This is a genomic window from Pseudomonas sp. GL-B-19 (assembly GCF_019956415.1).
Lineage (GTDB): Bacteria > Pseudomonadota > Gammaproteobacteria > Pseudomonadales > Pseudomonadaceae > Aquipseudomonas.
In genome coordinates this window covers 173,015-230,685 of record NZ_JAHBDK010000064.1, presented here as the reverse complement: position 1 = coordinate 230,685, position 57,671 = coordinate 173,015, and the positions used below count along the sequence as shown (strand labels likewise).

The following is a 57,671-nucleotide window of genomic DNA, read 5'->3' as shown; positions in this document are numbered from 1 at the left end:
ATCGAGAATCAGACCCGTGCGGTCGATCACGCGACACTCGAACACACGTTCAAGGTTACGTTCCTGACTGGGCGTGAGGATGTGATTGAAAATCACCAGATCTACCTGCTCGGCGTTGACCAGGTCGCGTAATTCCTCGACCTTGCCGCTGCCAATCAGGTATTTGGCGGTTGGCCGATGACGCGGCACGTTAAAAAACGCGACGGTCTCGGCACCTGCCGATATTGCCAATTCCTGGAACTCCTGCGGATCTTCGCGCGCCTCAGGGTCCTGACCATCCAAGTGAACGAGAATGGCTCGCTCACCACCACCGTGGCGCTCAAAGAACAAAGGAGACTCCTATCAGGCGTTACCTGGCTCAGCGTCACCTGCTTCGGATTCGGTTGCGCTAGGCAGACGAATTGGACGAACCGGCACCACTGTAGAGATAGCGTGTTTGTAAACCATCTGGCTCACGGTGTTTTTCAGCAGGATAACGAACTGGTCGAAAGACTCAATCGTGCCTTGCAGTTTGATACCGTTGACCAGGTAGATAGACACCCCAACTTTCTCTTTACGTAAAGTATTCAAGTAAGGGTCTTGTAGCGAATGCCCTTTTGACATGTGCCGCACTCCTTTAAGGATTCAAAATAAAAAAATAGGTAAACAGATGGCTTCAGCCGTCACACCCCCAAGGATAGACGGCAATTGAAAGGACTCAGCTCAATATGGAGATGGTCCCCAAGTATTTCAAGGCGCGCGGCAGATTGTCGCAATCGAGGCTGTCCAGCCAGTGTAAATCAGCCCAACTGCGCAGCCAGGTGAACTGACGCTTTGCCAATTGGCGCGTGGCAATGATTCCGCGCTCCTGCATCTCGGCTTGCGTCAGCTTGCCATCCAGGTAATCCCAGACTTGTCGGTAGCCTACTGCACGTATAGACGGCAACCCGGAATGCAGGTCACTTCTCTTACGCAGGGCTACGACCTCGTCAATGAATCCCTGTTCCAACATATTCGTGAATCTTTGTTTAATTCGCTCGTGCAGTACCTGGCGATTTGCCGGAGCAATGGCCAAGTTCGCGACAGTATAGGGCAATTGTTGCAGTCCCGAAGCGGCTGCTTCAGTACTTTGCGCAGTTTGTCTCAGTCGCAGCTCGGTCATGCTCTGACCGCTGACGCGATAAACTTCCAGTGCTCGACTGAGTCGCTGCGGATCGTTTGGATGAATACGCGCCGCCGATTCCGGATCGATGACCGCCAATTGATCGTGCAGCGCTTGCCAGCCAAGGCGCGCAGCTTCTTCCTCGATCTGCGCACGCACATCCGGATCAGCCGCCGGCATGTCCGCCAGACCTTCGACCAACGCCTTGTAATAGAGCATTGTGCCGCCCACCAGCAGCGGGATTTTTCCCCGCGCAGTGATATCGGCCATCGCTTCAAGGGCATCACGGCGAAAATCAGCGGCCGAATAGCTCTCGGCCGGGTCAAGAATGTCGATCAAACGGTGCGGGAATTCACTCAGAATTTCTTTCGAAGGCTTGGCAGTACCGATGTCCATGCCACGGTAGACCAGTGCCGAATCGACGCTAATCAGTTCGCACGGCAGGACTTTGGTCAGTTCGATGGCCAGGTCGGTCTTGCCCGCAGCAGTCGGGCCCATCAGAAAAATCGCTGGAGGGAGCTGGCTCATCAACGACCGCGCAAGAAGAGTTTGTCCAGATCGTCCAGGCCCAATTGGGTCCAGGTCGGTCGGCCATGGTTGCATTGACCGCTGCGCTCGGTGTTTTCCATGTCACGCAGCAGGCCGTTCATTTCCGGGATCGCCAGACGCCGATTCGCACGAACCGCGCCGTGACAGGCCATCGTCCCGAGCAGTTCGTTCAGATGGGCCTGAATCCGGTCGCTGGAGCCGTATTCCATCAGGTCCGCCAATACATCACTGACCAGTCGGTTGGCTTCAGCTTGCTTGAGCAAGGCCGGGATCTGCCGGATGGCCAGGGATTCAGGCCCCAGGCGCTGCAATTCAAAGCCCAGACGCTGGAACCACGCGACGTGCTCTTCGGCGCAATCGGCTTCGCGCTGACTGACGGCCAATGACTCGGGTACCAGCAGCGGCTGACCGCTCAGGCCTTCGCTGGCCATGGCGATTTTCAGGCGTTCGTACATGATTCGCTCGTGAGCCGCATGCATATCCACCAGCACCAGCCCCTGGGCGTTTTCCGAAAGGATGTAGATACCCTTGAGCTGCGCCAGTGCATAACCCAGCGGCGGAATGTCGTCCTGCCCGGCCGGCAGCGCGACCGCGTTGGCCTCGGGCAGCGGCGCAAAAAACTCGCGGTAGGCGGCCTGAGCTTCGGCGACCGGCACCCCGGACTGAGGCCGCGACGTGTATTGATACTGATAACCGGCGCCAGCGCCCGATCCAGCCGGGGTATTGAACGACGGCTGCGCCTGAGGCTGCTCCAGCAGCGCATTGGCCGCCAGACGCATCTCGCCCTGAGGGCCGAATTCACCGGCGTCCAGGCCGGTCGGTCGCACGATGGCCGTCGCCACCGGTGCGGCCAGATGATCTTCCGGTCGCACATCGCCCAAGGCGCGGTGCAGGGTGCCATAGAGGAAATCGTGAACCATGCGCCCGTCACGGAAACGAACTTCGTGCTTGGTCGGATGCACGTTGACGTCGACACCCGCCGGATCGACTTCGAAAAACAGCACAAACGTCGGATGCCGGCCATTGAACAGCACGTCGCGATAGGCCTGGCGCACCGCGTGGGCCACCAGCTTGTCGCGCACTGCACGGCCATTCACAAAGAAATACTGCAAATCTGCCTGGCTGCGATTGAACGTCGGCAAACCGACCCAACCCCACAAATGCAGGCCATTGCGCTCGATTTCGATCGGTAGCGCCTGCTCGAGAAAACCTGAACCGCAAATGGCTGCCACACGCCGGGCACGGGCCGCGTCATCATGGGCTTCGTGCAGGCTAAGGATGGTTTTGCCGTTGTGACGTAAATGGAACGCCACGTCGAACCGCGCCAACGCCAGACGCTTGATCACTTCTTGCAGGTGATCGAATTCGGTTTTTTCAGTCTTGAGGAATTTGCGCCGCGCCGGGGTGTTGAAGAACAAGTCGCGGACTTCCACCGAGGTGCCGACCGGGTGAGCGGCTGGTTGCACACGAGGCGCCATGTCCCGGCCTTCGGTCTCAACCTGCCAGGCCTGATCGGCATCGCGGGTGCGGGACGTCAGGGTCAGGCGCGCCACGGAGCTGATCGACGCCAGGGCCTCACCTCGGAAACCCAGGCTCATGACCTGTTCCAGGTCCTCAAGGTTACGAATTTTGCTGGTGGCGTGTCGGGCCAGGGCCAGCGGCAGGTCATCGGCAGAAATACCACTGCCGTCGTCGCGCACCCGCAGCAGCTTGACACCACCCTGCTCGACATCGACGTCGATGCGTTTGGCGCCAGAGTCGAGGCTGTTTTCCAGCAGCTCTTTAATCACCGAAGCCGGGCGCTCAACCACCTCGCCGGCGGCAATCTGGTTCGCCAGTCGCGGGCTGAGCAGCTCGATGCGAGCGCTATTGATCATCACCTGATTCATTCTTTAGCCGCCAACTCAGTGCCTGGAATGGTCAGGTGCTGACCGATCTTCAGCTCATCACTCGACAGGTTGTTGGCGCTGCGCAGCGTCGCTGGCGACACCTGATAACGCACGGCAATCATCGCCAGGGTTTCACCCGGATTGACCCGGTGATCACGTGGGCCCTGAGCGATTTTCCCGGAATCACGCAGCCACGCAATGTAAGTGCCCGGCGGCGGATTCTGTTGGAAGAACTGGCGTACGCCGCTGCTGATCGAACGCGCCAGCGCCTGCTGGTGATTCGATGCCGCAAGCTTTGAGGCTTCGTTGGCGTTGGAGATGAACCCGGTTTCGACCAGGATCGACGGGATGTCTGGCGACTTCAGCACCATGAATCCAGCCTGTTCCACACGCTGTTTGTGCAACGGAGTGACACGACCGATATTGCTCAGCACTTTCTGGCCGACGTTCAGGCTGGACGTCAGCGACGCCGTCATCGACAGGTCGAGCAGCACGCCTGCGAGCATGCGGTCTTTGTCATCAAGGCTGACGTTGCCGGCACCGCCAATCAAGTCGGAGCGGTTTTCACTGTCCGCCAGCCAGCGGGCAGTTTCCGATGTAGCGCCACGATCAGACAGGGCGAATACCGAAGCACCGAAGGCGGCGGTCGAAGGCGCGGCGTCGGCGTGGATCGAAACGAACAGGTCGGCGCCTTTCTTGCGGGCGATTTCGGTACGGCCGCGCAGTGGTATGAAGTAGTCGCCGGTACGGGTCAGTTCGGCGCGGAAGCCTTTCATCCCGTTGACCTGACGCTGCAATTCGCGGGCGATGGCCAATACCACGTCTTTTTCCTTCTGACCGCGAGAGCCCGAGGCGCCCGGGTCTTCGCCGCCGTGGCCAGCATCGATCACCACAAGGATGTCGCGCTTGCCGGCCGGTGCCGGTGGAAGCTTGATCGCCGGCTCAACAGGCGTGACCGGCACTGCCGGCACCGTGGCGACCGAAGGCGTTGGTGCTGGCGACGGCGAGGCATCGGCGGCGCTATCAAACAGGTCAACCACCAGTCGGTTACCGTACTGGGCGTTCGGGGCCAGGGAGAAGCTTTTCGGGGTCACGGCCTTTTTCAGGTCGATCACCACCCGCAGGTCGGTCGGCGTGCGTTGAGCCGAACGCATGGCGGTGATGGGGGTATTGGAGGTGTTGACGTTCAGCGGCGCACCGAGTGTCGCACCATTGATGTCGATCACCAGCCGATCCGGAGCAGTCAGGGTGAAAACGCTGTGTTGCACAGGCCCGGTCAGGTCGAACACCAGCCGTGTGTTATCCGGCGCCCGCCACAGGCGAACGCTATTGACCTTCGTGTCGGCCACAGCGTCGACGGTCACCGCCAAAAACAACAATCCTACGGCAGCTACCATCGCGCGAAAGCGCATACCAGACCCCATCATTTAATTGGATTCCAATGCCAAAGCGGCACACCAGGCCTCGCCACGCGAGCCCTGGGATAAAATTTTCAGCGAACGCCCGCTGTCTTGCGGGCTAATGGTAATGGTCAGGTCGGGCTTTGGCAAAAAGCCTGCACCTTTATCGGGCCACTCAATCAGGCACAGGGCGTCGTCGTCGAAGTAGTCGCGAATGCCGAGGTACTCCAGCTCTTCCGGATCGACCAAACGGTACAGGTCGAAATGGAAGGCGCGGACGTCACCGATCTCGTAAGGCTCGACCAGCGTGAATGTCGGACTTTTTACTGCCCCGTCATGCCCCAATCCCCGGATGATGCCCCGTGACAGCGTGGTTTTCCCCGCCCCCAAGTCCCCTTCCAGAAAAATCAGACCGTGCCCTTGGGTGGTTTTTGCGATATGTGCGCCAAAGGCGGTCATCGCCTCTTCATCCGCCAGGTACAGGGTTACTTCAGACACGGTGCTTGCTCCTCCAACAACTGACGAATGGCCGGGATCAGATCACTGGCCGCCAGCCCACGGCCATCTTTACCTTGTTGCTCACCCGCATTGGCGTGCAGCCAGACGGCCAGACACGCGGCGTCGAAGGCTTGCATGCCTTGAGCCAACAGCGCGCCCACCAGACCCGCCAGTACGTCGCCCAAGCCGGCGGTGGCCATGGCCGGATGACCTTGATGACACAACGCCAGACGCCCATCGGGACTGGCGATCAGGCTGCCGGCGCCTTTCAACACCACGACAGCGGTGTATTTTTTGCTCAATGCATGCGCCGCTGCCGGGCGATCCGCCTGCACCTGAGCAGTGCTGATCCCAAGCAACCGTGCCGCTTCACCTGGATGCGGCGTGATCACGCAATCCTTGGGCAAATTCACGCGTTCTTCGGCCAGCATATTCAACGCATCGGCGTCCCAGACTTGCGGCAACGGTGCATTGGCGGCCGCCGACAGCAAACTTTGCCCCCAGGAAGCCTGCCCCAAGCCGGGACCGACCACCAGTACGGAAACTTTTTGCAGCAGTTCCATCAGCTGGTTGGCCGATGACGTGCCCAGCACCATGGCTTCAGGGATTCTAGCCAGCGCGGCGCCAACATGCTCACTGCGAGTGGCCACGGAAACCATGCCGGCCCCGCTACGCAGAGCGCTTTGTGCACTCAGCAGGATCGCGCCACCCAAACCGCGATCACCACCGATCAGCAACACATGGCCGAATTTGCCTTTGTGGGAAGTCGGCGTTCGGGGGGCAAGTTGCGGCAAGTTACGGGCCGTCAGGCGACGAGCACTGACCGACGCGGCCTCAATTACCTGCGGATCAGCGTGTAAATCGTTGAAAACCAGTTCACCGACGACGTCTGCGGCATCACCGGTGAACAGCCCCAGCTTCAACCCGATGAAAGTCACAGTGAGATCGGCATGCACCGCCGCACCGAGGACGCGACCGGTATCGGCGCAAAGGCCCGAAGGGATGTCCACCGCCACCACCGGTAAACCGCAGCCGTTGATCGCTGCAATGGCGTCAGCGTAAGGCGCTCTCACCTCACCCGTCAGACCGGTGCCCAGCAACGCGTCCAGCACGATGCCGCGCAGTTGGGGCTGCGCAGCCCAGGACTCAATCAAAACATTCTCGGAAACGGCCTCGGCATGCGCCAACGCCGCATCCCCCTGCAAACGCTGGGGATCACCGACCGCCAGCACCCGTACTGACCAACCCGCACGCCGGGCCAGCACCGCCACCAGATAACCGTCGCCAGCGTTGTTGCCGTGACCGGCCAGCACACTCAATTCATTCGCCGACGGCCACTGCCGGACCAACGCTCGCCAGGTCGCCCGCGCCGCACGCTGCATCAATTCGAAGCCCGGTACGCCGCCCGCAATCAGGCTCGCATCGAGCCCGCGAACCTGCGCGGCACTATACAGCGCGTCGGGTAAATCATCTTTAGTGTGCGGCATGCGTCTTCGGGCTCCGATGTCTGGCAGAATTATACGCACCTCAGCTCCGGTTTCTCTCGTCTCATGCCCGCTATTACTACAGATCTGCCCGCCCTCGCCCAATCCATCAAGGACTGGGGTCGCGAGTTGGGCTTTCAGCAAGTCGGCATCAGCGGCCTGGATCTGGCCGAGCATGAGCAGCACCTGGAGCGCTGGCTCGCCGCTGGCTACCACGGCGAAATGGACTACATGGGCGCCCACGGCAGCAAACGATCACACCCGGAAGAGCTGGTACCCGGCACGCTTCGGGTCGTTTCCCTGCGCATGGACTACCTGCCGGGCGACACTGAAATGGCCAAACGTCTGGCCCAACCGGAAAAAGCCTACGTCTCGCGTTATGCCTTGGGCCGTGATTACCACAAGTTGATCCGCAAACGCGTGCAACAACTGGCCGATAAAATTCAGGGTGAGATCGGCCCGTTTGGTTTCCGCGCGTTCGTCGACAGCGCCCCAGTGCTGGAAAAAGCCATCGCCGAACAAGCCGGTCTCGGCTGGATCGGCAAAAACACCTTGGTTTTGAATCGCAAGGCCGGCAGTTACTTCTTCCTCAGCGAACTCTTTGTCGATCTGCCGCTGCCGGTCGATCCACCTCACACCACCGAACATTGCGGCCGCTGCACCGCGTGCCTCGACATCTGCCCGACCAATGCCTTCGTCGGCCCTTACGTACTGGACGCCCGGCGTTGCATCTCGTACCTGACCATCGAACTGAAAAGCGCGATCCCGGAAGATTTACGACCACTGATCGGCAACCGGGTGTTTGGTTGCGATGACTGCCAGATCGTCTGCCCATGGAACCGCTTCGCCCGTCCGTCCGGCGAAAGCGACTTCAAGCCGAGACACAATCTGGACAATGCCGAATTGGCCGAGCTGTTTATGTGGGACGAGGAAAAATTCCTCAGCAGCACCGAAGGCTCGCCGTTACGCCGCGCCGGTTATGAGCGCTGGCTGCGTAATTTGGCGGTGGGGCTGGGTAACGCGCCGTCGAGCATTCCGGTGCTGGAAGCGTTGAAGGCGCGCAGGGATTACCCGTCGGAGCTGGTGCGTGAGCATGTCGAATGGGCGTTGAAACAACACGGACTCCTGTAGCAGCTGCCGAAGGCTGCGTTCGATTGCGTAGCAGTCGCCTTCCTGGAAAGCGAGTCCTGCGGCCTCGGACGCAGCCTTCGGCAGCTGCTACAGGGGCGTGGAGACGTCAGGCTTCGTCGTTGTAGACGAACTTCGGCATTTCCCAATGGAAACGAATTGCCAGCAGCCGCAGCAGAAAGCCACCAAACAGCGTGATCAAAATCGCCTGTTCACCGGGTAATTGCAGGTAGATGCAGAGCATGTAGCACCACGCCGCCGCGAACGAGACACTGGCGTAGAGCTCTCGGCGAAAGATCAGCGGGATGTCGTTGCAGAAGATGTCGCGCAGGATACCGCCGAATACGCCGGTGATCACGCCACTGACCGACGCCACCAGCATGCCATGGCCCATTTCCAGCGCGGTCATGCAGCCGATCAGGGTAAACGCCACCAGGCCCACGGCGTCGAGCACCAGAAATAGTGAGCGCAGGTGGCGCATCCAGCGCGCAGCGAAGACGGTGAACATCGCCGCGATCGAGGTCAGCACCAGGTATTCCGGGTGTTTGACCCAGGTCAGCGGATAGTGCCCGAGCAGCACATCGCGTACCGAACCGCCGCCCAACGCCGTGACGCAGGCGATCAACACCACACCAAACCAGTCCATGCCGCGGCGGCCGGCAGACAGCGCACCGGTCATGGCTTCAGCGGTGATGGCGATCAGGTAGAGCATCAGCAACATGGCGGCGGTCCTTGCAGAAAGGCGCGCAGTCTACGCACTTCACCGAAGCCCCAAAAGAGGGTGATCATCGCGCAGGACCGCATTGCCTGTATCGCGGGCAAGCCATGCGCCTACAAAAACAGGGCGTACACCGCTTCTGTAGGAGCATGGCTTGCCCGCGATGGCGTCACCCGAGGCGCTATCAGAACTTGATGAAGTGCTTGCGGTAGTGCTGCAGCTCGGCAATGGATTCGCGAATGTCGTCCAACGCCAGGTGGGTGCTACCCTTTTTGAAGCTGTCGCGCACGTCCGGCGCCCAGCGAGCGGCCAGCTCTTTAAGGGTCGAGACGTCGAGGTTGCGGTAGTGGAAGAAGCTTTCCAGGGATTTCATGTGCGTATAAAGGAAGCGACGGTCCTGGCAGATGCTGTTGCCACAGATCGGCGACTTGCCCTTGGGCACCCACTGCTCCAGGAAAGCAATAGTCTCGGCTTCGGCTTCGGCCATGCTGATGCGGCTGTCGCGCACGCGCTGGGTCAGGCCCGAGCCGCCGTGTTGACGGGTGTTCCACTCGTCCATGCCGGCGAGGATCTCGTCGCTGTGGTGGATGGCGATCACCGGGCCTTCGGCCAAGGTGTTCAAATCACTGTCAGTGACGATGGTGGCCATCTCGATGATGACGTCGGTATCAGGGTTCAGACCGGTCATTTCCAGGTCGATCCAGATCAGATTCTGCGGGTTTTGCATGTGTCGGCTCCTAGGCAATGCTGCGCAGTTTAGCCTAGGCAACCGGCGGGGCGTGCTAAACTCGCGGCCGTTTTACCTAATCGCTGCATTCTTGATACGGAACACCCATGGCCAAACGCCAACTCAATCGTCGTCAAAACTGGCGCATCGAAAAGATTCAGGGCGAGCGCGCTGCCCGCGCCGCCAAACGCGAGTCCTCGGCTGTCGAGGCACTTGAGGGTTGCGACCTGGGTCCGGAACAGACCGGCCTGGTGATCGCGCACTTCGGTGTACAGGTTGAAGTCGAAGCCCTCGATGGCGATTTGGCCGGCCAGGTATTCCGCTGCCACTTGCGCGCCAACCTCCCGGCGCTAGTGACCGGCGATCAGGTGGTCTGGCGTGCCGGTAACCAGGGCATCGGCGTTATCGTGGCGCAACTGCCGCGTAAAACCGAACTCTGCCGTCCGGACAGCCGTGGCCAGCTCAAGCCCGTAGCGGCCAACGTCGACATGATTGTCATCGTCTTCGCCCCGCTGCCAGAGCCTCACGCCAACCTGATCGACCGTTACCTGGTCGCCGCCGAGCACGCCGGTATCCGGCCACTGCTGCTGCTCAACAAATTCGACTTGATCGATGAGCAGAACGCCCCGGCGCTGAATGCCTTGCTGGCGGTGTACCGCACGCTCGGTTACCCGGTGCTGGAAGTCTCGGCACATCACGGCAATGGCATGGAGCAACTGCAGGAGCAACTGGACGGACGCATCAGCGTGTTCGTCGGACAGTCCGGCGTCGGCAAGTCGTCGCTGGTCAACAGCCTGCTGCCGGAAGTCGAAGCCCGCGTCGGCCCGTTGTCCGAGCTATCCGGCCAGGGCACTCACACCACGACCACCGCGCGGTTGTTCCACTTCCCCGGTGGCGGTGAGTTGATCGACTCCCCGGGTATTCGTGAATTCGGTCTGGGCCACGTCAGCCGTGCCGACGTCGAAGCCGGTTTCATCGAGTTCAACGACCTGATCGGCACCTGCCGCTTTCGCGACTGCAAACACGACCGCGAACCGGGTTGCGCCCTGCTCAAGGCCCTCGAAGAAGGCCGCGTGCAGCAGCAACGGATGAACAGCTACCGCTCGATCATCGCCAGCTTGCCGGAAACCAGCTACTAAACAGACGTGCCGACCGCCCCGACTCTGACGGGCGGTCAGCCGCTTGTTGCACCCCACAAAACATCCCGCCGATTAAACGTCAGACACCTCTGTAGGACTTCCGCTCGCCCGCTTGAAGGACCCGTCTCTTTAACCGCGCAGGCCTTGTTGCGTCCTCTCAAGTGCATACATTCAAGCCCTCTTCGCATTCCGGCGATACCGAGGGACAACCATGCAAACCTATCATTTGTTCATCAGCCATTCGTGGAACTACCCCCACGCCCACGACAATCTCGTGCGCCTGCTGAACGCCAAACCCGGCTTCACATTCAAAAATTTTTCAGTGCCGACGGACAACCCGATCACCGACGCGCAGACCGACAAACAACTGGAAGCCGCCATAGAAAACAAGATCCGGCCCTGCTCGGCAGTGCTGATCATGGCGGGGATGTATTCGACCTACAGCAAGTGGATCAACAAGGAAATCGAGATTGCCAAGCGGATGGGCAAGGTGATCATTGCGGTCAAGCCGTTTGGGGCAGAGCGGATTTCCACCGTAGTGCGTGATGCGGCGCACGCCGAATGTGCGTGGAACACCAACAGCATTGTCAGTGCGATCCGCCTGCACACGGCGGTGTAACCATGCGCAAGGGACTGTTCATCGGCATCAACCATTACACCCACGTTCCGCCATTGAATGGCTGCAACAACGACGCGATGGCGATGGCTTCGGTGCTGGAGCGCCACGCCAACGGGCGCCCCAACTTCAGCAGCAAGGTGCTGACATCGGCGGAGGAAAACCTCACCCACACAGCTCTGAAGCAACATATCCAAAGCCTGTTCACCGGTGATTGCGATGTGGCGCTGCTGTACTTCGCCGGTCACGGCCAGTTTGATACGAGCATCGATGAAGGTCTGCTGATCCCGCAGGACTTCGGTCAGGGCGTCGAAGGCATCCGCATCAGCGACATCCTCAACTGGGCGGAAAGCGCCACCCACATCAAGAACAAAATCATCATCCTCGACTGCTGCCAGGCCGGTGCGGCGGCAGCCATGCGCGGGTTGCGCGGTGGCAGCAGCGTGATCAGCGAAGGCATGACCATTCTCACCGCCTGCAAAAAAGACCAGGTGGCGCTCGAAGGTCGCGGCCACGGCGTGTTTACCGACCTGTTATTGCAAGCACTGCACGGCGGGGCCGCCAATGTCTTGGGTAAGGTCACCCCCGGCAGCGTGTATTCGTTCGTCGACAACGCGCTAGGGGCATGGGAGCAACGGCCGGTGTTCAAGACCAACGTCTCGCAATTTGTGCCGCTGCGGGAAGTGACGCCGCTGATTGCCGAAGAAACCCTGCGCAAACTCAAGGACTGGTTCCCGGAACCTAGCTACGTGTTCCCCCTGGACCCCAGCTACGAACCGACCGAGGCCACGTTCGATCCCGACAACGGCGACATCTTCAAGCAACTGCAAAAGTGCAACCGCCACAGCCTGATCGAACCGGTGGACGCCGAGCACATGTACTACGCCGCCCTGCATTCCACCGGCTGCCGCCTGACCGCCCTCGGCGCCTATTACCGCGAACTCGCGATCAAGGGACATTTCTGATGCCTGTGTTTATCAGCTACCGCCACACCGACCGCGCCCATGCGATGGCCATTAACACCCGCCTGACGCAGGCAAACATCAAGACCTACCTCGATGTGCTGGACGCGGAATCGCAAACCACTGAAGACATCACCACCGTCATCACCCGCAACATCACCGAATGCACACACCTGATGGCCGTGGTTTCGGAGCAGACTGCGCAGTCGTGGTGGGTGCCGTTCGAAATCGGCGAGGCGACCATCAGTAATCGCCGGATCTGCTCGTACAAGATCGGCCCCAGCGCGCTACCGTTGTACCTCGATAAATGGCCGAAGTTGAGCGGTGAGAACGATATCAACTTCTTTATTGATGCCTATCGCGAGGAGCTGGTCTCCAAGCGCTCAATAGGACTGGAGTCGTTCAGCGAATCTGTGCGCGGCACTTACCGGCGTGATGCCGAACTGTTCCATGACCAGCTCAAGAACCGAATTCGACGGGGTTTCTGACAGGCATAAAAAAGCCGCGATCATTTCGCGGCTTTCTGGTCTTCAGCGTGCGGCTTTTTCCAGCCTCCAACCCAAGGCGTCCAAGGCGTCACAGCCATCCTGAATCAATATATGTGCAGCATTGGCGAAATGCTCCAGATCGTGACCTTCGGCGTCTTTGACACACAGGCAGGTGACGCTGTTGAGCAGATTCCGGCCGGCTTTGATTCGGTGAACGGCGGCTTCGAAAAGGTCAGAGGTTTTGGCTTCTGTATCGATATATAGCGTCGGGCCGACGCTGAAGTTGCCTTGGAGCGGGTGGTACTTAGCCATGGGTCAAAATTCCAGATAATTTCGAGAGGTTTCATCTTTGTTTCGACCGGCTAAGATCGGTCACCGAACTGGCGGGGCGACATTGGAACTATAAACATCTACCTACATGATGAAAACCCCACTCGATAATTTCGGAAAGCTCCTACAAATCCACCTTGAGAGAAATCAACACGACTAAAAACAAACCCCAATTTAATAAATTATTCGAGATTGAGCGCAGTCAACAAAGTCTTCCGGCGCAATCATATTGCTAAATGAAAATATCTGATTATCATTCAATTCAATGATGAGAGAATCGAAAAATATATTCCTTGTGACTTTTATTTTTAGTATCTCCTCGCTACGAATTAGGACCCGACGACAGTAACCAGCAGCTTCATCACGAAAATCCAGCCCCTCAGAAACAAGTTCAACAGTGACCATTCTGTCGCGCCACCCAAGCGTAAAATATGAAAATAATATTATATTCATCAGAACAGACAAGACTAATACTCGACCCAGTACAACATCCTCTAAGTAAAAAAGCGGCTCCAACATAAACTTAATCACTGCATAGGTTGGAACCAAACTCACACAAGCCCACGCTCTGACTCTCAAACCCACACGCTCATTCCAAATCACCCGCATAAAGACTTCACTCCCTATCAAACAGATTTAAAACCATTCGACCTCCGTTCAACTCATCAAGTCCACAAGTCGCGAAGAAGGGCCATTGGCTTTCAGGCGTTCAGTGACAACTTTCGGCCACAAGTTGCGAGAACGGCGTTTGGCAAGGCTGTAGGTGAATTCTTGAATGCGACAGGTGGGGTAGAAGCAAAGATCGAGCACTAAGCCCAATACATCTATGCCACGTAAAAAATTTCTGCCTCCGCTCTCTTGCTTCGTGTATCGAGATAGGGCGCGCCAGGAAGCGCGGCGGCGTCGTGGGGAATGCAAAATTCTAGGAGCTAGCAATTGAAGCGCATTAACAGTGGTACTGCACGTAATAGATCCACAATTAAAAATCATCGTAAACACTCCTTCAATCCAAAAAACCTTAACCAAAACAGAAATAGAAATAGAAATAGAAATAGAAATAGAAATAGAAACTACGACTGCTACACACATGATCATAACGACCAACTCACACCTGAAACCCCCTTAGGTTTCTTACCGGGAAATTCATTTCACTCAACGATAACGTAAAATCATTTAAAAAATTATTTAACGCTACCTTCTTCAAAGAAAAAACAAATCGAAGCTGCTTTCCGTCATTTGTTTCAATTACAACACCACGATCCCGAACCAAGAACCACCCATCTTGAACATAGCCCGAAACGGATCTAATGCCGGCGATAGATAGCACGTGTATAAATCGCTCTGAACCCACCGACATTTCAACAGAAACACCTGCCGAGCTGAAACAAACATTCAAGACTCTCTCAGCGAGATTACTATCGATTGACTTATCCTTACTCTCAGACCACTCTACAATCACAATGACCACTGTAATAATGAGAAGAAACGCACCCATACCAAATATTGAATACGCAAAAGCTTCAGAATTCATTGGCACCCAAAAAAAACGCACAATGGCGGCTACAAACACAATAAACCAAAACATCAAATAGGTAGTTGCAACCATTAACCGCCACCAAAAAGAGGACATTATTTTATATACAGCCTCAGATGACGCTTGAGGATAACGATAGGCTTTCTCGATATATCCAAATGGAATTATCACACTCACTTCAACTTCTCCACCGACAAAATCAGTCAACAAAATTTTTTAAAACAAAAAATTAACGTACCCCCAACTACTGCACTTCATCCCACTGCCTGTCCGACCTCAAAATTTTATAATCGCCGCTCCAATACCAATGAAAAAAATTGGCACCCTTCTCGGGGGACATAGTTATGACAATTCGTCGACTTTCCTTGGAAGTCATTCGCTGACAGGTGCTACAGCGCCACCATGTAGGCGTCATCTAGCGCCAAGGACGGAGTGGCATGTAGCGGCTGAGCGGGCTGTTTTGATTAGATCTCTGCAGCATCGAGTACTCGCCTTCAAGCTAACTCTCGCTCGGCGTGAGCGACTAGTTCAGCCTCGCGTATGGCAATGGCTTCTTCCAGCTCCGGGGAACGTTTAGCCCACTGTTCGGGTCGCAAGGGTTTTGACCACTCGATGATCTCGGGATAGGGCAAGTCGGGCGGCGGCGACAACTTCCACTCTTGCAACATCATTGCGAGCGGAGCACCCAGGAGCACGGCCCCCGTTACCAGCCACAACGCCTTGCCAACCTCCTGCGCGACCAAGTGCTGTCTGATGCCGTCGAGATATGCACAGCAAATGCCCCAAAAGACGCTTCTACCCCGCAGCTTTTCTCGTCCGCCCTCAAAGTCATTTGTGATCGGCAAAACCTGCGGTCCAATCTCCATGTAGCTGCGCATGCACTCCCACAACGCCATGGCCGTGGTACCGCCACCACAGTTGAAGCCTATGGAGAAATGCTTGTTATCTTCCTTGGCCAGTGGGTCTGGGTTTTCGAAACCGATGACCAGCAAACCCGTTGTGGCTTTACCAGCTTGGCTGACCGACGACTGCTGGGTGGCGGCGGCGGTCACGGTTTCCCAAGGGACGATCCAGTACTCGCCGTCGTCGCGGGGTACGCAGACTTCTCGGCGTTGGCGGTTGAAGCGCATGGGGAGAGGCACGTCGCGGAAGAGGCCTTGGATCAAAATCAAAGAAGGGATACCAATGATGATTAGCGCCCCAATCCAGATCATTCCAGGGTCAGGGGTGAGGTAACCCATAAGTACAAACACCATCAGTGTTGGCCACATCACCATCACCGCCGAACCGATGCTGTAGTTACCAATATCAAGAAACACCTCGTTCTTGCGCCAAATGGTGTTGAGGACGTCCTGTGGTCTCTCCCCCGTGGGAATGGGCAATGGCGCCAAATAGTCATTACGCGAAAACATCCGTTTTTTCGTGGTGCCTGCTGGTGGCGTGCTCATCGTTTGTCCTTGGGTTGCAGGTAAATGGCGCCAGGATGGTCCTCGCCGAGTGGGTAATTCGGCACCCGATCCAGTTCGGGCGTCGGGTCCGCCCACAGCGCGATCACGCCAGTGGCGTTATTCAGAGTAAACGCAAGCCCTCGCTCGCCGCCGATAAAGGAGCGAGCACCGAGCATTGCGATCAAAGGCGTGCGATAACGCAACCGCAGGGAAACGGTACCGGGTGACGTGCCCAACACATTTGGCAGCGTGTTGAAGGGGCCGCTCAGACGTAAACCCTGACCTTCCTTGAACGGTATCCACTGACAGGCGCTGCTGGACAACCAGTGAGGTGTCATGTCTCGCCAAGGTCGCGGCGGCTTGAAGTTATCAGTACGGCTGTTTTTGATCAGATCACGGTAGCGCTGGGTATCCACCGGGTCGCCGACCATGCTCAGTTCCAAGTAGGCACTGTCGGGCTCGGCACCTGGCAAGTCGATGGTCAGGGCCTGGATGGCACTGACGAAAGCGAGGCCGGAAGAGCTATTACCGGTGGTCGACTCCGAGCGGCTTTGCATGCTGACCCGGGGCGCATACAGGATGAAGTACAGCTGGTCGAGTTCGTCCTCTTGGGCTTTGGGCGCGATTGGCTCCAGATCGACAGCCCGGGCTTTTGACCAGCAGCAGAAGTTCAGGAAGTTTTGCAACGGGGTTTGCTGCAAGAACGTGGCGATCAGGTGCAGCACGCCCAGCACGAGAATGATCCAGTTCACCGGCCCCATGTACAGCGTGTAACGCAAGATGGCGGCATCGGCAGTTATTGAACCTGCCAAGGCTCTGCCGGTTTGGGCCATCCCCAACAATGCCTGAGCACCAAACGCCCCCACCTGACCAGCGACCATGATCTGACGCATCTCCAGCCACGGATCGACTCGGCTTTGGGCGTTTTCCAGTTGTATTTGCAGGGATTGAAATTCGTTTATTGCTGCACCGGTGGAAAGTGCACCAATCACCCCACCAAAAAGAGTAAGTGTTGGTGCAATCCCGACCCGCCCATCAGGCAGCCGTAAGGACATTTCCTTAACCCCAAACCCCTTCCGCACCTGATTATCAACCACCGCCACCAAAGCGGCCGCCGCATACAACGTCGCCGACACCGTGTCATTCACCCGCCGACTGTCCATCCCCTCCAAAACCCCGGCCTTACTCAAATAACTATGCGCATTCAGCACGTTCACCAACAACGCCGCCAACGGCACCACCCCACCGCTGTTGGCCACAACAGGCGAATTAACAATCCGTCCCACACGCCCCGCACCAATAGCCTTACCGGTCGCCTTCGCCCAGTCACCCAACGCTTCGGCCTGTTGCCCCAACAACTTCCACACCTGCCGGCCGCCCTCAATCACGAACTGCAAACGCGCGTCACTGCCCAGACGGGCGCCAACAAAAACCCCCATCCATGAACCACTGATGGAGCCTTCCCCCTTGAGCAACAACAACGAAGCCGCCAGTCGATTGACCAGCACACTCCATTGGCTGCTCGCATCGCGGGCCATGGCCGCGATGTCGTCCAGAACCCCTACGCTCAACGGCGCCAGGACCTGATGGGTGGCGCTGATGTTGTCGTCGGCCAATGCCGCCATCAACTCGCCCAGTCGAGAGGTGTTGTTAACCGCCGCATCGATCGACGGCGTCCAGGCGTTGAACAGTTGTTTCAGGGCACCGCCGTCGACGGCTCGCACGTAGTCGGCGTATTGCTCGGCGCCTTGGGCGCGCAGGCACTGGGCGGTCAGGCAGCCGGTGGCCAGTTCGGTCAGCCAGTGGCGCGTCGTCAGATCGGAGTAATCGACAAACCAGGTGCCGCTGATCGAACGCTTGAGGTACAGGCCCCGGTCGGCGAACAACGCGGTGTGACGCTGCTCGATCTGCTGGTAGTGCGCTGCTGCCGTCTGCGCGAACCAGGTGTTCATGGCATTGAGGTCGATGTATTCACCGACCTTGGCACTGAAATGATGATCGTTGAGGTGGGCATGCTTTTCGGCGCGGTACTCGCGGACGACGAATTCCACTTCGCTGTACAAGTCCGCCGGAATAAAGGCCCGCACCGGCGCGACAATGGCTGCAATTCGCGCATCGCGGGCGGCGACCTCGGCCTGCGTGGGCTGGCCACCGTACTGTCGGGCCTGGGTTTCAGCCTTGAGTTCCTCATCCAGCCGATACTGGGTGTCGAGCATGACTTGGCCCTGTTCGGGCGTGAGGGTGATGTCGCGTTCCTTGTAGCGGTAGCTGATGGACCCCGCCAGTTCGGCGCCATCTTCGCTGATCAGGCTGCGTACGAACCCGCCGATGCTCAGTCGCAGATTGTTCTCGCCCAACCATTTTTCGTGACTCGCCTCTATCCACTCCTGTTCGTGATTGATGTCACGCAACACGCCCAGGTCGTCATCCAGACAGACGAAAACGGCAAACAAGCCTCCGGTTTTTGCCTTGGCGCTGTCCAGCCAATCCTGAGTGCCCTGCGCGTCCCACGCCACGGCGCTCCACTCGCCCGGCGGCTGATCGCTGGCGCCGGGGTGTTGGGCGATAATTTTCTCGCGCTCACGGGCGCGGTGCATGGCATGGGTGTAGGCCTTGATGTTGGCCGGGGTCGGGGCTTTCATGACGGTTTCGCCCAGCGCGTCGGTATCCTCGGCGCTGCGTTGCGAGTCAGCTTTCATGGACTGGGCGAAGGTGCCGGGGATCAGCTCAGCCATAACCTCAATGGCTTTTTCCAGTGGCGGGCAATGCTCGGCTTGCAGCTCATTGGCCACGGTGCGCAAGGCCACATGGCGCATGTGTTGACGGCGTTTGGCGCTGTTGTCACTCAGCGCTTGGCAGTGTTCCGGGTTCAGGGGGAACTCGCTGTAGAGCATCCACGCATCGCGGAGCTTTTCCAGAGTCAGCCCCGTCAGGGTGGCGTCCAGCACCGGAGTGGCATCGGCTTCCAGCGCCTGCTCTTTGAGCTGGCCATTCGGCGACACGGCATACCGTTTGAGGGGGCCGTTGTCCTGCCACAGATAAACAAACCCCGCACGCAGGCGTCGGGCCGCCATGGGTCGGCTTTGCGTGGTCACGCCTGGAACACAGCAAGCGTTCCCGGCTTTTTCCTCAGACACTGCATAACGCACCGGGACCACGAACAATTCGTTTTGACTGGCCGGGCACGGCGCAAGCGTACTGTTGATGTCGACGTGAGGCTGAGCCTTGGCGGCGCGTTCAGCCTGAGCGTCTCGATCGAGCCTCGCCAGTTGTTCTGCGCTCATTGGCGGAACTCCTTGTCGGTGAGCTGCTGACGCGTCAGTTCGGCATTCAGATTCTCCAGCCGTTGCTCGGGCGAGACGCCGGGCTCGGCCAACAGGTTTCGGTAAACGGCGTGCTCAGGTGCATCGGGAAAGTCACTGCCCAGCACCGCGTGGAATCGAGCCCAAAGCAGGACTTCATCGATGGCGCTGTAACCGTGACGCGCGGCGGTGTGCTGGCAGTGAGACGCCCACTGCTGCAGCGCAATGGAATCCAGCCCCTGCACGTATTCACAAAAGTACTGCTGGCAATGCTCAATCAATTGTTGAGCGAAGCGTTGCCGTTGGGCGGTGCCCAAGTGCTCCAGTTGCTCCGCAGACAGGAACAACCAAGGCTCCCGCGTATACCGTGCAGCGGGTTGATCCGGGTTTTCCTGCTGGATATCCAGCTCCGCAAGCCGGATTAACCGCACAGGCCCCATCAAGCGATCACGCTCGCCGACGGCCAACGGCGCCAGCCACGCTGCCGTGATACGAGGGTCGTGGTAACGGAACAAGACCGTGACCTCCCCTTCGATACGCACGTGAATCAGGCTGCGTAAATGCTCAAGCACGACCGCTTCTTGCGCCTCTGACTCCAGCCAGATGCCACACGTCGTGTTCCACTCCTGAAAAAACGCCTGGGCCAGCGGGCTATTGGGAGAAACAGACACCAAAACCGGGCCGACCTCTTCCAATGAGGCAAAAGCGGTCTTTTGGTAAAGCGATTGGAATGTGGTGCTCCCCAGCGAAAACAGACGCTCGGGCAGACGTTCAATCTGGGCGCGATCCAGCAGCAGGTAAGCCTGACTCATGCCGATACCTCCGCCAGTTTTTGACACACGGCACAGATCGGTGCCGCCTGTTGCGCCGCCTGAGTCAATGCCAGTTTTTGCGCGGCCAGTGACGGCGCAATCAGCGCCTCTGGTGCCACGGGGATCAATGAGCGAGCAGGCTCCGCAGCGATCCCGGCCACCGGCGCCCCACCCTGAACAATGGCCACGCTGCTGAAAATGCCGGCGGCGTTGATCACGATGTGCTGACCGCCACACTCAAGCGTCAAGCTCGAATCGCCCTTGATCACCACATGGCTGGCGGTGACATGAGCGTGAGGCCCTGCCTGAATTACCAGCGTGCCCTCTGCCGTCGTGCTGCTGTTGCCGCTGATGGTGATCAATTCATTGCCGCCGATCACGGTGTTGCGCGCACCTTCGGTGGTGTGCAACTCGTCGCCCTTGATCAGGCTGGCGCTATGGTGGTCGACCTGTTCGAAGCGGTCGTTGCTGATCAGGCTGTGGCTGTCACGGGTGATCTGTTCGCGGCGGTCGTTACCAATGTTGGTATCGCTGTCGTTGAGGATCAGCTGTTCGAGGTCGCGTTGGGCGCGCAGGTAAATCTTCTCCTGCCCCGCGCGGTCTTCAAGCGACAGTTCGTTGTAACCACCGCTGTACGGGGAGCTTTGGCTGCGCAAGACGGTTTTGGTTTTGTGTTCGGGCAAGGGGTATGGCACCGCATTGACCTTGTTCGGCGCGCACCCGGTAATGAACGGATGATCGGGATTGCCGTCCAGAAAGGTGACAATGACCTCCATGCCGACACGCGGAATCGTCATCGCACCGAAATGTGGACCCGCCCATTGCGTCGAGACGCGCAGCCAGCAGCTGCTTTTTTCACTGTTGAGCTCGGCCCGGTCCCACGGCAGCTCAATCTTCACGCGACCATACTCATCACAGTAGATCTCTTCGCCGGCAGGTCCGGTGACGCGGGCGGTCTGGCTCACCAGCAGCGTTGTGCGTGAGCGCATCGGCGGCCGGTAAATCACGTCCCATGGCAGGACGCTGAAGCGGTTGCGATAGCCTTGGGTGAAGCCGTCTGCGGGTTGGACGTCGCTGGTGATGGCTTCTTCCAGTGACTGCGGCTGTTTTCCGGAATGCGTCACGCGGAGCAACAGCCACAAGTCGTTGCGGGCTTGGCGGGGGTGATTGGTCAGGTCAAAAAAGTGCCCACTGCGCAGGCTCGGCTGATCGCTCTGGCCCTCGATCAACTGGTAATCGGTACGGTGGCGTTCCAGGGCCTGGCGAGCGAGTTGTTTGCCGCGCTGTTCGTTATCGAGCAGAACCCGGTAACGGTAGTCTTCAAGCTCAGGCGTGAACTCGGCCGTGAAGCGGTTTTCCAGCAGCAGATTCGGGCGTTGGAAGTCGTAGTGCCGGCGCGTGGTGGTGCTGGGGCGGGTGCTGAAGCGCATCGAGAACTGGCTGACGACCGGTTCGTCAGCCACCATGCCGGAGTCTTGTTGATAAGCGGTTTCGCCCAGTTTGGGAAACCAGGTCTGGTCGTCGGTGAACACCAGCACATGGCCTTGCGGTGAATGCTGGTAATGCCACGCGATGCCGTCTTCGGCGCACAGGCGCTGGACCAGCTCGTAATCACTTTCCCCATACTGCGTGCAGTACTCGCGCTCGGCGCTGGTACTGACATGGAAGGTAAACGCATCGGCCTGAATGCCGTGACCTTTGAGCACCTTGGTAATGATTTGCGGCACGGTCAGGTGCTGGAAAATCCGTTGGTCGTAACTGAACTGCAAATAGTGAAGCGCTGGCACCAGGGTCAGCTGATAGCGGGTCAGGCGTTTGCCGGATTCGCCGACGAGCACGTCTTCGATGCGGCCGTGAAGACCTTCGCCGTGATGACCGAACTCTAGAAAGGTGGGCTGACTGAGCAGGCTCTCGATATCGAAATCCGGGTTTTCGCTGACCAGCTCAACCTGGATCGCGTACAAGGCGCTGATGGCCTCGACACCGTCGAAAGCGAGGACTTTGAAATCGTTGCGAACAGCGGGGATGTGCAGCGTGAAATGCGCCGTATTGGCCGAACCGAACATACGCTTATCCTTAAGCAAAGAGGAAATGAAGCGCGATGTCCAAACCGTCCATGGTCTGTGCACGCGAAATGGGCGCGCACGGTACCAACGGGGGGTAATGCATTGATGCCGGACAACTCTGCAAAATGCGTAAGATCTTTCCCGACCTCAGATCGACGCGGGAGAATGGCCGACAATCTCCCTCACAAACGACAGGCACAAAAAAACCTACATCACTGTCGGCTTTTTTGTACTGATCCGCTGATCCCGATCATTTTCGTAACGCCACGAAAATGATCGTTAGCATGGTCACTGCTTCGGCGGTTCCGCCGGTTTCGGTGCCGGATTTTCGAAGATGTTCAAACGTTCGCGAAGCTCGTGGGCCGGCAGCGGTTCTTTATCCGCCGGCAATGCGTTCGGATCGACTGGTTTGGCCGGCACTTCGCCCGGACCGCCCTGCCCTGGTGTTGGCGCCGGCTCTGGCGCGGGTTCTGCACCTTGCGAACCTTCGATGGCACGCTGGGCTTTCTTGGTCAGCACCACAATGTCGATCCGGCGGTTGACCGGATTGAACGGGTGCTCACGGTCGAACAGCGCCGACGAGGCATAACCAACCACCCGCGCCACCTGTTGATCCGGGTAACTGCCGGCGACCAGCGCACGGCGAGCAGCGTTGGCACGGTTGGCCGAGAGTTCCCAGTTGCCGAAGTCACCGGTGCCCGAGTACGGTTTGGCATCGGTGTGGCCGCTGATGCTGATCTTGTTCGGCACCGCTTTGATGGTGTCGGCCATGGCCAGCAGGATGTCTTCGAAATACGGCTTCAGACGCGCACTGCCGGAATCAAACATCGGGCGGTTTTCGGCGTCCATGATCTGGATGCGCAAACCGTCCTGCGTGATCTCGAACAGGATCTGGTCCTTGAATTTCTGCAGCTGCGGATTTTCATCGACCTTGTTCTGCAATTCTTGCAGCAACAGTTCCAGGCGTTCCTTCTCGACCTGCTCGGCCATGCCTTCGACCTGTTCGGTGTCGACAGTGACGCGGTCTGGCTGCGGCTGGGATTTCACCTCGGGGTTGAGGGTTTTCTCCGGCGCCAGGGTCGGGGAGCCGCCCAAGTCGATGATGTACGGCGTGCCACTTTCGGTAAAGCCGACCGGGTCTTTGAAGTAACCGGCGATGGCGATCTTCTGTTCCGGTGTGGCGGTGGACAGCAGCCACAGCACCAGGAAGAACGCCATCATCGCCGTCGCGAAGTCAGCGAAGGCGATTTTCCAGGAGCCCCCGTGATGCCCGCCCGCGTATTTTTTTACGCGCTTGATGATTATCGGCTGGTTATTTTCCATGACTTAGCGACCGCGAACCGCTTGTTCCAGCTCAGCGAAGCTAGGACGGTGCGCCGGGTACAGAACCTTGCGACCGAACTCTACAGCCAGCGATGGCGGCATGCCGGACGCCGAAGCCACCAGCGAAGCCTTGATGGCTTCGTAGACGTTCAGCTCCTCCTTGGCATCGTGGGCCAGGGCATGGGCCAGCGGACCAAAGAAACCGTACGCGGCGAGAATACCGAAGAAGGTACCTACCAGTGCCGCACCGACGTGCACGCCGATCATTTTTTGATCGCTATCACCCAGGGAGGCCATGGTCACCACGATACCCAGTACCGCCGCGACGATACCGAAACCCGGCATGGCGTCAGCGATGCCGTTTACCGCGTGGGACGGGTGATCCAGATCTTCCTTGAGGCTGGTCAGTTCCATGTCGAACAGGCCTTCGAGCTCATGGGGCGCCATGTTGCCGGAGGACATGATGCGCAGGTAATCGCAGATGTACGCGGTCATGCGTTCATCTTTGAGCACCGCCGGGTACTTGGCGAAGATCGGGCTCGCCGCGGCATCTTCGATGTCGCCTTCGATGGCCATCATGCCTTCGCGGCGGCTTTTGTTGAGGATCTCGTAAATCAACCCCAGCACCTCAAGGTAGAAGGTGTGGTTGAAACGCGAACTGAACATCCCGAAGGCTTTCTTCAGAACGTGCTTGACCATATGGCCAGGGTTGGCCTGCAGGAATGCGCCCAGGGCCGCACCACCGATAATCATCACCTCGAAAGGCTGAATAAGGGCGGCAATCTTGCCGTGGGAAAGCACGTATCCGCCAAGCACGCTTGCGAATACGACGATGATGCCGAGAATTTTAGCCATAGGTAGGAAAACACTTACTGAGTCGGGTTCAAGGTCATATTCGGAAGTTGAAAAATCTCTTCTTCTCCTTATCGGCAAAACTGCGCCAGACTATAGCCCGTTCAAGCGAAAAGCTAATTTAGCCTTCTCCGGGCACAGGTAATGCAGACGATGATTGCGTCCAACCATGGCTAACCAAACGAACATTGCAACTCAAAAACCGACCACGCTTGAAGGCTGGATCAAGCTTCTCGATGGCGTGCGCCTGCCGGTTCCGCAAGTCAGCCATGACCGTGTCTGCAAGGCCATCGCCGATAACCGCAGCTCGCTTCGCGATATCGCAGACCTCATGCAAGACAGCCCGGCCCTGGCCTTGAGCATCATTCGTGAAGCCAATCGCCACACCCATGGCAGCATGACCGAGCCTGCGGAAAACCTTGAAGTAGCGATCAATCGCCTCGGTTTGAAGCGCACCGAAGAACTGCTCGCCCGCCTGCCCGTAGAGCCCCTGTCACAGATCCCGATTGCGTTGCGCCAGTTGCAGTTGATCAGCCAGCACGCGACGCAACAGGCCAATGGTTTTTTTGCCAGTCGCCTGGCGCGGCTGTGGCAGGACATTCACTGGGGCAGCCTGCTGTTTCTCTCGCCACTGTGGCCCATGGCGCTGACCCATCCGCAATTGCTTGAAGAGTGGGAGCTGCGGGTCATCCATAAAGGCGAATCGGCACGCAACGTCGAAAAGCAGTTGTTCGGTGTGCGCCTGCTGGATATTTGCCAGACCCTGGTGAGCCTCTGGCGCCTGCCGATCTGGGTGGAACAGGGTTATCGCCTGCTGCTGACCGAGCAGCGCGAGCTGGTCAAAGTCCTGCGCATCGCCCGCGACAGCGATCATCCACTGCGCCAGCAAAACCGCCTCGATGACGATCCGACTCTGCGTCGCTGGCTCAATCAGCCGGCTAATACCGTGCTACTGGCCAACGGTCTGGCGCTGTCGGCGCAACAGGCGTGGGACAGTCCTCACAGCAAGCGCTGGCAATACCTGACCAGCCTTTACCTGCAAATGCCCATGGCCGAGGTGCAGCAGCAATTGCACCAGCAGGCCGCCAACAGCGCCCGGCTGCATGCCATGCCGGACCTGTGGCACCCCGCTGTTTCGCTGCTCTGGCCGTGGGGCATGAACCGTATCCACGCAGGGCTGCTGCCGGCACCGGCGCCGACCACCGAAGACCTGGCGAAGTGGCGCAGCCAATGCGCCGAGTTGCTGGTGGAGCCAAGCCCGTTCACCAACGCCATGCACTTGACCACCTCCGCCCGGGACGCCCTGGTCGCATGCGGCTTGCGCCGAGTGATGATTTTGATGGCTGACCGCACGCACGCCAATCTGCGGGTGCATCAGATTGCCGGATTGCCAAAAGAAACGGCCGGGCTGAATTTCGTGGTGAATCAAAGCAACGTGCTGCAACGTTTGCTCTCGCAACAAGCGCAGGTGCGCCTGACACCGGCCAACAACGCCCAGTTTTCGGCCTTGTTGCCGGCCAGCCTGCGCGCGCAGTTCCGTGGCGAACACCTGTTGCTGCGCTCGCTGATCAATAATGGTCGGGTGATCATGGTGGTGGTGGCGGATCAGGGCGGCGGACCGTTCTCGGAAATCACCGTGCAAGCCTTCGGTAAAACCGCGCAGTGCATCGAGAAATCCCTGCACACCTTTAGCCACCGCGGCCAATGACGCTGCGCTACAATCCTCCCTTTTGTGCTCTGGAGACCTCACATGTCTGACTTCTCTGGCTTGCCGCTGGTGATCGAGCCGAGCGACTTGCTCCCTCGCCTTGAGTCCCGCGATCTGATCTTGGTGGACCTGACCAGCAGTGCCCGTTATGCCGAAGGGCATCTTCCCGGCGCGCGCTTTGTCGATCCGAAACGCACGCAACTCGGTCAGGCGCCTGCGCCGGGGCTGATGCCGCCGAAAGCGGCGCTCGAAGCGTTGTTCGGTGAGCTGGGACACAATCCCGCCGCGGTGTACGTGGTGTATGACGACGAAGGCGGCGGCTGGGCCGGGCGTTTTATCTGGCTCTTGGATGTCATCGGTCACCGTAAGTACCACTATGTCGACGGCGGACTGCCGGCTTGGCTGGCAGAAGGCTTGCCCATGTCGATCCAAATCCCGGCCCCCGTTGGCGGCCCGGTGGCATTGACGCTGCACGACGAACCCACCGCTACCCGCGAATACCTGCAAAGCCGTCTCGGCGCCGCCGACCTGGCGATCTGGGACGCGCGCGGGCCGCTGGAGTACTCCGGCGAGAAAGTGCTGGCGGCCAAGGCCGGGCACATTCCCGGCGCCGTCAATTTCGAATGGACCGCGGGCATGGATCAGTCGCGCAACTTGCGCATCCGCACAGACATGCCGCAGATTCTCGAACAGCTCGGCATCAGCAAAGACAAAGAAGTGATCACCCACTGCCAGACTCACCACCGTTCTGGCTTCACCTATCTGGTGGCCAAATCCCTCGGTTATCCGCGGGTCAAAGGCTATGCCGGTTCCTGGGGCGAATGGGGCAACCATCCCGACACCCCCGTAGAGATTTAAGGTTTTAAGGACAGTTAATGAATAAGCGTCTGTTTATCCTCAGCCAATACCTGCTGCCCCATAATTTGCTCTCGCGACTGGCCGGCTGCATTGCCGAATGCCGCGTGCGCTGGTTCAAAAACGCCTTTACCGCCTGGTTCGCCAAGCGTTATCAGGTGGACATGTCCCTGGCGCTGGTCGAAGACCTGACCGCCTACGAGCACTTCAATGCGTTCTTCACCCGCGCCCTGAAAGACGGCGCTCGCCCGCTCGACGAAACCCCGGGTGCCATTCTCAGCCCGGCCGATGGCGCGATCAGCCAGCTCGGCCCGATCGAACATGGTCGTGTATTCCAGGCCAAGGGCCACAGTTTCAGCGTGCTGGAGTTGCTCGGCGGTGACTCCGCCAACGCCGCGCCGTTCATGGGCGGTGATTTCGCCACGATTTACCTGTCGCCGAAGGACTACCACCGCGTGCACATGCCGCTGGCCGGCACCTTGCGCGAGATGGTCTACATCCCGGGCCGTCTGTTCTCGGTGAATCAGACCACCGCCGAAAACGTTCCGGAGCTGTTCGCCCGTAACGAGCGTGTGGCGTGCATTTTCGACACTGAGCGCGGGCCGATGGCCGTGGTGCTGGTAGGCGCGATGATCGTTGCGTCGATCGAAACCGTCTGGGCCGGGCTGGTCACGCCGCCGAAACGCGAGCTGAAAACCTTCCGCTACGACGAAGCCGCCCGCGCGCCGATCCACCTGGAGAAAGGTGCGGAATTGGGTCGCTTCAAACTGGGTTCGACCGCTGTCGTGCTGTTCGGGCCAGACCAGGTGAAATGGGCCGAAGAACTGGCGGCTGGTTCGCCGGTACAGATGGGCCAGGGTATGGGCCAGCCAAAGGCCTGACCCTGTAGGAGCCGGCTTGCCGGCGAATGCAGCAACGCGGTGTACCTGCCCTGATACACCGCTTTCGCTGGCAAGCCAGCTCCTACAGTAGGTTTACTTTTTACAACTGTCCATCGCGATCGCGGAAGCCCAGCAGATACAGCACGCCATCCAGCCCAAGGGTGGAGATCGCCTGCTTCGCCGACTGTTTCACCAGCGGCTTGGCCCGGAATGCCACACCCAACCCGGCAATCGCCAGCATCGGCAAATCATTGGCGCCGTCACCGACCGCAATGGTCTGCTCCAGTCGCAATCCTTCCTTATGGGCCAGCTCACGCAGCAAGTCAGCCTTACGCTGCGCATCGACAATCGGCTCGACTGCAACACCCGTGACTTTACCGTCGACCACTTCCAGTTCGTTGGCAAATACGTAGTCAATGCCCAGCTTGGCCTGCAATTGCTTGGCGAAGTAGGTAAAGCCACCCGACAGAATGGCGGTCTTGTAGCCCAGACGCTTGAGTTCGGCGAACAGGGTTTCAGCACCTTCGGTCAAGCGCAGGGAAGCACCGATCGAATCCAACACGCTGACATCCAGACCTTGCAGTAACGCCAGACGCTCTTTAAAGCTCGCGCGAAAGTCCAGCTCGCCGGCCATCGCTCGCTCGGTGATTTCAGACACCTGATCGCCGACACCCGCCGCCTTGGCCAGTTCGTCGATCACTTCAGCTTCGATCAGGGTCGAGTCCATATCGAACACCGCCAGGCGACGGTTGCGACGGAACAGCGAGTCTTCCTGAAAGGCGATGTCGACGTTCAGTTCCTGCGCAACGCTGAGGAATTCGGCCCGCAGCGCCTGCGGATCAGCCGCTTCGCCACGCACGGAAAACTCGATGCAGCCCTTGCCCTTGTCAGCCGGGGTGTCCAGCGGCATGCGTCCGGACAGACGATCGATGTGATCGATATTCAGACCATATTTGGCGGTGATCGAGCTCACGGCCTGCAATTGCCCGGCAGTCACTTTGCGGGTCAATAGCGTCACGATGTGGCGTTTTTTGCCCTGATTGCCGACCCACTGCTGATAATCCTCTTCGGACACCGGCGTGAAACGGACCTGCTGATCGAGCTTGTATGCCGTGAACAGGATGTCCTTGAGCACGGACTTGCCTTGCTCGGTATCCGGAATTTCAACCAGGATGCCGAACGACAGAGTGTCGTGGATCACCGCCTGACCAATGTCGAGAATGTTCACACCACCTTGGGCCAGAACGCCGGTAATGGCCGCAGTCAGACCCGGACGGTCGACTCCCGTGATGTTTATCAGGACGATTTCGCGCAAGGCGCACCCCCGCAAGTGGAAAAAAACCGCATTCTACCCACTTTCAGTGACCATCGGGCACCGTGAGCGCTTTGACGGTCTAGGGCCTGTCGCTATACTGCGCGTCAACTCCACGGACAAAAGAGCCGAGCTCAAGTGAACCGGCCTACGCCAGTAAAAACCGACAACTTCTTCCTGCTGATCTTCCGGGCACTGCGCCACCGCCGTGTACCGATTGCATTGCGCATCGCCAGCCATAACGTGATCCTGGTCGCCCTGGCCCTGGTGATCTACGCCGGCGTGATGGGTTTGCAGTTCAAGCAGGCCATGCACGAGCAGGCAGATGCGCTGGGCGAAAGCCTGACCACGCAGACCGCCACCTCCGCTACGGAGCTGTTGGTGTCCAACGACATCCTCAGCCTCAATGTGCTGCTCAACAACCTGACCAAGAACAAGCTGGTGGCCCACGCCGCCATCTATAGCGTGGATAACCGCATCCTCGCCGAGGCCGGTCAGCGTCCCAAGCACAGCCTGTTGGGCGAAGCCGAGGGCATGTACCAGAGCAAGATCACGTTCCAGGACGTGACCGCCGGGCAACTGCGCATCAGCCTGGACATGGACCAATTCCAGCAGCCAATGACCATCAGCCTACAAAGCATGGGCATTTTGAGTGCGATCCTGTTGGCGTTGTCGCTGGCCCTGAGCCTGCGTCTGGGTCGGCACATCTCTACGCCGCTGCTGCAATTGCGCGTATGGCTGCGCAATATCGACGAATACACCCCGGCCACTGAGCGCCAGGACGAGATCGGCGACCTGGCCCGTCAGCTGCACGCCAATTTCGCACCGGAGCCCGCCGAGCCGGAACCGGCGCCGGAGCCTGAGTACGACGACAGCGATGAAGACGCGGACGACAACGAGCCAACCTTCGAAGTACGCAACTTGCGTGACCCGAGTTTCGATGAAACCAAACCCGTCGCCAGCCTGAAACCAGCGCCACGACACATTGTCAGCACCGTTGAAGACGACGATGACGATGATGCGTTTGCCGACCTGCGTGACGAGTCGGTCGCCGTCGCACCGAAACCGGCAGCAAAACCCGTGATCTCGAACGTGCCACAGCACAGCGCCGTCCTGGCCGTGCAACTGGGCGCTCAGGACCAACTGCGTCGCCTGCCCCGCACGCGCCTCGAAGAATTGCTGAAACGCTATCGCGACTGCCTTGATCAGGCTGCTTCGCTCTACCAAAGCGAACTGCACACACTGAACGATGGCAGCACGCTGATGCTGTTCCACACCGAAGACAGTGGCGACGACTACCTGACCAACGCCATCTGCTGCGGTGAATTGCTGCGAGCCCTGGGCCATCAGTTGCAGATTGAAGTCGCGGACAGTGGCATCACCCTGCAATTGCAGTTGGGTCTGACGCTGGGTGAGGAGTTGTTCGGTATGAGCCAGATCGATTTGCTGCTGACCGAAACCGCTCAGGACGCCCTGGCCCTGTCGCAACACAGCCGCAACCTGCTGCTGGTGCAGCGCAAGATCGGTGACGACGTGCTGATTCGTCAGCGTGCACGGATTCGCCCTATTGCGAGCCCTGAGGGCGCTTGCTGTGTGGAGCGGTTGATGGAGCCCTATCCGTCGATGCTGGAACGGCAACTGGCGCGGATGCATGAGCGCCGGGCGTAAGCCCCGCTGTAAAGAAGCCCGCAGACAAGAGATTGTCTGCGGGCTTTTTGTTGTCTGTTCTGGCCCCATCGCGAGCAGGCTCGCTCCCACAGGGATCTTCTGTGGACACATCCTCTGTGAGCATCAGAGATCCCCTGTGGGAGCGAGCCTGCTCGCGAAGGGGCCTTCAGCAGCGCTACAGATATCCAACCTGCTGAAACAACAAAGCCCGCACAAGGCGGGCTTTGCTTTAGATCAGTCCAGGCTTAGAACCTGAACACTTCCATATCGGTCCGGATCGGCAAAGCCATCGGGATCTTCGGCTGTTTCTCTTGCTCGGCCGCCGGCGCGACAGGTTTTGCCGCAGGTTTACGCGGCGCGTCAGCAATCGCTGGCTGGTTGGCCAATGGCTTGAGCGCCACCGACAACTGCTCCGCCAGACGCTGCAACAACACACCTTGCGCCTGAACCTGCGCCGCTGTGCTGCCCGCGTGCTGTTCTTGCAGGTGAATGATGCGGTTATCGCGAACCTTTCCACGACGGTCGATCAATCGCCATTGCGCATCCAGGACTGCCGGTTGCGACACACCCGAGTCCAGGCGAGTAATCGTCAGCAGTACCTGAACATCCGGGGTAAAGCCCGCTGTGGCAGGCGCCAGCACAACGCGCTGACTGTCCAGTCGACCGGCTACCTGACGCAGCAACAGCTGATCAATGTCGGAAGACAGGCTGCCCGCCCAACGACCGTCGGTGGCAGCTTGCAGACTGCCATCGGGCTGTCGCTGCAACAGGGTTTCGCGTTGCAGGTAATCGGCAACCGTTACCGGGCCCAACAATACCGCCATGCCCGAGCTTTGCGCAGGCGCAACCGGGCTTCCGCTGTCCAGTTGATACAGCGACACCGGCTGGTGAACGCTGCAACCCGCAAGGCCTAGCAAGCCAGCGAGCATCAAAATAAAAGGAAGGCGCAGAGCAGTCATCGTCCCATCCAGGTGGCCGCCACAAGGCTAACCACAGTGAAAATACTCAATAAATATGAAGAACGCTCGACCACGCCGGCGCTTGAAAGGCCATATCATCCGTGAATATGCGTTCCGACTCCAGCGCCAAAGCGTCGATCTACGTGTTAAATCGCAGATCGACCGCTCTAGGACGCTTAATTATTGAGGTTTTCGACGAGCAGCGCATCCACCCTCTGAAAACCACGTGGCAACTTGTTACCACGACGCCCACGCTCACCTTTGTAGTGTTCGAGGTCGTCTGCTTTCAGTGACAAGGTACGTTTTCCGGCCTGCAACACCAAAGTGGCACCCTCCGGCAATACGGCGATGTCCGTCACATACTCTTCGCGATTGGCCACACGCTCACCGGTGATGCCGATGATCTTGTTGCCTTTGCCCTTACCTAATTGTGGCAGGTCGCTGATTTTGAAGATCAGCAAGCGACCTTCGGTTGTCACCGAAGCCAGCCAGTTGTTCTCGCGATCAGCCACCGGGCGCGGGAGAATGACTTTCGAGTTGCTCGGCAGGCTCAGCAGCGCCTTGCCGGCCTTGTTCTTGGCCTGGAAATCTTCACCTTTGACCACGAAACCATACCCGGCGTCGGAAGCGATCACGTACAGCGAATCGTCTTCCGGCATCAGCACGCATTCAAAACTCGCGCCCGGCGGAGGCGTCAGACGACCGGTCAACGGCTCGCCCTGGCCACGGGCCGATGGCAACGTGTGCGTCGCCACCGAATAACTGCGACCGGTGGAGTCGATAAACACCGCAAACTGGTTGGAGCGGCCGGCCGCCAAGGCCTTGAAACCGTCTCCGGCCTTGTAGGAAAGTCCAGTGGCGTCGATCTCATGCCCTTTGGCAGAGCGAACCCAGCCTTTTTCCGACAGCACAACCGTCACTTTCTCATTCGGCAGCAGATCGTGCTCGGTCAGGGCCTTGGCTTCGGCGCGCTCGACAATCGGCGAACGGCGATCGTCGCCATAGGTTTCGGCGTCCTTGATCAGCTCGGTGCGTACCAGCTTTTTCAGCTTGGCTTCGCTGCCCAGCAGGGCCTGCAGCTTGGCTTGCTCCTTGAGCAGCTCATCCTGCTCGGCACGCAGCTTCATCTCTTCCAGTCGCGCCAACTGACGCAAACGGGTGTCGAGAATGTATTCGGCCTGGATTTCACTCAGGGCGAAACGCGCGATCAGCGCCGCTTTTGGATGCTCCTCGGTGCGGATGATGTGAATCACTTCATCCAGGTTGAGGTAGGCAATCAACAAACCGTCCAACAGGTGCAGGCGACGTTCGACCTTATCGAGGCGGAATTGCAGGCGGCGACGCACGGTCTGCACCCGGAACTCCAGCCACTCGACCAGCAGCGCCCGCAGGTTTTTCAGCTGCGGCTTGCCGTCCAGACCAATGATGTTGATGTTGACCCGGTAGCTCGACTCCAGCTCGGTGCTGGCGAACAGATGCTGCATCAGCGCATCGTGGTCAAAGTTTTTCCGCGCACCCGGAATGATCACGATGCGGCATGGGTTTTCGTGGTCGGATTCGTCGCGCAGGTCAGCGATCTGCGGCGCCTTGGACGGTTTGGCCTGCATCATCGCCGCAATCTGTTCCAGCACCTTGGCACCCGATACCTGGTGCGGCAGCGCGGTGACGATAATGTCGCCGTCTTCGATGTGGTAGACGGCGCGCATACGCACCGAGCCCTTGCCGGTTTCGTAGATTTTCAGCAGGTCGGCGCGCGGGGTGATGATTTCCGCTTCGGTCGGGTAATCCGGGCCCTGGATGTGTTCAAAGAGCTGTTCGACCGTGGCTTTGGGCTCATCGAGCAAACGCACGCACGCCGTCGCGACTTCGCGCAGGTTGTGCGGCGGCACATCGGTGGCCATGCCCACGGCGATGCCGGTGGTGCCGTTAAGCAGGATGTTCGGCAAACGTGCCGGCAACACCAGCGGCTCGTCGAGGGTGCCGTCGAAGTTCGGGCCCCAGTCCGCAGTGCCCTGCCCCAATTCACTGAGCAGCACTTCGGAATAACGCGACAGCCGCGCTTCGGTGTAACGCATGGCGGCGAACGACTTGGGATCATCCGGCGCACCCCAGTTACCCTGACCGTCGACCAACGTGTAGCGATAGCTGAAAGGCTGGGCCATCAGGACCATGGCTTCGTAGCAGGCCGAATCGCCGTGCGGGTGGAACTTGCCGAGCACGTCACCGACGGTACGCGCCGATTTCTTGTGCTTGGAGTCGGCGTCCAGCCCCAACTCGCTCATCGCATAGATGATGCGTCGCTGTACCGGTTTCAGGCCGTCGCCGATATGCGGCAAGGCACGGTCCATGATCACGTACATGGAATAGTTGAGGTAGGCATTTTCGGTGAAGTCAGCCAGTGACCGGCGTTCTACACCGTCCAGGCTGAGATCAAGGGAGTCGCTCATGCGGGCCTCATTGGTTCGTTGTCTGGCGCAGCAGCATGGTGCCACCGCGCTGGGTAAATTCAAGTTTGTTCAGTGCGCTCATGCCGAGCAGCACCTGTTTGCCTTCCAGTCCTGGTGCAACCAGCGCGCGAACATCACGCAACACAATGTCGCCCAGTTGCAGCCGGTCGATGCGGGTTCGATAGCCCTCGCTCAGACCATTGGCCGTGCTCAGGGTCACCCCGAAGCCTTGTTCCAGTTTCAACCCCTTGGCCACACTGGCCGGAATTGACACATCCGTTGCTCCAGTATCGAGCATGAAGTCCACCGGGTGGCCGTTGATAGCACCGCTGACGACAAAATGCCCCTGGCGGTTGCTGACCAGCTTCACTTCGATAAACCCTTCACCCTGCTCCGAGGTGACGACGGCATTGGGGTTTTGCTGACGCGCCTCCCATTGCCCGAAAAACCGTGTCGCCAGAAATAACGCGGCGCACCAGGCCAATATCAGCATGACCCGCCCGACGCGTTTGCCCGGCGTTTGCTGGCTCACGGCTTGGCGCTCCAGCCACCTTCAGGCGCGGCGAAGCGCCAGACAACCGGGCGACTTTCGCCATCGGCACGGGCACCGTTGTTGTTATCGACACCGATCCACGCACCGTCTGCGTCCACGACCAATGCTTCTTCCAACCCATAGCTCTGTGGATAACGACGGTTTTCCTGCAACAACTCGGCCGCATACGACCAGCAGCGCTCGACTTTAGCCGTCTGCGGATCACGGCGACAAATCTGGTACGCGTTGCGCTCAAGGGTGAACAATTTGCCGTTGAACAACGACACGTCGGAAAAATCCCGGGGCACCGGTTTGGCCTTGGGAAATTGCGGTGGCTGCATTTCCATGCCCGCTTCGCTTAGCAGCACACAGCCACCTTCGCAGTCCCACACCGTTTGTTTGCGCTTGATCGTCAACAATCCACGGCTTTGACGCTCGGCAGCGAACCACATTTGATCACCCGCCGGATTGATCGCCAGGCCCTCAAACAGCGCATTGAATTGCAATAACATGCCACTGGCCCGTGCTTCGCGAACCAGCATCGGTGAGATTTTCAGCCAGGTCGCCGGCCCCGTCAGAGGGACTTGCAGGACCGCCGCATGGGCTTCGCTGACGATGTAGCGATTACCGGCGCTGTCGCAGGTAATGGCTTCGAAATCCAGATCACCGCCACGCACGAACGACGCCACCCAGGCGCGCGAGCGCAATCCCCAGGGCAAGCCACTGCCCGGTACCGCAGGCACACCGATGCCCACGGCTTCAGCCTGCCAGACCGTGTCGCGGGTATCGAGGCGATAGATTTGATCGTCGTCGCGATCGGATACCGCCCACAGGTCCTTGCCGCACTGGGCAAGTCCCGACAGATTGCCGCCGCGCATGCCGTCAACCGGATGCTCGGCTACCACGCGCAATTCTGGTGCCGGTTCAGCAAACGCCAGAACCGGGGCCAGAAGTAAACAACATGCCAGGGCAAAGCCACGCGGCATCAACCAAGAACCTCGGCCAGGTTGCCCTTGGATTCCAGCCAGGATTTGCGATCACCGGCGCGTTTCTTCGCCAGCAACATGTCCATCATTTCCGACGTTGCTTCGAAATCGTCCAGCGTCAACTGCACCAGACGCCGGGTATTCGGGTCCATGGTGGTTTCGCGCAGCTGTGGCGGGTTCATTTCACCCAGACCTTTGAATCGGGTGACCTGCGGCTTGCCGCGCTTTTTCTCGGCGACCAGACGATCCAGAATGCCATCGCGCTCGGCCTCGTCCAGGGCGTAGTAAATCTCTTTGCCCAAGTCGATGCGGTACAGCGGCGGCATGGCGACATAGACGTGACCGGCATCCACCAACGGGCGGAAATGCTGGACGAACAACGCACACAGCAACGTGGCGATGTGCAAACCGTCGGAGTCGGCGTCGGCGAGGATGCAGATTTTGCCGTAACGCAGCTGGGCGATGTCCGCCGAGCCCGGGTCGACACCGATGGCCACAGCAATGTTATGCACTTCCTGGCTGGCTAGCACTTCGCTGCCGTCGACTTCCCACGTGTTCAGAATCTTGCCGCGCAACGGCAGGATGGCTTGAAACTCTTTGTCCCTCGCTTGCTTGGCGGAACCGCCGGCGGAATCACCTTCCACCAGAAACAGCTCGGAACGCATCGGGTCCTGCCCGGCACAATCAGCCAGTTTGCCCGGCAGCGCCGGCCCGGCGGTGATGCGCTTGCGCTCGACCTTCTTGCTCGCCTTGAGGCGGCGGCCGGCGTTGTTGATCGCCAGCTCCGCCAGCAGCATGCCGGTTTCCGGGTTGGCATTGAGCCACAGGCTGAAAGCGTCCTTGACCACACCGGAAACAAAAGCCGCCGCTTCACGGGACGACAATCGTTCTTTGGTCTGGCCGGAGAATTGCGGCTCCTGCATTTTCATCGACAGCACGAAAGCGATGCGTTCCCAGACGTCTTCCGGCGCCAGCTTCACGCCACGCGGCAGCAGGCTGCGGAATTCGCAGAACTCGCGCATGGCATCGAGCAAGCCCTGGCGCAAACCGTTGACGTGCGTACCGCCCTGGGCCGTCGGGATCAGGTTGACGTAGCTTTCCTGCACCGCGTCGCCACCTTCCGGCAACCACAGCAGCGCCCAGTCGACCGCTTCTTTATTACCGGCCAGGCTGCCGCAGAACGGCTCGTCCGGCAGGCGTTCGAATTCGCTGACCGCGTCTACCAGATAGGAGCGCAGGCCGTCTTCGTAATGCCACTCGACTTTTTCACCGGTGGCCTTGTCTTCAAAACTGACCAGCAGTCCCGGGCACAGCACAGCCTTGGCCTTGAGCACGTGCTTGAGACGGCTGATGGAGAATTTCGGTGAATCGAAGTATTTCGGGTCCGGGGCGAAGAACACGCTGGTTCCGGTGTTGCGCTTACCGACCGTGCCGATCACTTCCAGCTCGGTTTTTTTGTAACCGTCGGCGAACGTCATCTGGTATTCGTTGCCGTCACGCTTTACGCGCACCCGGACTTCGGTCGACAAGGCGTTGACCACCGAAATACCCACCCCGTGCAGACCGCCGGAGAACTGGTAGTTCTTGTTGGAAAACTTGCCACCCGCGTGGAGCTTGGTGAGGATCAGTTCAACGCCCGACACGCCCTCTTCCGGGTGAATGTCCACCGGCATGCCACGGCCGTCGTCGCTGACTTCCAGGGAGTGGTCGGCGTGCAGGATGACCTGCACCGATGTCGCATGCCCGGCCAAGGCTTCGTCGACGCTGTTGTCGATGACTTCCTGGGCGAGGTGGTTCGGCCGACTGGTGTCGGTGTACATGCCGGGGCGCTTGCGCACCGGGTCGAGGCCCGAGAGGACTTCGATGGCGTCTGCGTTATAAGAGCTAGCGCTGGGAGTGGCCATGGGGTCTCGTCGTCAAATGTTCGTGAAATAGAGGCGACGGCTCACAGTGCTGTGAAATCGATCGCCTGATACAAATCTGCGCCGATACCGGCAAAACTCAGCATTGCCGGCAGCTGCGCGGCAAACCCCTGGAAACTATGGTCGCCGCCGGCCTGGATGCGCAAGGCACACGCCCGGTAATACTGCTGGGCCTGTCGATAGTCCAGCGTTTCGTCACCGGTCTGCAACCACACCTGATACCGCTGCGGGTCCTGGGGTGCCGGCACTTCCAGCTCGGCCAGGGCCGTCACGTGGTCGTGGGTCAACTCCCAAGCCTCATCGGTATACAGGTTTTTCTGCGTCCCCAGGAACCCGTCGAACATCCGGTGCGGACTGACGGCCGGGTTGATCAGCAAAGCCTTGAGGCCATGGCGCTCGGCCAAGAGAGTCGCATAGTAGCCGCCGAGTGAGCTGCCGACCAGCAGTGGCCGTTGCAGCTCGGCAATCGCCTGCTCCAGCTGACCGATGGCCTCGCGAGGGTGGTGATGCAAGGCTGGCACGCGCAACTGATCGCTCAAACCCAGACGGTCCATCACTTGCATCAACTGCGTGGCCTTTTTCGACGCAGGCGCGCTGTTGAAACCGTGGATATAAAGGATCGAACCGGACATTTGAGCTCCCTGTGCGTCGGGTAAAGAGGCGCAGTTTACAGGGACTCGGGGGGATCGGGGATATCCTCGGGATTCGTGGTGCCTTTGAGGGCGCCATCGCGAGCAGGCTCACTCCCACATTGGAATGCATGTCCCTGTAGGAGTGAGCCTGCTCGCGATGAACGATAACGCGGTCTAAAGGTTATGCCGGATCAACGGTATCCAGCACCCGATTCACCGCCAGTTCAGCCAGCATGACAATTTGCTGAAGCGCCATGACCGTATGCCGGTCCGGACCTTGCAGGCGCGCCGCGAAATCACTGGCCATCACACTCGCCGAAGCCAGTGACTCACAGGAATGGGCTAACAGGCTTTCTATGTCTATGTCGGGGGCGACCATAAACATCGTGCTGGATTTGCGAACAGTATCTGGAGGATTTGGTGTTGGTTTGAACATGGTGACACCTCAGTTCATTGATATAGAGCCACCCCCAATTGCCGCGATGCAATGTAAGGGTGGCAGCTGTACGCGGGTTCGCGGACCGAGAACTGAGAATCGGCATACCCGAAGGTATCCCACGCACAGCCGCCATGAAACAAAACGACAGGCACTCAAAAGTGCTGTTGTAAGGCGCGGCGATTATGCCTCAGTTCAGTGGGCCGCGAAGCCCGGACGCTGAATGTATCAGCGACAGAGCAAAGGCTAGTGAAGCCACGTCCGACGGGCAACCTGAAAAGATCGTGGGAAGGTTCCGAAATTTCTGCTGACCATTAAACAGTGTCGTCGGTGAGGACGCCTTCGCTGGCAAGCCAGCTCCTACAGGGGAATGGTGTGCATCTGCTGGAAATTGGTCGGCTGTCAGGCCGCCATCGCAGGCGAGGCAGTTCCCACAATAGGTCGGCGTACAGCCCTTGCTCCTCACCACTCAACAGGCCGAGCGTTAGCTCGCCTGCAGCTCTTGATCTTGATCCACCCGCCCCTTCGGGAGGCTGAGTGGAGGTGTGCATCCGGGGAGTGGCGCGCAGCGCCGTTCGACGCAGTCGAACACGCTGCATGTAGGTCGAAGCGAAGCCGACCGGAGGGCAGTGTCCCCGGATGGATACCGGAGCGAAGGAACGCCGAGCCTTGGCGAGGGGCCGGACGCTCGGGGCGAGACCTTTTGGTTCCTTTTGGGGCGTTTGCCAAAAGGGACTCGCTGTAAGAGCGAAACCATTAGCGGCCGTTACCGCAGAAACGGATATGCACCCAAAAACTCAGTAACCGTTGGAGCTGTAATCAACCTGAAAATCAAACCCGGTGACCCGTTCGACACCGGTTTCGATCCGCCCATCGGGCAACAACCGCAACCAGCGATACCCCGGCGCCTGCTCCCCGACCTTGAAATCATCGCTGCCCGGCTCGAACTGAATGCAGGTCGAAGGCGAGGCGATCAGCCGAACACCGTTACGCAGTTGATCGATCTCTTGATGCACATGCCCCCATAAAACCGCCCGCACCTGCGGAAAACGATCGAGTACCGCAAACAGCGCCTCAGGGTTGCGCAACCCGATCGGCTCCATCCACGCACAGCCAATCGACACCGGATGATGGTGAAAACACACCAGATGATGCCGCTCCGGTGCCTCACTCAGTGATCGAGCCAACAACTGCAGCTGTTCATCCTGCAAATACCCCGGCACCGAACCCGGCACGGCGGAATCGAGCAACGTGACCCGCCAGTTACCGACATCCACCACCGATTCCAGCATTGCGCTCTGCACTGTTGCCTCGGCCATGACCTGTGGCTCATCGTGATTGCCGGGAATCCAGCGCGCCGGCGCATCGAGCTGACGGGTCAGTTCGCGGAACTGCTGGTAGGACTCCAGCGTCCCGTCCTGAGACAGGTCGCCACTGGCGATGACCAAGTCGATGTGCGGCTGCTGAAGCTGCACCAACTCGATGACTTTTTGCAGGCTGTCCCGGGTGTTCATGCCCAGCAACGTCCCGCCCGCTTGCGCAAACAGATGACTGTCGGAGAGTTGCACCAGCAACGCCGGATCGGCGGTGGTCAATGTGGATACGCTCGGCAAGGCGTTCTCCCAGGACTGAATCACGGGTGTGGATGGGTGCTGCAATTATGCTGGGGGACGCTCAAAAGGGGAAATCTGTGAACCAGACACAGTTCACAACTAGCGCCCTATCCCCCAAATATGCTCTTTTTTTGGCGAGTGGTCATTGTCGCCAGGCAAGGCGCCGCGACGACTCATAGCTAGCTATGGGGAGGAGCGGCAACGCAGCATGGTGACAATGAACACCGCCAAAAATGAGCATATTTGGGAGATAGGGCGCTCAACGCACAACGGCGTACTCGTGTCCGCAGGCCAGGCAATGGCTCAGCCATTCGCCTAGAAACATGTTCAGCTGGGCCTTTTCGTCCGGCTGATGCATCGACGCGTTCGGGTAAGGATAGATGCCGCGAAAACGCCGTGCATGTTCGGCACTGACGACTTCGGCCATGCAGGCGTCGTGATAGACCTGCACTTCCAGCTGCGGTATTGGCAGCCAGGGCAGGCTGTGTTCCTGGCGCACTAGCAGGGTCGTGGTGTACGGACAGACCTGCAACACTTCCAGCGCCAGCACGCCGAGCATCTGTTCGCCGTGGGTGACGGCAATGCGCCGCGCCGCCGGCTCGTCGCGCATGTCTGGCAGCAGTCGCATCAAGCGCGCGTAGTTCGCCTCGCAGGAAGCTTGCAGCCCCGCAAGGTCCACCCTATAACGATCGCGCAGCTTGTTTACGACCATAACCCCCTCACTTCAGCGCGGTTTAAAGCTAACCATTGCAAGGCAATGATGCTGGCCGCGTTGGCAATTCGTCCGTCACGTACGGCTTGCAAGGCATCTTCGAACGCCCAGACCGTGACGCGGATATCTTCAGCTTCTTCCTCCAGCCCATGCAGGCCACCAACCCCGTTCGTGTCGCAACGCCCCAGGAACAAGTGCACGAATTCATTGCTGCCGCCCGGCGACGGGAAATATTTGATCATCGGCCAGAGCGCCCCGAACACAAGCCCAGCTTCCTCCTGCCCTTCGCGGTGAGCAACTTCTTCCGGCACTTCTTCCTTGTCGATCAGACCAGCGACCAGTTCGATCAGCCAAGGGTTGTCGGTCTTGCCCATGGCACCGACACGAAATTGCTCGATCAGCACCACTTCGTCGCGCTGCGGGTCGTAAGGCAGCACACACACTGCATCGTGGCGCACGAACACTTCACGATTGATCTCGCGACTCATACCACCCGCGAACAGTTCGTGGCGCAAGTGCACGCGGTCGAGCTTATAAAAGCCCTCGTAGCACTTTTCGCGCCGAACGATATCAACGGCGGTCGGAATGGCGTTGGCAAAATCAGTCATGACTATCCTCTTTACTGCAAATCCATTACGAGGCTCCTTTTTGTTACTTGCAACCTCGACTTCGCGCCATCCTAACGCGCCTGCGACATTTGATGCAGCCCCTTTCCCGTCAGCGGGATAGACGGTGAGGGCGAAACCAACTCTAATTAGCTTAGTGGCGAACTGACTGCTTCGTTGATAGTCGAAGCGGATAACTTTTTTGCCTTCCCCTGTTTTGCAAAGGACGCCCATGTCGCTTTTTAAAATCGCCTCCGTGGCCGCTATCGCCCTGACGCTGGGCGCCTGCCAGAGCCTGTTTCAGCCCAGCTACCGGGCACCACTGGAAACCACCCGCGACGCCACCGAAACCCTGAAACCGGGTTGCACCACATCCGAATGCCCGCTGGTGAACATCGATACAGTGCACTTTCCTGCCGAACCCGCGCTGGACGGCATCGTCGAAAAACGCCTGCTGCAATTGACCCGCACCTCACCGGACGCCCCAGTGGCACCCACGCTGACGGCCTATCGTGACGAATTTTTGCGCACCGCCAGTCCGCGTTCCAGCAGCTACCTGCAAGCCAAAGTACGTGAACAGCATGACGGCTTGGTGATCGTCGAATTTTCCAGCTACCTGGACACCGGCGGCGCTCATGGCACACCGGGCCGCGGTTTTATCAACTATTCACGCCAGCAACACAAAGTGTTGACGCTGTCGGACATGCTGATTCCAGGTCAGGAAGAAGCGTTCTGGAAGGCGGCGCAAGTCGCGCACAACAGCTGGTTGATCAGCACCAAGCTCGATCAGGAACCGGAGTTCGTGAAGAGCTGGCCGTTCCAGAAAACCCAGAACGTGGCGCTGACCTACGGCGGGGTGATCCTCAAGTACGAAACCAGCACCATCGCGCCTTACGCGCTGGGCCATATCGAACTGAAGATCCCTTACCCGCGTTTGAACGGCATCATCAAGCCCGAGCTGTTTCCCGGCCGTAGCTGAAGGCCCGACCCAGCACCAACTGCAGCAGCCCTGCCAGAATCAACGACGGCAGGGTTGCGCCGATGTCCGGATACAGATTGGCCAACAAATGATAGGTGCTCACCCCACCCAACCAGGCGAGCAATGCCGGCCAGCGCAACGCGGCTGACGCCACTTGAGCCGAACGTTTGCGCAAGATGAAGTGATCCACCAGCACCACGCCGAACAGCGGCGCAAACACCGAACCGATCAACAGCAGGAAGTTCTGGTACTGGGCCAGCGGTGCCAGGCACGCGATCAGTGTGCAGATCACGCCGATGGCCAGCGCCAGATGCTCGACTTTCAAGCGCAACAAAATTCCGCTGGAAACGGCGGCCGAGTGAATATCGGCGAAGGCATTTTCCGACTCGTCCAACAGGATCAGCAGCAGCGGAATGCCCAGACCGGCACCGGCCAGCGCCAGCAGCAAGGCATTCACTTCACCGCTCGGCGCGAACGCCAGGGTGTAAGCCACGCCCAGGCTCATCAGCCAGAAATTACCGATGAAGAAGCCCAGCGCCGTACCACCGAAGACGTTTTTCGCACGCTTGCCGAAACGCGAATAGTCGGCGATCAGCGGCAGCCAGGACAGCGGCATCGCGATGGCAATGTCGAAACCCACGGCAAACGGCATCGAACCATCACCGGCCTGCGCCCACAACGCGGCCAGATCGGCTTTGGCAAACAGGTTCCAGGTCAGCCAGATGCACGCAGCCAGCAACAACCAGATGCCCCACTTGCGCAGGATTTGCCGCACGAATGTCAGGGGACCGCTGACGGCAAGCAAGGTCGCCAAACCACCGAAGAAAATTGTCCAGAGCAGCGGATTCGACAGCAGGCTGCCTTCGCTAAATGCCCGCGCGCCCAACAGGCTGGCAGCGTCGCGCATGACTATGATTTCGAACGAGCCCCAACCGATCAGTTGTAGCAGGTTCAGCACGGCCGGCAAGCTCGCGCCACGTTTGCCGAGGCTGAGTTTGAGTGCGGCCATCGACGACAGACCGGTGTCACTGCCGATCACGCCGACGGCGGCCAGCAGCAGAACGCCGACCAGGGTGCCGAGGAAGATCGCCAGCAACGAACCGGACAGGCCCAAGCCTGGCGCGAGCAGTGCGCCAGTCTGCAGCACCATCAGGCCGATGCCGAGGGAGAACCACAGGGAAAACAGATCGCGACCGCCGAAGACACGTTTGTCGGTCGGCACCGCGATGTCTGGTGAATAAGTACTCGGTTGAATGCTCAAGGGTGTTATCTCAGAGGGACATTTGTTGTTGTGTAGACCTTCACTTTCTGTAGGAGCAAGGCTTGCCAGCGATGGCGATCTCAAGTGCGCTATCGCGGGCAAGCCTTGCTCCTACAAAAGCTACGCCAGCCTGAAAGGACTGGCGCGGGATCGATCAAACCTTCTTGTACAGCTGACTGCCTTCCTGCTTGAACCGTTCAGCCTGATCCGCCAACCCCTGGGCGACCTCGGCATCCACGGTTTCGATCCGCTGGTTGGCCGCGTATTCACGGACTTCCTGAGTGATCTTCATCGAGCAGAATTTCGGCCCGCACATGGAGCAGAAGTGCGCGACCTTGGCCGAATCCTTCGGCAGGGTTTCATCGTGATACGAACGGGCGGTGTCCGGATCCAGACCGAGGTTGAACTGGTCTTCCCAACGGAATTCGAACCGCGCCTTGCTCAAGGCATTGTCGCGAATCTGCGCGCCCGGATGCCCTTTGGCCAGATCCGCGGCATGCGCGGCGATCTTGTAGGTGATGATCCCGGTCTTCACGTCATCCTTGTTCGGCAGGCCCAAGTGCTCCTTCGGCGTCACGTAGCAGAGCATGGCGCAACCGAACCAGCCGATCATCGCCGCGCCGATCCCGGAGGTGATGTGGTCGTAACCCGGTGCAATGTCGGTGGTCAGCGGGCCGAGGGTGTAGAACGGCGCTTCGTCACAGCATTCCAGCTGCTTGTCCATGTTCTCTTTGATCAACTGCATCGGCACGTGACCCGGGCCTTCGATCATGCACTGCACGTCGTGTTTCCAGGCGATCTTGGTCAGCTCGCCGAGGGTTTCCAGCTCGCCGAATTGTGCGGCGTCGTTGGCGTCGGCAATCGAGCCCGGACGCAGGCCATCACCCAGCGAAAAGCTGACGTCGTAGGCCTTCATGATTTCGCAGATGTCTTCGAAATGGGTGTAGAGGAAGTTTTCCTTGTGATGCGCCAGGCACCACTTGGCCATGATCGAGCCGCCACGGGAAACGATACCGGTCACGCGTTTGGCGGTCAGCGGCACGTAACGCAGCAACACGCCGGCATGGATGGTGAAGTAGTCGACGCCCTGCTCGGCCTGCTCGATCAGCGTGTCGCGGAACAGCTCCCAGGTCAGATCTTCGGCAGCGCCACCGACTTTTTCCAGGGCCTGGTAAATCGGTACCGTACCGATTGGCACTGGCGAGTTACGGATGATCCACTCGCGGGTTTCGTGAATGTGTTTGCCGGTGGACAAGTCCATGACCGTGTCCGAACCCCAGCGAATGCCCCAGGTCAGCTTCGCCACTTCTTCTTCGATGGACGAACCCAGGGCACTGTTGCCGATGTTGCCGTTGATCTTCACCAGGAAGTTACGGCCGATGATCATCGGTTCCAGTTCGGTGTGGTTGATGTTGGCCGGAATGATTGCGCGACCGCGGGCGATCTCGTCACGGACGAATTCGGGGGTGATGATTTTCGGCACGCTGGCGCCGAAGCTGTGGCCGGCGTGTTGCTGGTCCAGCAGCCCGGCGGCGCGGGCCACTTCCAGTTTCATGTTTTCGCGGATGGCGACGTATTCCATCTCGGCGGTGATGATGCCTTTGCGGGCGTAGTGCATCTGGCTGACGTTAGCCCCGGCCTTGGCGCGGCGCGGATTGTTGACGTGGGCGAAGCGCAGTTTGGTCAGCTCGGCATCAGCAAGGCGCTCCTGGCCGAAGTTCGAACTCAAGCCAGGCAGGCGTTCGGTGTCGCCACGGGACTCGATCCACGGTGAACGCACATCGGCCAGGCCTTTGCGCACGTCGATGATGACATTGGGGTCGGTGTACGGGCCCGAGGTGTCGTACACAACCACCGGCGCATTGATCTCGCCGCCGAAATCGGTCGGAGTCACATCCAGGCTGATTTCGCGCATAGGCACGAGGATGTCGGGACGTGAGCCCTGAACATAGATTTTTTGCGAGCGGGTAAACGGCTGAACCGACTGTTGATCGACTTGGGCCGAATCACTCAGGTTCGTCGTATTTTTTAGTTTTATCGTCATCACGGGCTCTCCAGACAGCATCCAGGCAGTGGGATTTTGTCGGAGTGAACCTGTAACGAATGGACGCAGCCAATCAGCCATAACGGCGCTGTTGGTGCTGTGCTCAGTGCTCGAGGGGTGTTCGATTGTCGAACAACATCCCGGACGAAGCACAAGAGGACTCGCCGGGTGACGAGAAATCTTGTTCCCTACGCAGGCGCTAACCTGATCAGGTTCAACGGGATCCGAAATTATTCGATCTCAGCCTCATAGCAAGGCACCCCGACAAGAACCCGGCCAGTCTAGACACAACTGGCAGAGAACGCCAATACCGCTGCAAACACCATGATGAATGGCGCATTCCGGATTGTTCACGCCCTCTTGCACAACTACACTCGCTACGCCAAGCCACGCATTGACGTGGTACGTGCCGCGCCTTAGCCTTGGCGCTCAAATTATTTGTGTAATATTAATTCTAGGGAACGCCTATGCTGCGCAAACTCTCACTGGCCATTGCCGTGTCTTGTGCGTCCAATGGAATGGCCTGGGCAGCAGAAGCGCCCGTATCAAACAAAAACGATCTGGTCAGCGTCTACCAGGAAGCGAAGGCCAACAACGCCGACCTCGCGGCGGCCATTGCTCAATACGGCGCACAGAAAGAAGTCGTGCCCCAGGCCCGTGCCGGCCTGCTGCCCAATCTTTCGGGCGGTGCCGAACTGGCTAACGTGCGCACCTCGATCGATCAGCCTTCGTCGACGGCCAATCGCGCTGCAAATTCGTATCAGGCCACCCTGGCGCAGCCGCTGTTCCGTGCCGATCGCTGGTTCCAGTTTCAGGCCGCCAAGGACGTCAACGAACAGGCCGCCCTGCAACTCTCGGCCACCGAGCAAAACCTGATCCTGCAGACCGCTGAAAATTACTTCAACGTGCTGCGCACCCAGGACAACCTGGCGTCGACCAAGGCCGAGGAAGCGGCATTCAAACGCCAGCTCGACCAGTCCAACGAACGTTTCGATGTCGGCTTGTCGGACAAGACCGACGTGCTCAACTCTCAAGCCAGCTACGACACCGCACGCGCCAACCGGATCGTTGCACAGCGCCAGGTAGATGACGCGTTTGAAGCACTGATCACTCTGACCAACCGTCAGTACAATTCGATTTGGGGCGTCACCCATAGCCTGCCGATCTTGCCACCGTCTCCGAACGACGCCAAAGCCTGGGTCGATACGGCGGCCAGACAGAACCTGAATTTGCTGGCCAGCAACTACGCGGTCAGTGCCGCCGAAGAAACCCTCAAGCAGCGCAAGGCCGGCCACTTACCGACCGTCGACGCCGTGGCGAAATATGAAAAAGGCGACAACGACGCGCTGGGGTTCAGCAACCCGAACAACCTTCCTCAGGCGTACGGTGGCAACGTCGAGCAAACGACGCTGGCCCTGCAACTGAGCATCCCGATCTACAGCGGTGGCCTGACCACCTCCCAGGTGCGCCAGTCGTATGCACAGCTGGACCAGACCGAGCAGCAACGCGAAGCGCTGCGTCGGCAGATCGTGGAAAGTACCCGCAATCTACACCGCGCAGTGAACACTGACGTTGATCAGGTTTCGGCGCGCAAGCAATCGATCATCTCCAACCAGAGTGCGGTAGAAGCGACCGAAATCGGTTATCAGGTGGGGACACGCAACATCGTCGACGTCCTGGATGCGCAGCGTTCGCTGTACACCTCGGTACGCGACTACAACAACACCCGCTACGACTACATCCTCGACAACCTGCGCCTCAAACAGCAGGCCGGCACACTGAGCCCGGGAGATCTGGAAGACCTGAAGCGTTATCTCAAGGCCGACTACAACCCCGACAAGGACTTCCTTCCACCGGGCCTGGCGAAGGCAGCGGAAGAGCAATTAAAAGCAAGACCTGAGCAGTAACAGGTCATCACTGCGGTGAGGGGGCTTACCCTCTCACCACATTTATTAGCGATCGATCAACCGCCCCAGCCCATCCAGCAACCGCTGCAACGCCCCTTGATTGGTGCGCATCACCTTAAGCCCCGCCTCTGCCATCCGCTGCGCATCGCGCGGCAACTCGAACAGCCGCTGCACCGCCAACGCCAGGCCTTCGGCATCCTCCACTTCCTGCAACGCCCCGGCGCTACGCAATTGCGTGGCGATTTCGAGGAAGTTGAACAGGTGCGGGCCGCTCAGGACTGGCTTGGCCAGCGCGGCCGGTTCCAGCAGGTTATGCCCGCCGTTCGGCATCAGGCTGCCCCCCACAAAAGCGCTGTCGGCCAAGGCGTAGAGAAACAGCAACTCGCCCATGGTGTCCCCCACCAGAACCGAGGTGGCCGAGGTCACTGGCTCTCCTGTAGAACGACGCAGTGTGGCAAAACCCTGTTGCTGACACAGTTCGAACACCGGGTTGAAACGCTCTGGATGGCGCGGTACCAGAATCAGCAACGCATCGGGATGATTGACCAGCAACTGACGATGGGCCGCGAGGACCACTTCGTCTTCGCCTTCATGGGTACTGGCGGCGATCCACACCGGTCGTTCAAGCGCCTGCCACTGAGTGCGCAGTTCGACGGCACGTTGCAGCAGTTGCGGGTCGATGGTCAGGTCGAACTTGATTGAGCCGGTGACCTCTACGGTTTCAGGACGCGCACCCAACTCTTGGAAGCGCTGGGCTTCGGCCTCGGTCTGTACCGCGAACAGGCTCATCTCGGCGAGCATCGGCTGCGTCAGTTTGCTGAAGCGACCATAGCCCTTGGCCGAGCGTTCGGACAGCCGCGCATTGGCCAGTGCCACGGGAATCCCGCGCCTGGCACATTGGTGAATGTGGTTGGGCCAGAGTTCGGTTTCCATGATCACCGCCAGGGTTGGCCGGACCCGATCCAGGAAGCGCGCAGCGGCGCATGGCAAATCGTAGGGCAAGTAGCAGTGTTGAATGCGCGGCTCATTGGCGAACAAGGCCAGGATGCGCTCGGACCCGGTCGGGGTCATGCAGGTCACGGTAATCGGCAACTGTGGATAACGTTGCAGCAAGGCGCGAATCATCGGCGCTGCGGCAATGCTTTCGCCCACCGACACCGCGTGCACCCAGATACCGCCCGGCGTCATCACCGGCAGTCCGACGGAGAAACGCTCGCCAATACGCTTGGCGTACGCCGGCGCCTTACGCGCCCGCAGCCACAGCCGAATCGCTACCAGTGGCAGCCCCAGGTAAAACAGCGCGGTATAGAGAGTTCTATTCATGGCGGCGGAGTTTATCGGCTTTTCTCGCCGATCGCCTGCAAGTGCACGGCAAAACGTTCCGCCAGCCAGCGAGCCGCCGGGCCCAGCGGTTCATCACGACGCCATACCAACTCCACCACCAGCGCCGGCGGGGTCCATTCGCTGACCAGTTCAACCATCAAGTCCTGATACGCCGGGTATTGCACCACATGCCGTGGCAACCAGGCCCAACCGAGGCCGCGCACCAGCCATTCGGCCATCACGTAGAAGCTGTCCGCGCGCCAGACTTGTGGGCTGGCCGGTTCGCTACCGGGATAGACGCTGGACTGTGTGGACATCAGCAACTGGCGATGCTGCGCCAGAGCCTGACAATCGACGTGTGCCTGTTTCGCCAGTGGATGCCCGACGCCGCACACCGTGACCATCTCGACGCGCCCCAGCACTCGCCGCTCAAGGGCCTCGGGGATTTGGTCGTGATAAAACAGCAATCCCAGATCGGCCCGGCGCTCCACCAGCTTGCGCGCCACATCGCCTTGGGCGGCGCTGGTCAGTTGCACTTCGAGGCTGGGAAATTTTTCGGCCAGGGCTTCGAAGCTTTCGATGATCGGCTGATAGGGCATGGCCTCATCCTGTGCCACGCGCAGACGAGCTTCCTGGCCGCGCATCATGGCCAGCGCGCGGCCATTGAGGCGCTCACACTGACGCAACACTTCCCGCGCCTCTTCCAGCAATGCGTTGCCGGCCTCGGTGAGTTTCGGCTGACGGCCACTGCTGCGGTCGAACAGGCTCACGCCCAAGTCTTCTTCCAGCAGTGCAATCGAACTGCTGACCGCCGACTGCGCCTTGCGCTGATTGCGCGCCACGGCAGAAAAAGAACGCTGCTCCGCTACGCTGACAAACAACCGCAGTTGCTCAAGATCCCATTGCATAGGCCAACCCATCTTCATGGCAGATAGGTAATGACTTTACCGCATCTGAAGAGTCTCTAAAATGCCAACCTCAGAAAGCAACACTTCACACGAGGATGCCCCCATGACCGCTTACTACTACTTGGCCATCGCCATCTGCGCCGAAGTGATCGCGACCGTTTCGATGAAAGCCGTCAAAGGTTTCAGCACCCCGCTGCCGCTGATTCTGGTGATTGTCGGCTACGGCATTGCCTTCTGGATGCTGACCCTGGTGGTGCGCAGCGTTCCGGTCGGCGTCGCTTACGCGGTGTGGGCCGGCATGGGCATCGTGATGGTCAGCGTCGCGGCGCTATTTATCTATGGGCAGAAGCTGGATGTGCCGGCGATGCTGGGGATGGCGTTGATTGTGCTGGGCGTTGTGGTGATCCAGCTGTTCTCCAAAACCGCAGGCCATTAGGCCCAAACCACAATCCATTGTGGGAGCGAGCCTGCTCGCGATAGCGTCATGCCCGTCGACATCTATGCAAGCTGACACACCGCTATCGCGAGCAGGCTCACTCCTACAGGTTTGCATCCCTCCAGTTGATCACCGACAAGTCCCCTTTTCTTCGAGTCTGTATACTGCGCCCTCGTCTTGAACACTGAGGTCGCCGCATGCCATCCGTTATTTCCACCGACGTTCTGATTGTCGGCGCTGGTGTCGCCGGCCTCTGGCTGAATGCGCGTCTGCGCCGCCAGGGTTTTTCGACCGTGCTGGTGGAAAGCGCCAGCCTCGGCGGCGGGCAGAGTGTGAAGTCCCAGGGCATCATTCACGGCGGCGCCAAGTACGCGTTGCATGGCGCCCTGACCGGGGCGTCGGAAGCCATTGCCGACATGCCCCGCCGCTGGCGTGCAGCGCTGGCGGGCGATGGCGAACTGGACCTGTCCGGCGTGCGCCTGCTGTCCGAAGCCCACTACCTCTGGTCCCCCGGCACGCTCGCTGGCAACCTCACCAGTTTCTTCGCCAGCAAGGCCGTGCGCGGCCGAGTCGATCAGGTCAAGGGCGAGCAACTGCCACCGGCCCTGCAAGACAAACGCTTCAAGGGCAAGGTCTATCGCCTGGCAGAACTGGTGGTCGATGTGCCAAGCCTGATCCAGCGCCTGGCCGATCTGGCCGGAGATGGCCTGCTCGCCGGACAGAAGATCGAACCGCTACTGGAAGGCAACGCTCTGGTCGGCCTCAAGGTCGATGAACGCGAGATTCGTGCCCAGCGCATTGTCCTGAGCGCCGGCGCCGGTACGGCGGCGTTACTCGAAGCGTTGGGGCTGAGTCAGCCCGCCATGCAGCGCCGGCCGTTGCACATGATCATCGCCAAAGGCCCGGGCCTTAAACCGTTGTACGCCCATTGCCTGGGTGGCGGCACCAAACCGCGCCTGACCGTGACCACTCACCCGGCGGCCGATGGCCAGTGGGTCTGGTACATGGGGGGCGATATCGCCGAAGCCGAAGGCGTTGCTCGAGAACCCGCTGAGCAAATCGCTACGGCCCAGCAAGAGCTCGGACAGTTACTGCCATGGATCGACCTGAGCACCGCGCAATGGGCCACCTTGCGTGTGGACCGCGCCGAGCCGCTGCAATCGGGGCTCACCCGCCCCGACAATGCCTTTCTCGCCGAACAAGGTCGCTTGATGGTGGGCTGGCCGACCAAACTGGCACTGGCGCCGGACTTCGCCGACCGGGTCATCGCCAGCCTGACGCGCGACGGCATCCAGCCAAGCCAGACTGAGCCGCTGCCGCCGCTGCCAAAACCACCGATGAGCGTTCCGGCCTGGGATCAACTGCTGCCATGAGCCAACCAACCCTGCACGAACTGCACCGCCCGCTGGGCAGCACCGGCCTGCTGGTTTCACCGCTGGGCCTGGGCACGGTCAAACTCGGCCGCGACCAAGGCGTGAAATACCCCAACGGCTTCCAGATTCCCGACGACGACGATGCGCGCAGGCTGCTCAAACTCGCCCGCGACATGGGCATCAACCTGATCGACACCGCACCGGCCTATGGCCGCAGTGAAGAACGCCTCGGCCCACTGTTGCGTGGCCAGCGCCAGGACTGGGTGATTGTCAGCAAGGTCGGCGAAGAGTTTACCGACGGCCAATCGAGCCATGACTTCAGCGCCGCCCACACTCGACTGTCGGTGGAGCGCAGCCTGCAACGCCTGGAAACCGATTTTATCGACCTGGTGCTGGTGCACTCCGACGGCAACGATCTGGCGATCCTCAATGACAGCGAGGTCTACGCGACCCTCGCCAATCTCAAGGCCGAAGGCAAGATTCGCGGCTTCGGTTTTTCCGGTAAAACCGTCGAGGGTGGTTTGAAGGCTCTGGAGCAAGGTGATTGCGCCATGGTCACCTACAATCTGAACGAGCAGAACGAGAAGCCCGTCATTGACTATGCTGCTGCTCACGGCAAAGCCATCCTGGTCAAAAAAGCCCTCGCCAGTGGTCATGTGTGCCTGAGTCCAGGCGTGGACCCGGTGCGCGCCAGCTTCGAATTGTTGTTTGAACATCCGGGTGTTGCCAGTGCTATTGTCGGGACCATTAATCCGCTGCACCTCGCCCACAACGTTGCGACCGTTGCCCAGGTCCTCCGTAGAAACTGATGCCGCCCACGCGGCCTTAAGCAGGAGCCGACATGCCGCGTACGCTCATTAGAAAGAACCCGAGCAACTTCAAGACCCTGCCGTTGTACGTCGAAGCGACTCCCGAAGGCTTGAGCTATCAGAGCGTCGGGATGCCGCTCAATTTCTCCCAGACCCTGCAACGTCGCCGCCCCGTGACGGTGGCTAACACCGAGCGGTTTGCGCTGGAACTGGCCAATCTTGGCGTCTCGGTGCGCCTGACCCTGCATTGGCAGAACCGCGATTACTGGGTGCTGGTGCGTCAGCGTCGGCAAGACCGTGGCGACGTGGTGCTCAAGCTGATCTCCGGCTACGTACCGGCCCATGAGCTGAACCTGCCGTTGCACACCGCGATCCAGGAAATTGCTGAGGAATGCCTGCTGGAAACCCCGGAAGGCTGGCTCGGCGGGCGTTTCAACGACACATGGCTGCCGGCACCCTACGCCAGCGCCCTGCATTACCGCGAGGCGCTGCCGTTTCGCCTGACGCCGTTGTCCGGTTCGGCGCGGCCGGTGCGCTGCGCCAAGCTTCAGTTGATCGAACGGCCGCGCGCTTACGTACATCTGCCCACCGCGTCGTTGCAATTGATCTATGACTTGCGCCTGGACGTGCCTAAAGAAGCCAAATCCCTGAGCCTGTTTCATGTCGATGAGCGACTGGAAGGCGATCAACTGGTCGCCCGGCTCGACCGCAAGCGCCCCGATTTATACCTGATGCCATTGCAGGACGGTCAGCCGATGGCCGAGCTCTATACCTTGAAGAAAGATCAACTGTACCCGGCGAGTACTCGTGGCTTGTTTCTGGCGGAGAGCTTTGCCCGGCAGGAAGGCTGGGTAGTGCGTGATGAGCGGATTCGCTGGAAGGATTGGGTGCGGCAACAGGGCTTGAGCCCACCGGGGAAAGATTCAGGTTTGGCGCGGTTGCGTGGGAAGGCGAAGCAATTGCTGAAGAGAATCGTACCGCGTAAAAAAGTCAGCTCTTAAAGCAAAAGGTCAAAAGATCGCAGCCTCGTTTCACTCGACAGCTCCTACAGGGAATCGCATTTCAATGTAGGAGCTGTCGAGTGAAACGAGGCTGCGATCTTTTAGGCTTCACTCGGATTGGCGGATTTTCTCGACAATCGCAGTAGTCGAGCTGTTTTCCACCAGCCCCAGCACTTTCACCGTGCCGCCGTAAGCAGTCACGATGTCTGCGCCGACCACTTGGTCAATCCCATAATCGCCACCCTTGACCAACACGTCCGGCTTGACCGCACGCAGCAGGTTTTCCGGGGTGCCTTCAGGGAAGCTGATCACCCAATCCACTGCGCCCAAACCGGCCAATACCGCCATTCGACGGTCAACGCTGTTGATTGGACGACCCGGACCCTTCAAGCGGCTGACCGAAGCATCGTCGTTGACTGCAACGATCAGACGATCGCCCTGGGCCCGTGCCTGCTCAAGGTAGGTCACGTGGCCGGCATGCAGAATGTCGAAGCAGCCATTGGTGAAGACGATCTTCTCTTTGTGCGCACGCGCATCGTCGACCGCCAGCAATAGCTGCTCTAGGCCCAACACGCCGCGCTCCGACCCCTCTGCACGCTGAATGGCGCGGCGCAGTTCCGGCGCGCTGATGGCCGCCGTACCGAGTTTGCCGACCACGATGCCCGCCGCCAGGTTGGCCAGGGCCACTGCGTGCGGCAATTCTTCGCCAGCGGCAATCGCGGCTGCCAGGGTAGAAATCACGGTATCGCCGGCACCGGTCACGTCAAACACTTCACGGGCGCGGGCCGGCAAGTGCAGCGCCGGGTGATCAGGGCGCAGCAACGTCATGCCGTGTTCGCCACGGGTCACCAGCAAGGCGCCGAGGTCGAGGTCGTGCATCAGCTGCGCGCCCTTGCTCACCAGCTCGTGCTCATCGGCGCAACCACCGACGATGGTTTCGAACTCGTTGAGGTTCGGGGTGATCAGGCTTGCGCCACGGTAGATCGAAAAATCCTTGCCCTTGGGATCCGCCAGCACCGGAATACCACGGGCACGTGCGGCCTGGATCAGCACCTGATGGTTTTTCAGTGCGCCTTTGCCGTAGTCGGACAGCACCAGCACCTTGATGCCTTCGAGCAATTCATCGACTTGCTCGCCAAGCGCCAACGCATCGGTGGCGAAGGGTTCTTCAAAGTCGATACGCAGCAGTTGCTGGTGACGACTCATGACCCGCAGCTTGACGATGGTCGGCTGGTGCGCAATGCGCTGGAATATCGCCCGAACGCCAGCACCCTTGAGGCTATTGGCCAGGCTGTCGGCAGCTTCGTCGTCGCCGGTCACGCCGACCAGCGAGGCCGGGGCACCGAGCGCGGCAATGTTCAACGCAACGTTGGCGGCACCGCCCGGGCGGTCTTCGATTTGCTCGACCTTGACAACCGGTACCGGCGCCTCAGGGGAAATCCGTGAGGTACCACCATGCCAGTAACGGTCGAGCATGACATCGCCGACCACCAAGACAGGGGCTTGATCGAATCGCGGCATGGACAACTTCATGGAGCAACCCACATACAAAATGAACAGGGGCGCGATATTACCACAGGGTTGGCGTGGCCTTGCGCATGGCATGAACGAGGTCGTAAAAAGCAAAAAAAAGCAGCCTGGTCAGGTTCAAAGAACCTCAGGCTGCATTTTTTTCAGACTGTCATTAAAACTGACGGATGCCGAGGGTCAGGCGATGTCTTCAGTCGGAGCGTCGAGGCCCATGGCGTTCAGGCGGGCGTAGTAACCGTTTTGCGCCAGAAGCTCGGCATGGGTGCCGCGCTCGACAATCCGGCCCTGATCCATCACCAGGATCAGGTCAGCCTTTTCGATGGTCGACAGACGGTGAGCGATTACCAGCGTGGTCCGGCCTTTCATCACTTGGTCCAGCGCCGCCTGAATGTGGCGCTCCGATTCAGTGTCGAGCGCCGAAGTGGCTTCGTCGAGAATCAGCAACGGTGCGTTCTTCAACAGGGCCCGTGCAATGGCCAGGCGCTGGCGCTGACCGCCGGACAGCAGCACACCATTCTCGCCGACCTGGGTGTCCAGGCCTTCGGGCAACTGCGCGATGAAATCCATTGCGTAGGCATCTTTCGCGGCTCTTTCGATCGCGTCACGAGGTGCGCCAGCCAGGTCGCCATAAGCAATGTTATTGGCCACCGTGTCGCTGAACAACGTCACATGCTGGGTCACTTGGGCGATGTGCTTGCGCAGGTTCAGCAGTTTGTAATCCTCCACCTCAACATCATCAATCAGGATCTCGCCCTTGTCGTGGTGGTAGAAGCGTGGAATCAGGTTGGCCAGGGTCGACTTGCCGCTGCCGGACCGTCCGACAAGCGCTACCATTTGCCCAGGCTCGGCCGAGAAACTGATGTCATTGAGTACCTGGCGATCGGTGCCAGGGTAGGTGAAGCTCAGATTGCGCACGTCCAGGCGGCCGCTGACGGCATCGCGCTCCACGGTGCCGGTATCGACTTCAGGCTCGACGTCCAGCTGTTCGAAAATACTCTCGGCACCCGCCACACCTTTCTGGATGGTCGAGCTGACTTCGGACAATTGGCGGATCGGCTTGGGCAACAGGCCGGCCAGGGTGATGTAGGCAACCATGTCACCAGCCGACGCATCGCCGCGCAGGAACAGCACCAGGAACATCAACACCGCCATGGCGCTGTAGATCACCAGTTGCAACAACGGCGTGTAAATGGCACCGGTGCGCGTCATGCGCAGTTGTTTGTCGGTGTTGCCCTGACTGGCTGCGAAGAAACGCTTCTCTTCGTAGACTTCACCGCCAAAGCTGCGCACCACGCGATACCCCTGGATGGTTTCCGACGCCACGTGGGTCACGTCGCCCATGGCCACCTGGATTTTCTTGCTCTGCTTGCGGAATTTCTTGCTCGCGGTGCGCACCATGATGGCGATCAGCGGCAGGATGGCGATCATGACCAGCGTCAGGCGCCAATTCATGAACAGCAGCGAGGCAAACAGGAAGATCACTGTCATGCCTTCACGGATTACGACCTTGATCGCATCTGTGGCCGCCCCGGTGACCATCGTCACATTGAAGGTGATACGCGAAATCAGATGACCCGAGTTATGCTTGTCGAAATAGCGATTGGGCAAAACCAGCAGGTTATTGAACAACTGCACCCGCAAGTCATGGACAAGCCCGAGGGAAACCTTGGCCAGAAAGTAGTTGCCCAGATATGATCCCAGCCCCTGCCACGCGGCGATCAGAATGATCAGCAGCGGCACAGCCTGCAACAGTTGCAGGTCGCGCAGGTAAGGCACAGAGGGGAAAAGCACTGCCTCAGGATTGGACAGGCCATCGACAAAGTATTTGAGAATGTAACCAAGCATCGGCTGGGTCGAAGCGAAAATCAAAAAGCCGACAATGCTGATCAGAAACAGACTGATGTACGGCCGGACATAGCCGAGCAGGCGGAAGTAGATTTTCAAGCTCGATGGGCTTGCGGAGAGACTGGAGTCGGCCATATCACGCGTTTGTCGATAAAAAGGACGCTGACTTTAGCACAGCTTCTTCAGGGTTCTGGCAATCGACTAAAGGCTGTTATTGTTAGGCATCGAATTAAGTATCAAATAGCCATCACCCCGGAATGCCCGATCAACTTCAGGATTGAATCTCTCAGTATGCAACTCAGCGGTTTCAATAGTGCGTCAAATCGAGTTTTCGATTTCATCTGCCTCTGGATTCTTCCACTTGGCTATCTCTTGCTTCTATGCGCATTGTTTTTCTTGCCGGGCCGGAGTCTGCACCACAAACTTTATTATGGCCTGTTCAGCATTCCGGTGCTGATTGCCCTGTGTCTGCGTCCCCGCGAACTCAAAGAATTGTGCCGCGAGCCGATCTTCATTGCCGTGGTGGTGTTCGCGGCCTGGGCGCTGGTGAGTTTGTCCTGGGCACCGGGACAGGAAAGCTT

Annotated in this window: 51 protein-coding genes and 1 riboswitch (2 of these 52 running past the window's edge); of the genes, 16 read left to right on the top strand and 35 right to left on the bottom strand. The window is 59.2% G+C overall.

Translation table 11 applies throughout. From position 1 onward, the window contains the following. The 7 genes from hflX to KGB06_RS23980 all read right to left on the bottom strand — a co-directional run. Positions 1-330, bottom strand: partial view of a ribosome rescue GTPase HflX gene (gene hflX / locus KGB06_RS24010; RefSeq protein WP_223520172.1) — the start only. Its footprint begins 972 nt before the window's first position; 330 of the gene's 1,302 nt are visible here — the first part of the coding sequence; it begins with the start codon at positions 328-330; its stop codon lies off the left edge, out of view. A 12-nt stretch (positions 331-342) separates the two neighbouring features. Further along, positions 343-603: an RNA chaperone Hfq gene (gene hfq, locus KGB06_RS24005; protein WP_007902656.1), complete on the bottom strand. Its 261-nt coding sequence runs from the start codon at positions 601-603 to the stop codon at positions 343-345. A 94-nt stretch (positions 604-697) separates the two neighbouring features. Further along, entirely contained in the window at positions 698-1,669 is a 972-nt protein-coding gene (gene miaA, locus KGB06_RS24000) for a tRNA (adenosine(37)-N6)-dimethylallyltransferase MiaA (protein WP_223520170.1), read from the bottom strand. Then, positions 1,669-3,579 (bottom strand): DNA mismatch repair endonuclease MutL, encoded by a 1,911-nt coding sequence (gene mutL, locus KGB06_RS23995; protein ID WP_411741867.1) that lies wholly within the window; start codon positions 3,577-3,579, stop codon positions 1,669-1,671. The genes miaA and mutL overlap by 1 nt, the downstream gene beginning before the upstream one ends. After that, positions 3,576-5,006, bottom strand: a complete 1,431-nt coding sequence (locus KGB06_RS23990; protein WP_411741866.1) for an N-acetylmuramoyl-L-alanine amidase — start codon at positions 5,004-5,006, stop codon at positions 3,576-3,578. The genes mutL and KGB06_RS23990 overlap by 4 nt, the downstream gene beginning before the upstream one ends. After that, a complete protein-coding gene (tsaE, locus tag KGB06_RS23985; protein WP_223520166.1) occupies positions 5,007-5,477 on the bottom strand; it encodes a tRNA (adenosine(37)-N6)-threonylcarbamoyltransferase complex ATPase subunit type 1 TsaE in 471 nt (156 codons plus the stop codon). Continuing rightward, the gene (locus KGB06_RS23980; RefSeq protein WP_223520164.1) at positions 5,465-6,964 is read right to left on the bottom strand and encodes an NAD(P)H-hydrate dehydratase; all 1,500 of its coding nucleotides are present in this window, start codon (positions 6,962-6,964) and stop codon (positions 5,465-5,467) included. The genes tsaE and KGB06_RS23980 overlap by 13 nt, the downstream gene beginning before the upstream one ends. Before the next feature lie 63 nt (positions 6,965-7,027). Between KGB06_RS23980 and queG the strand changes: the two genes are divergently transcribed. Further along, the gene (gene queG, locus KGB06_RS23975; RefSeq protein ID WP_223520162.1) at positions 7,028-8,092 is read left to right on the top strand and encodes a tRNA epoxyqueuosine(34) reductase QueG; all 1,065 of its coding nucleotides are present in this window, start codon (positions 7,028-7,030) and stop codon (positions 8,090-8,092) included. 106 nt (positions 8,093-8,198) lie between these two features. On the opposite strand, the gene KGB06_RS23970 is transcribed toward queG, so the two are convergent. Next, positions 8,199-8,810, bottom strand: coding sequence for a trimeric intracellular cation channel family protein (locus KGB06_RS23970; RefSeq protein ID WP_094469417.1), 612 nt, complete (start codon positions 8,808-8,810; stop codon positions 8,199-8,201). Positions 8,811-8,991: 181 nt separating this feature from the next. Beyond that, positions 8,992-9,534, bottom strand: coding sequence for an oligoribonuclease (gene orn, locus KGB06_RS23965; protein WP_056746367.1), 543 nt, complete (start codon positions 9,532-9,534; stop codon positions 8,992-8,994). Between the two features lie 107 nt (positions 9,535-9,641). On the opposite strand from orn, the gene rsgA reads away from it, so the two are divergent. The 4 genes from rsgA (at position 9,642) to KGB06_RS23945 (ending at position 12,739) form a co-directional block, all read left to right on the top strand. After that, positions 9,642-10,673 carry a small ribosomal subunit biogenesis GTPase RsgA gene (gene rsgA / locus KGB06_RS23960; protein ID WP_223520160.1) on the top strand — a complete coding sequence of 344 codons (1,032 nt, stop codon included), beginning with the start codon at positions 9,642-9,644 and terminating at the stop codon, positions 10,671-10,673. A gap of 211 nt (positions 10,674-10,884) precedes the next feature. Beyond that, on the top strand, positions 10,885-11,292 hold the full coding sequence (locus KGB06_RS23955) for a TIR domain-containing protein (protein WP_223520158.1): 408 nt from the start codon (positions 10,885-10,887) through the stop codon (positions 11,290-11,292). A gap of 2 nt (positions 11,293-11,294) precedes the next feature. Beyond that, on the top strand, positions 11,295-12,254 hold the full coding sequence (locus KGB06_RS23950; protein ID WP_223520156.1) for a caspase domain-containing protein: 960 nt from the start codon (positions 11,295-11,297) through the stop codon (positions 12,252-12,254). Beyond that, a complete protein-coding gene (locus KGB06_RS23945; RefSeq protein WP_223520154.1) occupies positions 12,254-12,739 on the top strand; it encodes a toll/interleukin-1 receptor domain-containing protein in 486 nt (161 codons plus the stop codon). Before KGB06_RS23950 ends, KGB06_RS23945 begins: the two co-directional genes overlap by 1 nt. A 42-nt stretch (positions 12,740-12,781) precedes the next feature. Here KGB06_RS23945 and KGB06_RS23940 read toward each other — a convergent pair whose 3' ends face one another. The 9 genes from KGB06_RS23940 to motA all read right to left on the bottom strand — a co-directional run bounded on the left by KGB06_RS23940 (position 12,782) and on the right by motA (position 24,409). Continuing rightward, positions 12,782-13,051: a hypothetical protein gene (locus KGB06_RS23940; RefSeq protein WP_223520153.1), complete on the bottom strand. Its 270-nt coding sequence runs from the start codon at positions 13,049-13,051 to the stop codon at positions 12,782-12,784. 192 nt (positions 13,052-13,243) lie between these two features. Further along, positions 13,244-13,678, bottom strand: coding sequence for a hypothetical protein (locus KGB06_RS23935; RefSeq protein WP_223520151.1), 435 nt, complete (start codon positions 13,676-13,678; stop codon positions 13,244-13,246). A 496-nt stretch (positions 13,679-14,174) separates the two neighbouring features. Then, positions 14,175-14,810: a hypothetical protein gene (locus KGB06_RS23930; protein WP_223520149.1), complete on the bottom strand. Its 636-nt coding sequence runs from the start codon at positions 14,808-14,810 to the stop codon at positions 14,175-14,177. 287 nt (positions 14,811-15,097) lie between these two features. Then, on the bottom strand, positions 15,098-16,051 hold the full coding sequence (locus KGB06_RS23925) for a hypothetical protein (RefSeq protein ID WP_223520147.1): 954 nt from the start codon (positions 16,049-16,051) through the stop codon (positions 15,098-15,100). Next, complete coding sequence (locus KGB06_RS23920; protein WP_223520145.1) at positions 16,048-19,335, bottom strand: toxin VasX; 3,288 nt, start codon at positions 19,333-19,335, stop codon at positions 16,048-16,050. Before KGB06_RS23920 ends, KGB06_RS23925 begins: the two co-directional genes overlap by 4 nt. Next, on the bottom strand, positions 19,332-20,165 hold the full coding sequence (locus KGB06_RS23915; RefSeq protein ID WP_223520143.1) for a DUF4123 domain-containing protein: 834 nt from the start codon (positions 20,163-20,165) through the stop codon (positions 19,332-19,334). Before KGB06_RS23915 ends, KGB06_RS23920 begins: the two co-directional genes overlap by 4 nt. Continuing rightward, positions 20,162-22,231 carry a type VI secretion system tip protein VgrG gene (gene tssI / locus KGB06_RS23910; protein WP_223520142.1) on the bottom strand — a complete coding sequence of 690 codons (2,070 nt, stop codon included), beginning with the start codon at positions 22,229-22,231 and terminating at the stop codon, positions 20,162-20,164. The genes KGB06_RS23915 and tssI overlap by 4 nt, the downstream gene beginning before the upstream one ends. 288 nt (positions 22,232-22,519) lie before the next feature. After that, positions 22,520-23,554, bottom strand: a complete 1,035-nt coding sequence (gene motB, locus KGB06_RS23905) for a flagellar motor protein MotB (RefSeq protein WP_223520140.1) — start codon at positions 23,552-23,554, stop codon at positions 22,520-22,522. A gap of 3 nt (positions 23,555-23,557) precedes the next feature. Beyond that, positions 23,558-24,409 (bottom strand): flagellar motor stator protein MotA, encoded by an 852-nt coding sequence (gene motA / locus KGB06_RS23900; protein WP_223520138.1) that lies wholly within the window; start codon positions 24,407-24,409, stop codon positions 23,558-23,560. A 166-nt stretch (positions 24,410-24,575) separates the two neighbouring features. Between motA and KGB06_RS23895 the strand changes: the two genes are divergently transcribed. Genes KGB06_RS23895 through asd form a run of 3 tightly spaced genes read left to right on the top strand, consistent with a single transcriptional unit; the run spans position 24,576 to position 27,850 of the window. Then, positions 24,576-26,114 (top strand): HDOD domain-containing protein, encoded by a 1,539-nt coding sequence (locus KGB06_RS23895; protein ID WP_223520136.1) that lies wholly within the window; start codon positions 24,576-24,578, stop codon positions 26,112-26,114. 42 nt (positions 26,115-26,156) lie between these two features. Beyond that, positions 26,157-26,972, top strand: coding sequence for a rhodanese-like domain-containing protein (locus KGB06_RS23890; RefSeq protein WP_223520134.1), 816 nt, complete (start codon positions 26,157-26,159; stop codon positions 26,970-26,972). Positions 26,973-26,989: 17 nt separating this feature from the next. Then, entirely contained in the window at positions 26,990-27,850 is an 861-nt protein-coding gene (asd, locus tag KGB06_RS23885) for an archaetidylserine decarboxylase (protein WP_223520132.1), read from the top strand. Between the two features lie 100 nt (positions 27,851-27,950). Here asd and serB read toward each other — a convergent pair whose 3' ends face one another. Continuing rightward, on the bottom strand, positions 27,951-29,165 hold the full coding sequence (gene serB, locus KGB06_RS23880; protein ID WP_223520130.1) for a phosphoserine phosphatase SerB: 1,215 nt from the start codon (positions 29,163-29,165) through the stop codon (positions 27,951-27,953). Between the two features lie 135 nt (positions 29,166-29,300). Between serB and KGB06_RS23875 the strand changes: the two genes are divergently transcribed. Further along, positions 29,301-30,830 (top strand): AhpA/YtjB family protein, encoded by a 1,530-nt coding sequence (locus KGB06_RS23875; RefSeq protein ID WP_223520128.1) that lies wholly within the window; start codon positions 29,301-29,303, stop codon positions 30,828-30,830. 245 nt (positions 30,831-31,075) lie between these two features. Here the strand turns inward: KGB06_RS23875 and KGB06_RS23870 are convergent, their stop codons facing one another. From KGB06_RS23870 to KGB06_RS23825, 10 genes are all read right to left on the bottom strand, one after another. Beyond that, positions 31,076-31,789 (bottom strand): membrane integrity-associated transporter subunit PqiC, encoded by a 714-nt coding sequence (locus KGB06_RS23870; protein WP_223520126.1) that lies wholly within the window; start codon positions 31,787-31,789, stop codon positions 31,076-31,078. A gap of 176 nt (positions 31,790-31,965) precedes the next feature. After that, complete coding sequence (parC, locus tag KGB06_RS23865) at positions 31,966-34,236, bottom strand: DNA topoisomerase IV subunit A (RefSeq protein WP_223520125.1); 2,271 nt, start codon at positions 34,234-34,236, stop codon at positions 31,966-31,968. A 7-nt stretch (positions 34,237-34,243) separates the two neighbouring features. Further along, a complete protein-coding gene (locus KGB06_RS23860; RefSeq protein ID WP_223520123.1) occupies positions 34,244-34,768 on the bottom strand; it encodes a TIGR02281 family clan AA aspartic protease in 525 nt (174 codons plus the stop codon). Beyond that, entirely contained in the window at positions 34,765-35,754 is a 990-nt protein-coding gene (locus KGB06_RS23855; RefSeq protein WP_223520121.1) for an esterase-like activity of phytase family protein, read from the bottom strand. The genes KGB06_RS23860 and KGB06_RS23855 overlap by 4 nt, the downstream gene beginning before the upstream one ends. Further along, positions 35,754-37,658 (bottom strand): DNA topoisomerase IV subunit B, encoded by a 1,905-nt coding sequence (gene parE / locus KGB06_RS23850; RefSeq protein ID WP_223520119.1) that lies wholly within the window; start codon positions 37,656-37,658, stop codon positions 35,754-35,756. Before parE ends, KGB06_RS23855 begins: the two co-directional genes overlap by 1 nt. 41 nt (positions 37,659-37,699) lie before the next feature. Next, complete coding sequence (locus KGB06_RS23845) at positions 37,700-38,308, bottom strand: YqiA/YcfP family alpha/beta fold hydrolase (RefSeq protein WP_223520117.1); 609 nt, start codon at positions 38,306-38,308, stop codon at positions 37,700-37,702. 181 nt (positions 38,309-38,489) lie between these two features. After that, the gene (locus KGB06_RS23840; protein ID WP_223520115.1) at positions 38,490-38,744 is read right to left on the bottom strand and encodes a DUF6124 family protein; all 255 of its coding nucleotides are present in this window, start codon (positions 38,742-38,744) and stop codon (positions 38,490-38,492) included. A gap of 797 nt (positions 38,745-39,541) precedes the next feature. Beyond that, on the bottom strand, positions 39,542-40,357 hold the full coding sequence (gene cpdA / locus KGB06_RS23835; RefSeq protein ID WP_223520113.1) for a 3',5'-cyclic-AMP phosphodiesterase: 816 nt from the start codon (positions 40,355-40,357) through the stop codon (positions 39,542-39,544). Positions 40,358-40,616: 259 nt separating this feature from the next. After that, positions 40,617-41,069 (bottom strand): DUF1249 domain-containing protein, encoded by a 453-nt coding sequence (locus KGB06_RS23830; protein WP_223520111.1) that lies wholly within the window; start codon positions 41,067-41,069, stop codon positions 40,617-40,619. Continuing rightward, positions 41,060-41,677: an NUDIX domain-containing protein gene (locus tag KGB06_RS23825; protein ID WP_007946986.1), complete on the bottom strand. Its 618-nt coding sequence runs from the start codon at positions 41,675-41,677 to the stop codon at positions 41,060-41,062. Before KGB06_RS23825 ends, KGB06_RS23830 begins: the two co-directional genes overlap by 10 nt. Before the next feature lie 229 nt (positions 41,678-41,906). Here KGB06_RS23825 and KGB06_RS23820 point away from each other — a divergent pair, with 229 nt between their 5' ends. Further along, positions 41,907-42,653, top strand: a complete 747-nt coding sequence (locus tag KGB06_RS23820) for an RsiV family protein (RefSeq protein WP_223520109.1) — start codon at positions 41,907-41,909, stop codon at positions 42,651-42,653. Here the strand turns inward: KGB06_RS23820 and cytX are convergent. Beyond that, positions 42,622-43,914: a putative hydroxymethylpyrimidine transporter CytX gene (gene cytX / locus KGB06_RS23815; protein ID WP_223520107.1), complete on the bottom strand. Its 1,293-nt coding sequence runs from the start codon at positions 43,912-43,914 to the stop codon at positions 42,622-42,624. The genes KGB06_RS23820 and cytX overlap by 32 nt on opposite strands. Positions 43,915-44,068: 154 nt before the next feature. Then, positions 44,069-45,958 (bottom strand): phosphomethylpyrimidine synthase ThiC, encoded by a 1,890-nt coding sequence (gene thiC / locus KGB06_RS23810; RefSeq protein ID WP_054053301.1) that lies wholly within the window; start codon positions 45,956-45,958, stop codon positions 44,069-44,071. A 168-nt stretch (positions 45,959-46,126) separates the two neighbouring features. Beyond that, positions 46,127-46,232: riboswitch (TPP riboswitch) on the bottom strand. Positions 46,233-46,425: 193 nt separating this feature from the next. Here thiC and KGB06_RS23805 point away from each other — a divergent pair. Then, entirely contained in the window at positions 46,426-47,865 is a 1,440-nt protein-coding gene (locus KGB06_RS23805; protein ID WP_223520105.1) for a TolC family outer membrane protein, read from the top strand. A 45-nt stretch (positions 47,866-47,910) separates the two neighbouring features. On the opposite strand, the gene waaA is transcribed toward KGB06_RS23805, so the two are convergent. Next, on the bottom strand, positions 47,911-49,188 hold the full coding sequence (gene waaA / locus KGB06_RS23800) for a lipid IV(A) 3-deoxy-D-manno-octulosonic acid transferase (RefSeq protein WP_223520103.1): 1,278 nt from the start codon (positions 49,186-49,188) through the stop codon (positions 47,911-47,913). A gap of 11 nt (positions 49,189-49,199) precedes the next feature. After that, positions 49,200-50,096, bottom strand: coding sequence for a LysR family transcriptional regulator (locus KGB06_RS23795; protein WP_223520101.1), 897 nt, complete (start codon positions 50,094-50,096; stop codon positions 49,200-49,202). Positions 50,097-50,199: 103 nt separating this feature from the next. On the opposite strand from KGB06_RS23795, the gene KGB06_RS23790 reads away from it, so the two are divergent. The 4 genes from KGB06_RS23790 to KGB06_RS23775 all read left to right on the top strand — a co-directional run bounded on the left by KGB06_RS23790 (position 50,200) and on the right by KGB06_RS23775 (position 53,715). Further along, positions 50,200-50,532, top strand: coding sequence for a DMT family transporter (locus KGB06_RS23790; protein WP_008027887.1), 333 nt, complete (start codon positions 50,200-50,202; stop codon positions 50,530-50,532). 197 nt (positions 50,533-50,729) lie between these two features. Further along, on the top strand, positions 50,730-51,905 hold the full coding sequence (locus KGB06_RS23785) for an NAD(P)/FAD-dependent oxidoreductase (protein ID WP_223520099.1): 1,176 nt from the start codon (positions 50,730-50,732) through the stop codon (positions 51,903-51,905). Beyond that, a complete protein-coding gene (locus KGB06_RS23780; RefSeq protein ID WP_223520097.1) occupies positions 51,902-52,714 on the top strand; it encodes an aldo/keto reductase in 813 nt (270 codons plus the stop codon). The genes KGB06_RS23785 and KGB06_RS23780 overlap by 4 nt, the downstream gene beginning before the upstream one ends. A 32-nt stretch (positions 52,715-52,746) precedes the next feature. After that, a complete protein-coding gene (locus KGB06_RS23775) occupies positions 52,747-53,715 on the top strand; it encodes a metal ABC transporter ATPase (protein WP_223520095.1) in 969 nt (322 codons plus the stop codon). Positions 53,716-53,823: 108 nt separating this feature from the next. On the opposite strand, the gene hldE is transcribed toward KGB06_RS23775, so the two are convergent. Together hldE and msbA are read right to left on the bottom strand one after the other, a co-directional pair. After that, positions 53,824-55,248, bottom strand: a complete 1,425-nt coding sequence (gene hldE / locus KGB06_RS23770; protein WP_223520093.1) for a bifunctional D-glycero-beta-D-manno-heptose-7-phosphate kinase/D-glycero-beta-D-manno-heptose 1-phosphate adenylyltransferase HldE — start codon at positions 55,246-55,248, stop codon at positions 53,824-53,826. 174 nt (positions 55,249-55,422) lie between these two features. After that, positions 55,423-57,225: a lipid A export permease/ATP-binding protein MsbA gene (msbA, locus tag KGB06_RS23765; RefSeq protein WP_223520092.1), complete on the bottom strand. Its 1,803-nt coding sequence runs from the start codon at positions 57,223-57,225 to the stop codon at positions 55,423-55,425. A 156-nt stretch (positions 57,226-57,381) separates the two neighbouring features. Between msbA and KGB06_RS23760 the strand changes: the two genes are divergently transcribed. After that, a protein-coding gene (locus tag KGB06_RS23760; protein WP_223520090.1) for a bifunctional O-antigen ligase/aminoglycoside phosphotransferase family protein crosses the window boundary here: on the top strand, positions 57,382-57,671 show its 5' portion. It continues 1,573 nt past the right edge of the window; the window shows 290 of its 1,863 coding nt (coding positions 1-290); it begins with the start codon at positions 57,382-57,384; its stop codon lies beyond the right edge, outside the window.

What these genes read in the sequence shown, in the direction of transcription:
- hfq (WP_007902656.1), bottom strand. Translation starts at nt 603, where the DNA reads ATGTCAAAAGGGCATTCGCTACAAGACCCTTACTTGAATACTTTACGT.
- miaA (WP_223520170.1), bottom strand. Translation starts at nt 1,669, where the DNA reads ATGAGCCAGCTCCCTCCAGCGATTTTTCTGATGGGCCCGACTGCTGCG.
- mutL (WP_411741867.1), bottom strand. Translation starts at nt 3,579, where the DNA reads ATGAATCAGGTGATGATCAATAGCGCTCGCATCGAGCTGCTCAGCCCG.
- KGB06_RS23990 (WP_411741866.1), bottom strand. Translation starts at nt 5,006, where the DNA reads ATGATGGGGTCTGGTATGCGCTTTCGCGCGATGGTAGCTGCCGTAGGA.
- KGB06_RS23980 (WP_223520164.1), bottom strand. Translation starts at nt 6,964, where the DNA reads ATGCCGCACACTAAAGATGATTTACCCGACGCGCTGTATAGTGCCGCG.
- queG (WP_223520162.1), top strand. Translation starts at nt 7,028, where the DNA reads ATGCCCGCTATTACTACAGATCTGCCCGCCCTCGCCCAATCCATCAAG.
- KGB06_RS23970 (WP_094469417.1), bottom strand. Translation starts at nt 8,810, where the DNA reads ATGTTGCTGATGCTCTACCTGATCGCCATCACCGCTGAAGCCATGACC.
- orn (WP_056746367.1), bottom strand. Translation starts at nt 9,534, where the DNA reads ATGCAAAACCCGCAGAATCTGATCTGGATCGACCTGGAAATGACCGGT.
- rsgA (WP_223520160.1), top strand. Translation starts at nt 9,642, where the DNA reads ATGGCCAAACGCCAACTCAATCGTCGTCAAAACTGGCGCATCGAAAAG.
- KGB06_RS23955 (WP_223520158.1), top strand. Translation starts at nt 10,885, where the DNA reads ATGCAAACCTATCATTTGTTCATCAGCCATTCGTGGAACTACCCCCAC.
- KGB06_RS23950 (WP_223520156.1), top strand. Translation starts at nt 11,295, where the DNA reads ATGCGCAAGGGACTGTTCATCGGCATCAACCATTACACCCACGTTCCG.
- KGB06_RS23945 (WP_223520154.1), top strand. Translation starts at nt 12,254, where the DNA reads ATGCCTGTGTTTATCAGCTACCGCCACACCGACCGCGCCCATGCGATG.
- KGB06_RS23940 (WP_223520153.1), bottom strand. Translation starts at nt 13,051, where the DNA reads ATGGCTAAGTACCACCCGCTCCAAGGCAACTTCAGCGTCGGCCCGACG.
- KGB06_RS23935 (WP_223520151.1), bottom strand. Translation starts at nt 13,678, where the DNA reads ATGCGGGTGATTTGGAATGAGCGTGTGGGTTTGAGAGTCAGAGCGTGG.
- KGB06_RS23925 (WP_223520147.1), bottom strand. Translation starts at nt 16,051, where the DNA reads ATGAGCACGCCACCAGCAGGCACCACGAAAAAACGGATGTTTTCGCGT.
- KGB06_RS23920 (WP_223520145.1), bottom strand. Translation starts at nt 19,335, where the DNA reads ATGAGCGCAGAACAACTGGCGAGGCTCGATCGAGACGCTCAGGCTGAA.
- KGB06_RS23915 (WP_223520143.1), bottom strand. Translation starts at nt 20,165, where the DNA reads ATGAGTCAGGCTTACCTGCTGCTGGATCGCGCCCAGATTGAACGTCTG.
- tssI (WP_223520142.1), bottom strand. Translation starts at nt 22,231, where the DNA reads ATGTTCGGTTCGGCCAATACGGCGCATTTCACGCTGCACATCCCCGCT.
- motB (WP_223520140.1), bottom strand. Translation starts at nt 23,554, where the DNA reads ATGGAAAATAACCAGCCGATAATCATCAAGCGCGTAAAAAAATACGCG.
- motA (WP_223520138.1), bottom strand. Translation starts at nt 24,409, where the DNA reads ATGGCTAAAATTCTCGGCATCATCGTCGTATTCGCAAGCGTGCTTGGC.
- KGB06_RS23895 (WP_223520136.1), top strand. Translation starts at nt 24,576, where the DNA reads ATGGCTAACCAAACGAACATTGCAACTCAAAAACCGACCACGCTTGAA.
- KGB06_RS23890 (WP_223520134.1), top strand. Translation starts at nt 26,157, where the DNA reads ATGTCTGACTTCTCTGGCTTGCCGCTGGTGATCGAGCCGAGCGACTTG.
- asd (WP_223520132.1), top strand. Translation starts at nt 26,990, where the DNA reads ATGAATAAGCGTCTGTTTATCCTCAGCCAATACCTGCTGCCCCATAAT.
- KGB06_RS23870 (WP_223520126.1), bottom strand. Translation starts at nt 31,789, where the DNA reads ATGACTGCTCTGCGCCTTCCTTTTATTTTGATGCTCGCTGGCTTGCTA.
- parC (WP_223520125.1), bottom strand. Translation starts at nt 34,236, where the DNA reads ATGAGCGACTCCCTTGATCTCAGCCTGGACGGTGTAGAACGCCGGTCA.
- KGB06_RS23855 (WP_223520121.1), bottom strand. Translation starts at nt 35,754, where the DNA reads ATGCCGCGTGGCTTTGCCCTGGCATGTTGTTTACTTCTGGCCCCGGTT.
- parE (WP_223520119.1), bottom strand. Translation starts at nt 37,658, where the DNA reads ATGGCCACTCCCAGCGCTAGCTCTTATAACGCAGACGCCATCGAAGTC.
- KGB06_RS23845 (WP_223520117.1), bottom strand. Translation starts at nt 38,308, where the DNA reads ATGTCCGGTTCGATCCTTTATATCCACGGTTTCAACAGCGCGCCTGCG.
- KGB06_RS23840 (WP_223520115.1), bottom strand. Translation starts at nt 38,744, where the DNA reads ATGTTCAAACCAACACCAAATCCTCCAGATACTGTTCGCAAATCCAGC.
- KGB06_RS23830 (WP_223520111.1), bottom strand. Translation starts at nt 41,069, where the DNA reads ATGGTCGTAAACAAGCTGCGCGATCGTTATAGGGTGGACCTTGCGGGG.
- KGB06_RS23825 (WP_007946986.1), bottom strand. Translation starts at nt 41,677, where the DNA reads ATGACTGATTTTGCCAACGCCATTCCGACCGCCGTTGATATCGTTCGG.
- KGB06_RS23820 (WP_223520109.1), top strand. Translation starts at nt 41,907, where the DNA reads ATGTCGCTTTTTAAAATCGCCTCCGTGGCCGCTATCGCCCTGACGCTG.
- thiC (WP_054053301.1), bottom strand. Translation starts at nt 45,958, where the DNA reads ATGACGATAAAACTAAAAAATACGACGAACCTGAGTGATTCGGCCCAA.
- KGB06_RS23805 (WP_223520105.1), top strand. Translation starts at nt 46,426, where the DNA reads ATGCTGCGCAAACTCTCACTGGCCATTGCCGTGTCTTGTGCGTCCAAT.
- waaA (WP_223520103.1), bottom strand. Translation starts at nt 49,188, where the DNA reads ATGAATAGAACTCTCTATACCGCGCTGTTTTACCTGGGGCTGCCACTG.
- KGB06_RS23795 (WP_223520101.1), bottom strand. Translation starts at nt 50,096, where the DNA reads ATGCAATGGGATCTTGAGCAACTGCGGTTGTTTGTCAGCGTAGCGGAG.
- KGB06_RS23790 (WP_008027887.1), top strand. Translation starts at nt 50,200, where the DNA reads ATGACCGCTTACTACTACTTGGCCATCGCCATCTGCGCCGAAGTGATC.
- KGB06_RS23785 (WP_223520099.1), top strand. Translation starts at nt 50,730, where the DNA reads ATGCCATCCGTTATTTCCACCGACGTTCTGATTGTCGGCGCTGGTGTC.
- KGB06_RS23780 (WP_223520097.1), top strand. Translation starts at nt 51,902, where the DNA reads ATGAGCCAACCAACCCTGCACGAACTGCACCGCCCGCTGGGCAGCACC.
- KGB06_RS23775 (WP_223520095.1), top strand. Translation starts at nt 52,747, where the DNA reads ATGCCGCGTACGCTCATTAGAAAGAACCCGAGCAACTTCAAGACCCTG.
- hldE (WP_223520093.1), bottom strand. Translation starts at nt 55,248, where the DNA reads ATGAAGTTGTCCATGCCGCGATTCGATCAAGCCCCTGTCTTGGTGGTC.
- msbA (WP_223520092.1), bottom strand. Translation starts at nt 57,225, where the DNA reads ATGGCCGACTCCAGTCTCTCCGCAAGCCCATCGAGCTTGAAAATCTAC.